We start from the raw sequence: 57671 nt of genomic DNA, 5'->3' as shown, positions 1-57671 counted from the left end.
GAATGATCGCCATGCCGATCCGGATGCAAGACGACAGCGACGGGGATGGGGGCAGTGCCAATCGCGGCACCTCCGTCATTACCCGTACGAAACCGAAGACGAAGAAGCCGAGCCTGTACCGCGTATTGCTTCTGAATGACGATTATACGCCGATGGAATTCGTGATCCATGTGCTGGAGCGGTTTTTCCAGAAGGATCGCGAGGCGGCAACCTTGATCATGCTGCACGTTCACAATCACGGCGTGGGTGAATGCGGCGTTTTCACCTACGAAGTTGCCGAAACCAAAGTGACGCAGGTGATGGATTTTGCGCGCCAGCACCAGCATCCGCTGCAATGCGTCATGGAAAAGAAATGAGGAACTGACGTGCCAACATTTTCGACGAGCCTTGAAAAGGCACTGCACCAGGCTCTGACGCTGGCCAATGAACGGCATCACGAATATGCGACGCTCGAGCATCTGTTGCTGGCGTTGATCGACGATGCCGATGCGGCTGCGGTCATGGGTGCCTGCAACGTCAATCTCGATAGCCTGCGCAAGACGGTATCGGATTATGTCGACAACGAACTCGGCAATCTGGTGACCGGCTATGACGAGGATTCCAAGCCGACGGCGGGCTTCCAGCGCGTCATCCAGCGCGCGGTGATCCATGTCCAGTCGTCCGGCCGCGAAGAGGTGACGGGGGCGAATGTGCTTGTGGCGATCTTCGCCGAGCGCGAGAGCCATGCCGCCTATTTCCTGCAGGAGCAGGAGATGACCCGCTACGATGCGGTTAATTTCATTTCGCACGGCATCGGCAAGCGCCCCGGCGTTTCCGAAGCGCGGCCGCCACGTGGCGCCGACGAGCCGGATTCCGACCAGAAGGCCTCGCGCGAACAGGACGAGAGCAGCCCGAAGAAGCCGCAGGATGCGCTTACCGCCTATTGCGTGAACCTGAACGAGAAGGCCAAGGTCGGCAAGATCGATCCGCTGATCGGCCGCCACGCCGAGGTCAATCGCACCATCCAGATTCTTTGCCGCCGCTCTAAGAACAATCCGCTCTATGTGGGTGATCCCGGCGTCGGCAAGACGGCGATCGCCGAGGGGCTCGCCAAGCGCATCGTCGAGAAGAAGGTGCCCGAGGCACTGCAGGACGCGACGATCTTCTCGCTCGACATGGGCACGCTGCTGGCCGGCACCCGCTATCGCGGCGATTTCGAGGAGCGCCTGAAGCAGGTCGTCAAGGAACTCGAGGAATATCCGGGCGCCGTGCTGTTTATCGACGAGATCCATACGGTGATCGGCGCCGGTGCGACCTCCGGCGGCGCCATGGACGCGTCCAATCTCCTGAAGCCGGCCTTGTCTTCCGGTGCGATCCGCTGCATCGGCTCGACCACCTACAAGGAATACCGCCAGTTCTTCGAAAAGGACCGGGCGCTCGTCCGTCGCTTCCAGAAGATCGACGTCAACGAGCCGACGATCAATGATGCCATCGCCATCATGAAGGGGCTGAAGCCCTATTTCGAAGACTATCACAAGCTGAAATACTCGAACGACGCCATCAAGTCGGCGGTCGAGCTTTCGGCACGTTACATCAATGACCGCAAGCTGCCTGACAAGGCGATCGACGTGATCGACGAGACCGGTGCCGCTCAGATGCTGCTGCCGGCCAACAAGCGCCGCAAGCTGATCACCGAGAAGGAAATCGAAGCAACGATCGCGACGATGGCCCGCATCCCGCCGAAAACCGTGTCCAAGGACGACGAGGCCGTTCTCGCCAACCTGGAAAAGGAGTTGCGCTCGGTCGTCTATGGCCAGGATCTGGCGATCGAGGCGCTTGCTTCGGCGATCAAGCTGGCGCGGGCTGGCCTGCGCGAGCCGAACAAGCCGATCGGTTCCTATGTCTTCTCCGGCCCGACCGGCGTCGGCAAGACCGAGGTTGCCAAGCAACTCGCCGCCTCGCTCGGCGTGGAACTCCTGCGCTTCGATATGTCGGAATATATGGAGCGCCATACGGTCTCGCGCCTGCTCGGAGCACCTCCCGGCTATGTCGGCTTCGACCAGGGCGGGCTGTTGACGGATGGGATCGACCAGCACCCACATTCCGTGCTGTTGCTGGACGAGATCGAGAAGGCGCATCCCGATCTGTTCAACATCCTGCTGCAGGTCATGGATCACGGCTCGCTGACCGATCACAACGGCAAGAAGGTCGATTTCCGCAATGTCATTCTGATCATGACCACCAATGCCGGTGCCTCCGACATGGCCAAGGCCGCCATAGGCTTCGGCTCGGCCAAGCGCGAAGGCGAGGATATCGAGGCGCTGAACCGGCTGTTCACGCCGGAATTCCGCAACCGCCTCGATGCGGTGATCCCGTTCGGCTCGCTGCCGACGCCGGTCATCCATCAGGTCGTGCAGAAATTCGTCATGCAGCTTGAAACGCAGCTTGCCGAACGCAATGTCACCTTCGACCTGCATCAGGACGCGATCGCCTGGCTTGCCGAAAAGGGCTATGACGAAAAGATGGGCGCGCGGCCACTGGCGCGCGTCATCCAGGAGAACATCAAGAAGCCGCTGGCCGATGAAATCCTCTTCGGCAAGCTGAAGAAGGGCGGCGTGGTCAAGGTGACGGTGGGCGACAAGCCGGACGGCGCGAAGGGCCTGCAGCTCGATTATGTGGCCGAGACGGTGCCGATCAAGCCGAAGGCGGAGGTCGTCACACCGGTGAGGAAGCCGCCGAAGGCCAAGGCCAAGGCGAAAGAGATGGAAACCGTTGGCGCCGAGCGCGAAAGCCAGGCCAAGGCGAAAAAGCCGTCCAAATCGGCTGCAAGCGACGAGCCGGCCGGTGCCGCGGCACCGGAGCCCCGCAAGGGGCGGACGGTTCCCAAGGTGCCGCGCAAGAAATAGGCGCTGTCAAAGAAATACGCAGTGCCGGGCGGAATGGCCCGGCACTGTTTTTTTGTGACATGAACCAGCGGATGATGTGATGAACGACGGCCAGACGATCGGTTCGACGCGAGCCTGGTTCCTGGCCGGCATGAGGGGCATTTTCAGCCTGCCCGCCGCCATCCTGATGCTGTCCTTCGTCGGCTTCTGTGCCTATACTGTCCAGGCCGGAATACCCGTGGCCGAGGTCGTGTTCATGACTGGCATCGTCTGGGCGCTGCCGGCCAAGGTCATTCTCGTCAGTTCCATCGTCAGCAATGCCAACCTGGCAACCGCCTTCATTGCCGTCACGCTGTCGTCGATCCGCCTGATGCCGATGGTGGCGGCACTGGTGCCGGAAATCCGCACAGCTAAAACCCCGACCTGGCTGCTGCTAGCGCTCTCGCATTTCGTGGCGATCACCGCCTGGGTCTTTGCCATGGACCGGCTGCAGACGGTGCCGCGCGAGCGGCGGATCGCGTTTTTTGCAGGCTTCGGCATCACGCTCGTCGCGACCAATATGGTGCTTGTGGGCGTGATGTACCATTTCGTCGCCGAGTTTCCGCCGCTTGTCGCCGGCTGCCTGTTCTTCCTGACTCCGGTTTATTTTCTCACCTCGATCTGGAACTCGGCCCGCCATCCGGTGGTCTATGCCGCGCTGGCCGCCGGCCTCGTCACGGGGCCGGTGGTCTACTGGTTCGCGCCGGAATTCGACATACTGGCGGCCGGTCTTGGCGGCGGCACGCTTGCCTGGCTTGCCGAGCGCAACTGGCGGCAGCGCAAGGGACGGCACGCATGACCGCGTTCGAGGCCTGGTGGCCCTATCTCTTCATCGTCATTGCCGGATGGCTGGCGACCGATCTCTGGCGCTGGCTCGGCGTATTGGCCGGAAATAGGTTGAAGGAAGGCTCCGAGCTATTGAACTGGGTGAGGGCGGTGGCGACGGCGCTGGTGGCCGGCGTCATCGCGCGGCTGGTCCTCTTTCCAACAGGCGTTCTTGAACAATCGCCGCTCTGGCTGCGCATCGGCGCTGTCGTCGTCGGAGGATTGGCCTTCTTTCTCGGCCGCCAGAAACCCGTCATCGGCATCGCGACGGCGGTCGCCGTTCTGGCGGCGGGGCTTTACGCGCTCGGTTTCTGATCGACGAGCCTGTCAGCCGGCGAGCGCACGCCTCAGCTTTTCAGCATTTGCCGCAAGGATTTCACCGTCTTCCATCTTGCCCGAATGGGGTTTGAGCGCGATGCCCTCGTGCCGGGGGAGAACATGGAAGTGAAGATGGAACACCGACTGGCCGGCGGGCGCTTCGTTGAACTGCATCACCGTCACCCCATCCGCCTCGAAAGCCGCCTTCGCCGCAACCGCGATTTTCTGGACGACGCCGATCAGGTGGCCAAGAACAGCCGGGTCGGCATCGAGAAGATTGCGGGAAGCGGCTTTCGGAATGACCAGGACATGGCCTTGCGCCTGCGGCATCACATCCATGAAGGCGAGCGTGTCGTCGTCCTCATGGACCTTGTGGGCGGGAATTTCGCCGCGCAGGATCTTGCCGAAAATATTGTTGCTGTCATAGATCGCGGTGTTCATCTCGCTCTGTCCTCCGGAAAATAGCTCTTGGGGCTCATTCGTCGCTCTCCTGGCGCTCGCCTTTGCGGAAAGGACTGTGCTCGGCGAGAATATCGCCGATCTGCTCAACTTCCAGCCGCTCACGCTCGAGATAATCGGCCACGGCCCGTTTCAGGCCGGGATGGGCGATGTAATGGGCCGAGTGTGTCGTGACCGGCAGATATCCACGCGCCAGCTTGTGTTCGCCCTGGGCGCCGGCTTCCACGCGGTCCAACCCCTTGGCGATCGCGAAATCCACGGCCTGATGGTAGCAGACCTCGAAATGCAGGAAGGGGTGATCCTCGATCGCGCCCCAGTGGCGGCCGTAGAGCGCGTCGCTACCGATGAAATTGATCGCGCCGGCGATATAGCGCCCATTTCGCCTGGCCATGACCAGCAGGATATCGTCGGCCATGCGCTCGCCGATCAGCGAATAGAAGGCGCGGGTGAGGTAGGGCCGGCCCCATTTGCGGCTGCCGGTATCCATGTAGAAGGCGAAGAACTGGTCCCAGATGTCTTCCGTCAGGTCCTTGCCCGTCAGCCAGTCTATGGTGATGCCGTTTTCGAGGGCCGCCCGGCGCTCCTTCTTCAGCGCCTTGCGCTTGCGCGAGGCCAAAGTCTCGAGGAAATCGTCATGCGAGCCATAGCTGCGGTTGAGAAAATGAAACTGCTGGTCGGTCCGGTGCAGGAAGCCGGCCTGTTCGAAGGTCGCAATTTCGTCTTCCGGCAGGAAGGTCACATGCGCCGATGATACGCCATGACGCCGCGCCAGTTCCTGGAGACCGGCGGCGAGCGAATGGCGGACCATGGTTTGATCGGCCCCGATGGCACTCAGCAATCTTGGCCCGGTCGCCGGGGTGAACGGCACCGAAGACTGCAGTTTCGGGTAATAGTTCCCACCGGCCCGCTCGAGCGCGTCGGCCCAGCCGTGGTCGAAGACATATTCACCCTGGCTGTGGTTCTTCAGGTAGGAGATAAGCCCGCCGGCAAGACCGCCGTCACCGTCCTCCATCAGGAGATGCTGGCCGAGCCAGCCCGTCTCGGCGGTTGCCGAACCGGACTCCTCCAGCGCGGACAGATAGGCATGCGAGATGAAGGGATTGTAGAGCCCGCCGGGCTGGCCCTTGGCAGTCCCGCCCAAGCGGCCCCAGTGTTCCTTCGAAATATCCCGGAAGGACGTTTCGATACGGATTTTGACCTCGCCTGTCATTCTCTAAGCGATAAGCCTTTCCTTCGGATCAAAACCCTCGAAGGTCATCTGATCTGCATGGCTGAACGTGTGATCGACCGCGGCCTGGTCGCGGACGGTCCAGGTGATCACCGGCCGGCCGAGCGCCCTCTGCCGGTCGATGAACGGATTTGGCAGATGGCCGTAGAAATAGGAGATGAAATCGAGGCCAAGCTGCATCGCCTGCTCGTGCACCTCGAAATTCTCGGGCCGGTTGCCCTCCGCCGTCAGGCCGATCGGGCAGGGCGGGTCGAGGTCCTTCAAATCCTTGAGGAGCCAGTGGTCGAAGCTCATCAGGGCAACGGGGCCATCGTAGTTTTCCAGCGTCTCCACCACAGCATCGGCAAAGCCATCGTCATCGCCCTTGCGGCCCTTCAATTCCAGGACCAGCGGCACGCGGCCCTTGACCAGCCTGAGAAGCTGGCCGAGCGTCGGCACCTTGTCGGCGGTGCCGCCGACGGCGACAAGGCCGAGTTCGCCGGCCGTATTGGCGCGGATATCGCCCTTGATGCCGCAGAGCCGCTGCATGTCGTCATCATGAAAGACCACCGGCACGCTGTCGGCGGTATATTGCAGGTCGCATTCAATGGCGAAACCGTGCTCGACCGCCCGGGAAAAGGCCGAGAGGGTGTTTTCCCAGATGCCACGGTTGACGTCATGGTAGCCGCGATGGGCGATCGGCTGCGCCGTCAGCCAGGACAGGTCTTTCATGATCAATTCCGTTATGCGATTTCGATCACCGCGTCGACTTCGACGGCGGCATTGAAGGGCAGGGAGGCCATTCCGACGGCGGCCCGGGCATGGATGCCAGCGTCGCCCAGAACCTTGGCGATCAGGTTGGAAGCGCCGTTCATGACGAGATGCTGTTCGATGAAGCTCGGCGCCGAGGCGATGAAGCCGTTGAGCTTGACGATGCGGCGGATGCGCGAGAGATCGCCGCCGAGCGCCGCCTTTGCCTGGGCGAGAATGTTGATGGCGCAGAGTTCCGCGGCGCGCTGGCCCGTGGCCACATCGACGCCATCGCCGAGATGGCCGGTGATGGCGATCTTGCCGTTCTCCATCGGCAATTGCCCGGACACATAAAGATGCACCCCGCTGATGACGAAGGGGACATAATTGGCTGCGGGAGCGGCTGCCTGCGGCAGGGTGATTCCCATTTCCTTGATGCGTGCTTCGATCTCTGCGGACATGATATCTCCGGTCATTATTGTGTTTTCTCACCAAATGCTGCATGCAAAGCATGAATCATGAAGTGGTCATATGCCGCTCCGCGCTCATCTATGCCTCGCTTTCGCCGGATGTGTTCTTATAGCATTGGTGGCGAGTCCAACAGGAGGAAACGGATGTTTCGTTCAGGCTTTGCCCATGCCATTCTGGCGGGGCTGTGTTTTTCGAGCCTGCCTGCCGGCGGCGTTTCCGCTGCATCGGCCAGCATCCTGGTGCCGCACCGCGCGGTCTACGACCTCGAATTGAGGGATGCCTCAGAGCGGTCGGGAATTTCCGGAATGTACGGGCGCATGGTCTATGAATTCAACGGCTCGGCCTGCGAGGGTTATACCGTCAGTTTCCGCTTCGTCACCAAGGTCGATACCGGCGACGAGATCAAGCTGACCGATCAGCAGACGACCACATACGAAGACCTGAAGACCGGCAATTTCCGTTTCCTGACGCGGTCATTCACCGACGAGAAGCTGGACAAGGAAGTGCGCGGCTCGGCCCATGAAGCGAAGGCCGGCGTCACCGTCGACCTGACCTCGCCGGACAAGAAACAGATCGATCTCGCCCAGAGCCTGTTTCCGACCGAGCATATGCTCGAAGTGATCGAGCGGGCGAAGAAGGGCGAAAGGCTGTTCGAATCGCGTATCTTCGACGGCTCCGATTCGGGCGACAAGACGCTGATCACCACGACCCTGGTCGCCAAGTTGCAGAAGCCGGCTGCCGACGATGCCGATGCCGGCAAGGCCGGCACCATGGCGGCAAAACCCTACTGGCCAGTGACGATCTCCTATTTCAACGACGAGGCGACAGGCGACGCCGTGCCGATCTACCGCATGGAGTTCAAGCTCTATGAAAACGGTATCACCCGCGACCTGACGATGGATTACGGCGATTTCGTCCTGAGCGGCAAGCTGGCCGACCTCGAAATGTTCCAGCAGGGCGACTGCAAGTAACGCTCTTTCTGCCACCTCCCGGTATTTCGCCTTCCTGCCCTTGATTTATCGGGCGGCAGGGGGTATGGGCAGCACATTCCACACGTAAGGTTTGGGGCCATCCGGGAGAAATCCGGACAGTTCCACCCGGTGGCACTTTCGAAGAAAGTGCTGTTTGCCTTGCGGAGGTTCAACCGGAAAAGGAGAAAAGGCATGGCATTGCCTGATTTTAGCATGCGCCAGCTTCTGGAAGCTGGTGTTCACTTCGGTCACCAGACCCATCGCTGGAACCCGAAAATGAAGCCGTATATCTTCGGCGATCGTTCCAACGTTCACATCATCGATCTCGCACAGACCGTTCCGCTTCTGTCGCGCGCCCTTCAGGTCGTCAGCGACACGGTTGCCAAGGGCGGCCGCGTTCTGTTCGTCGGCACCAAGCGCCAGGCGTCCGAAATCATCGCCGATGCTGCCAAGCGTTCGGCTCAGTATTACGTCAATGCCCGCTGGCTCGGCGGCATGATGACCAACTGGAAGACGATTTCGAACTCGATCCAGCGCCTGCGCAAGCTCGACGAAATCCTCGCTTCGGAAGGCTCCGGCTATTCCAAGAAGGAACGCCTGAACCTCGAGCGCGAACGCGAAAAGCTCAACCGCGCTCTTGGCGGTATCCGTGACATGGGCGGCGTGCCGGACCTGATGTTCATCATCGATACCAACAAGGAATCGATTGCGATCGAAGAAGCCAAGCGTCTCGGCATCCCGGTCGTGGCGATCATCGATTCGAACTGCGATCCGGACCAGATCGACTTCCCGATCCCCGGCAACGACGATGCGTCCCGCGCCATCTCGCTCTATTGCGACCTGGTTTCGCGCGCAGCGCTCGACGGCATCGCCCGTCAGCAGAGCTCGTCGGGCCGCGATCTCGGCGCCGCTTCCGACCTGCCGCTTGAGCCGGCTCTCGAAGAAGTCGCTGCCGAAGCCTGATAAGGCCGGACGGCGGGCCTGCCCGCCGCTCCACTCGATATAATCAGGACGAGGCCGTTTACGACTGAAAATGTGAACGGCCTTGTTCTTTTGCATCCGGCCGACCCCAAGCGGCGGTCGTTACGATGCGCATCGCCGGGATGGAACATTTCATCGCGGCGTCACATTCAGGGGTCATGCCCTGCCACATCCTCCTGGTATCGCGCCGGCTTTCTGGCAGCGCACCAGCCGAACAAACGAAGAGGCAAAAAAGATGAGCGTTACTGCAGCAATGGTGAAGGAACTGCGCGAAAAGACCGGCGCAGGCATGATGGATTGCAAGAAGGCACTCGGCGAAACCAATGGCGACATGGAAGCGGCGATCGACTGGCTGCGCGCCAAGGGCATTGCCAAGGCCGACAAGAAGTCCGGCCGTGCCGCCGCCGAAGGTCTGATCGGGATCGCAGCCAAGGGCACCAAAGCTGTCGTCATCGAGCTTAACTCGGAAACCGACTTCGTCGCCCGCAACGACGCCTTCCAGGATCTCGTGCGCGGCGTCGCTGCCGTCGCCGTCGATACCGATGGCACCGTGGAAGCAATCGGCGCAGCTAACTATCCGGCCACCGGCAAGTCGGTCTCCGACACGGTCACCGATGCGATCGCCACCATCGGCGAGAACATGTCGCTTCGTCGCGCAGCCCTTCTCTCCGTCGAGGACGGCGTGGTCGCCACCTACATCCACAACTCCGTTGCCGACGGCCTCGGCAAGCTCGGCGTTCTCGTCGCGCTGAAGTCGACCGGCGACAAGGAAGCCCTGAACGCCATCGGCCGCCAGGTCGCCATGCACATTGCCGCGACCAACCCGCTGGCAATCCGTTCGACCGAAGTCGATGCCACCGTCGCCGAGCGCGAACGCAACATCTTCATCGAACAGTCCCGCGCCTCCGGCAAGCCGGACAACATCATCGAGAAGATGGTCGAAGGCCGCATGCGCAAGTTCTTCGAGGAAGTCGCGCTTCTGTCGCAGGCTTTCGTGATGAACCCGGACCTCACTGTCGAAGCGGCCGTCAAGGAAGCTGAAAAGACCGTCGGCGCGCCGATCGAGGTGACCGGCATGGCCCGCCTCCTGCTCGGCGAAGGCGTCGAGAAGGAAGAGAGCGACTTCGCAGCCGAAGTGGCCGCTGTCGCCAAGGGTTGATTTTTTCATCCTGATTTGGAAAACCATGGGGCATCGCGTGACAACGCGGTGCCCTTCGTGTATCCGGCATCGTCACCGCATTTGACGCAGGCTCCTTTCCGGATCACCGGAACGATGTCGGCCGCGCAGAGGTGACGGATAGTTTTCGCACCCTGCCGGGTGCCCTTGGACAGGAGCGACGATGCCGGCCACCCCCCTTTATAAACGCGTGCTTTTGAAGGCCTCCGGCGAAGCTCTCATGGGAAACCAGGGTTTTGGCATCGACGTTGCCGTCGCCGACCGGATTGCTTCCGACATTGCCGAAGCGCGCGCCATGGGCGTGGAGGTCGGGGTCGTCGTCGGCGGTGGTAACATCTTCCGCGGCGTGGCGGTGGCCTCCAAGGGGGGCGACCGGGTGACCGGCGATCACATGGGCATGCTGGCGACCATCATCAACGCGTTGGCGCTGGCGACCTCGCTGCGCAAGCTGGACGTCGATACGGTCGTTCTTTCGGCCATCGCCATGCCGGAGATCTGCGAGAGCTTTTCGCAGCGCGCGACGCTCTACCACCTCTCGCTCGGCCGCGTGGTGATCTTTGCCGGCGGCACCGGCAATCCGTTCTTCACCACGGACTCGGCGGCGGCACTTCGGGCCGCGGAAATGGGCGCCGAGGCGATCTTCAAGGGAACGCAAGTCGATGGCATCTATACCGCCGATCCGAAGAAGGATCCGAATGCCGTGCGTTTCGACCGGCTGACCCACAGCGAGGTTCTCAAGCAGGGCCTGGCGGTAATGGATGTCGCCGCCGTGGCGCTGGCACGCGAAAACAGTATCCCGATTATCGTCTTCTCGATCCACGAGAAGGGCGGTTTCGCGGAAATTCTGACCGGCGGTGGCCGGGCGACGATCGTAACCGACAATTGAGCAGTCCAGGGCGGCCGCAGGGCCGCCGCGAGAACGGGAGTTTGATCCATGAGTGAAGGTATTGACCTGAATGACCTGAAGCGCCGCATGGACGGCGCGATTACTGCGTTCAAAAGCGATATCGCATCGCTGCGCACGGGGCGCGCCTCGGCCAATGTTCTCGATCCGGTGATGGTCGAGGCCTATGGTTCGCGCGTGCCGTTGAACCAGGTGGCCAATATCACCGTGCCGGAAGCGCGCATGCTCGGGGTGTCGATCTGGGACAAGTCGATGGTGAATGCGGTCGACCGGGCGATCCGCGAGTCCAATCTCGGCCTCAATCCGATCGTCGATGGTCAGAACCTGCGCATTCCGCTGCCGGAATTGAACGAAGAGCGCCGCCGGTCTCTGGTGAAGGTGGCGCATGACTATGCCGAAAAGGCAAAGATCGCCGTGCGCAATGTTCGTCGCGACGGCATGGACAGCCTGAAAAAAGCCGAAAAGGATGGCGACATCGGCCAGGATGTAAGCCGTGGCCAGTCGGAAAAGGTCCAGAAGATCACCGACGATATGATTTCCGACATCGACCGCTTGCTCGGCGAGAAGGAAAAGGAAATCATGCAGGTCTAGTCTGCTTGCGAATCTCTGTTTGTCGGGCCGTTGATGTCGAATCCCTTGCCTAGAAATGTTCCCACGCACGTGGCCATCATCATGGATGGTAACGGCCGCTGGGCGAATCTGCGCGGACTTCCGCGCACGATGGGCCATCGCAAGGGGGTCGAGGCCGTTCGCGAGGCGGTTCGCACTGCCGGCGAGGTGGGGATTCGCTACCTGACACTCTTTGCCTTTTCCTCGGAAAACTGGCGCCGGCCGGAGGCTGAGGTCTCCGACCTGATGGGTCTGCTCAAGGCCTTCATCCGGCGCGATCTCGCCGACCTTCACCACCAGAACGTCCGCATCCGGGTGATCGGCGACAGGGCCAATCTTCGCGGCGACATCCTGCCTCTGCTCCTCGAGGCCGAGGACACGACGCGCGGCAATACCGGCATCACGCTCGTCATTGCCTTCAACTACGGATCGCGCGACGAGATGACCCGTGCCATGCAGTCGCTGGCGCTCGACGTCGCGCAGGGGCGGCTTTCGGCCGAACAGATTACGCCGGAGCGCATCGCCGGCAGGCTCGATACCGCCGGGATCCCCGATCCCGATCTCGTGCTGCGCACCAGCGGCGAGGAGCGGCTGTCGAATTTTCTCCTCTGGCAGGCGGCCTATTCCGAATTGCTGTTCGTTCCCGAACTCTGGCCCGATTTCAACCGCGACGTCTTCCTGACGGCGCTGAAAACCTATGCCGGGCGGGAGCGTCGTTTCGGCGGTCTCGTGCCGCAGACACTGGCGGTCGGTTCGTGATGCAGAAGGAATTGCAACTCCGTATCGTCTCCGGAATCGTCCTGGCAGCCGTCACGCTCGGCGCCACCTGGATGGGCGGCACATTGTTCCAGTTGCTCTCGGTGGCGATTGCCCTGCTTGTCTACCACGAATGGTCGACCATCACTCGGCTTGCCGAGCGCGATTTTCAGGGCAATGCCTTCGGCTGGCTTGCGCAAGTGGTGATCGCCGCGCTGATCCTGTTCGATGGCGCTGATATGACCTTGCTGGCGCTTGCCGGCTTTGCCGTCGCGGCGGGTATATGGGTCTTGCTGCGCGGTGGCACATGGTGGCTGCCGGGCGGCATCGTCTATGCAGGCCTGACCGGCATTTCGCTTTCGGCGATCCGCGGCGACAGCGATATCGGCCTGGTAGCGATGATCTTCATCTTCGCCGTCGTCTGGGCAACGGATATCCTTGCCTATTTTACCGGCCGGGCGATCGGCGGGCCGAAACTGGCGCCGGCCATTTCGCCGGGAAAAACCTGGTCGGGCGCCATCGGCGGCGCCATTTCCGGCGTCGTTGCCGGCGTTGCGGTCTATCTCAGCTATTTTTCGCTCGACGAGGCACGCATTGCCGTGCTTGCGCTTGCGCTTTCCATTGCAAGCCAGCTCGGCGATCTCTTCGAATCCTATATCAAGCGCCGCTTCGGCGTGAAGGATTCGAGCAAGCTCATTCCCGGGCATGGCGGCGTCATGGACCGGGTTGACGGACTTGTTTTTGCCTGCTTTGCCGCGCTTCTGATATCCTTGGTGCAGGTTCTGTCCGTTGGCGGGCCGGAACTGCCCATGGGGGCAATCCTGCTGAGGCCTTGAGGTCCCGGCATACCGATCGAGGACGACATGGCTCAACTGGCCGATATGCTTCAACTGATTCTCGGCTATATCGTGCCGTTCCTACTGGTGCTTACCCTGCTCGTCTTCGTGCACGAGATGGGCCACTACCTGATCGGCCGCTGGTCGGGCATCCGCATCCTCACTTTTGCCGTCGGCTTCGGGCCGGAACTTGTCGGCTATACCGACAGGCAGGGGACGCGCTGGAAGATCTGCGCCATCCCGCTCGGCGGCTATGTCAAATTCTTTGGCGACGAAGATGCCGCGAGCACGCCGGACTATGAGCGGCTGGCGAGCTATTCGGAGGCCGAGCGCGACCGGACTTTCCTTGGCGCCAAATTGTGGAAGCGCGCCGCGACCGTGGCTGCCGGCCCGATCGCCAATTTCCTCCTGGCGATCGCGATCTTCGCGGTGCTGTTTTCGATCTATGGCAAGCCGGTGGCCGATCCGGTCGTGTCCGAGGTCAAGGAGAATAGCGCGGCCGCCAGCGCCGGCGTCAAGCCGGGAGACCTGCTGGTCTCCATCGACGGCAATGCGGTCACCACCTTCGACGATGTGCGCCGTTATGTCAGCGTTCGCCCGGAAATGCCGATCACCATCCAGGTCAAGCGCGACGAACAATTGCTCGACCTGACGATGGTGCCCCAGCGCACCGAGATCACCGACCAGTTCGGCAACAAGATGGAACTCGGCATCATCGGCATCCTGACCAACCAGGAGTCCGGGAACTTCCGCGTCAAAACCTTCGGTCCTTTGGAGGCGGTGGGGCAGGGTGCGATCGAGAGCTGGCATATCGTCACCGGTACATTCGATTATCTCGCCAATCTCGTCACAGGCCGAATGAAGGCGGACCAGCTCGGCGGGCCTATCCGCGTCGCTCAGGCCTCCGGCCAGATGGCGACCATCGGCGTTGCCGCCGTTCTGCAACTGGCCGCGGTTCTTTCGGTTTCCATCGGGCTTCTCAACCTGATGCCGGTTCCTGTGCTTGATGGTGGCCATCTGATGTTTTATGCGGTGGAAGCGGTCCGCGGAAAACCGGTTGGACCAGGCACGCAGGACATTGCCTTCCGCATCGGTTTTGCGATGATCCTGATGCTGATGGTCTTTGCCACCTGGAACGATATAAGTCTGCTCCTGGGCTAGTTTCAGGTGTGCCCCGGTGGGCGCTGCCTAAGTTGAGGCGATCCTCCCTGTTGATATTTCAAAGGGTTGATCGAAAGGAATTGTTTACGATAAAGCAATTCCGTAGTGACTGTTAGGACACGGTTTCAATTGAAGTAAACAGAAATTAACGTGCTGGCTTGCTTGTATGTGAAAAGCGGTTAAAACGGCAGCCGTGACCGGAGTCGGTACGAGTTCGCTGCGGGGCATTGGGAAGAAGGTAAGATTTATGAAAGCTGGTTCAAAGTTTTTGAACGCGGTGTCGGCGGTTGCGCTGTCTGCCAGCATGGTTGCAACGGGGAGCGGCATTGTAACGCTTGCAAGTGCCTCTGTCGCAGAGGCTGCCACCATCAGCCGTGTCGAAGTTCGTGGTGCCACGCGCGTCAGCCCTGAAACCGTCCGCGCCAACATCACCATCGTTCCCGGCAAGAGCTTCAGCAATGCAGAGATCGACGCTTCCGTAAAGCGCCTCTATTCCACCGGCTATTTCTCCGATGTCAGCATTAGCGTGTCCGGCGGAACGCTCGTCGTCTCCGTTGCCGAGAACCAGCTGATCAATCAGGTCGTTTTCAACGGCAACCGCAAGATCAAGGACGACAAGCTGCAGTCCGTGGTGCGTACGCGCTCGCTTGGTCCGTATAGCGAAGCCACCGTCGAATACGATATCCAGGCCATCAAGGACGCCTATTCGGCCGCCGGTCGCGAAGATGTCACGGTCACGACGCAGGTGGTTCCGATCGCCGAAGGGCGTGTCAACCTGGCCTTCGTCATCAATGAGGGCGATCGCACCAAGATCACCCAGATCAATTTCGTGGGTAACAATGCCTATGGCGACGGCCGGCTCCAGTCCGTGATCGCCACCAAGGAATCGGGTATCTTCTCGTTCCTGAGCCGCAAGGACGTCTACAATCCAGACAAGCTGCGTGCCGACGAGGAACTGCTGCGCCAGTTCTACTACAATCGCGGTTATGCCGATTTCCGTGTCGTCTCCTCCGATGCGATCCTCGACGAGACCTCCAACGAATATACGGTGACGATCACCGTCGAGGAGGGCGAGCGCTACGACTTCGGACCGGTTGGCGTCGAATCGACCGTCGAAGGTGTTGATGCCGAGGAACTGAAGGCTCTGGTGCAGACCTCCGAAGGCTCGATCTACAAGGCCAAGGATGTCCAGGAAAGCATTTCGGCGATTTCCAAGCGTGTCGCGGCTCAGGGCTATCCCTTTGCCCGCGTGACGCCGCGCGGCAACCGTGATTTCGGCAACCGCACGATCGCCGTCGATTATCTCGTCGATCAGGGCGAGCGTGCCTATATCGAGCGCATCGAAATCCGCGGAAATACCCGCACGCGCGACTACGTCATTCGCCGCGAATTCGACATGAGCGAAGGCGATGCCTTCAACCAGGAAATGATCGCGACGGCCAAGCGCCGCCTCGAGGCTCTGGGTTATTTCTCGACCGTCAATATTTCCACCCAGGCGGGCAGTGCGTCCGACCGCGTCGTGATCGTCGTCGACGTACAGGACCAGTCCACCGGCTCGTTCGGTATCGGTGCGGGTTATTCGGCCGGCAGTGGCGGCGGCTTCCTGGTGGAAGCCTCGATCGAGGAGAAGAATTTCCTTGGTCGCGGCCAGTATATCCGGCTCGCCGCAGGGCGTGGCGAGGACAGCCGCACCTATAATGTTGCCTTCACCGAACCCTATTTCCTGGGATATCGCCTGGCCGCCGGCTTCGATGTCTTCCAGAACGAGAACGATTTCGACCAAGACAATTACAGCTATGAAGACCGTGGCTTCAGCCTGCGTCTCACCGCGCCGATCACCGAGCGGCTATCGACCACGCTCCGCTACAACCTGACGCAGATGGATTATCACGGTGATACCGACGATCTGTCGAGCCCCTACGATCGCGTGATCGACGATTCACCGTGGACCCGTTCGTCGATTTCTCAGACGCTGACCTACAATTCGCTCGATGATGCTCAGTTGCCGCATGAAGGTATCCTGGCCTCGGCGACGCAGGAATATGCCGGTCTCGGCGGAACGTCTGATTTCTACAAGCTGACGGCAAAGGCCAAGTGGTATTATACGCTCAGCGACGATGCCGATATCATCGCCTCGATCGGCGGTAGTGCCGGTCATGTATTCAAGACGGGCGGCGAGATGGAAGTCTTCGACCAGTTCCAGTTGGGCAACAACGATATTCGCGGTTTCGAGCGCAACGGTATCGGTCCACGCGCAGAAAACGGCGACTCGATCGGCGGCACGACCTATTTCACAGCCTCGGCCGAAGCGACATTCCCCTTGCCCTTCGTGGCACGTGACGCCGGCTTCCGTGGAGCGGTGTTTGCAGATGCGGGAACGCTTTACGGCAACGAGGTGAGTGTCACGGCGGCTGATGGCGTTCGCGGCACCGGAAGCTCGCTGCGTGCCTCGGTTGGTCTCGGCCTCCTTTGGGCTTCGCCCTTCGGTCCGCTGCGGATCGATTACGCCTTCCCGATCGCCAAGGAAGATTTCGACCGGGTTCAGAACCTGAAATTCGGTATTTCGTCGGCCTTCTGATCCCTGCAGTCCAGAACTGCCTGCCAAAACTGTTCTGGAGTTGGCTATGGAACATAACTGGTTCTACCCACCGCATGCGGGTATCCGCCTCGGTGATCTGGCGGCCCGCATCGGCGCGGTGCTTGCAGATGACAATCTGGCCGACCGGCTCGTCCGGTCGGTCTCTCCGGTCTATCGGGCCGGTGAGGGCGATCTCTGCTATATGCTGTCGCGCAAGAGCCGCAGCGAGCTGGAGACTTGCCAGGCGACGGCAATCCTCTGCGACAAGGCGCTTGCCTCCATTATTCCGTCCCATATTCCCGTTCTCCTGACATCGCACGCGCACACGGCGTTTGCGCTTGCGGGCATGTATCTGCATGAGGAGGCGATGCGTCCGTCGCGCAATCTCTCGCAGACCGGCATTTCATCGGCCGCGGTGATCGACCCGCAGGCGCGGCTTGAGCTCGATGTCGAGGTGGAGCCCATGGCCGTGATCGGTGCGGGCGCCGAGATCGGTTCGGGCACGCGGATTGGTGCGGGCGCTGTGATCGGCGCTGGCGTGCGCATCGGCCGGGACTGCACCATCGCTGCCGGCGCCAGCATCCTTTGTTCGCTCATCGGCAACAATGTCATCATCCACCCGGGTGCGCGCATCGGCCAGGATGGCTTTGGCTATGCGCCGGGCCCGAAGGGGGGGATGATCAAGATCGTCCAGATCGGCCGCGTCATCATCCAGGACAATGTCGAGATCGGCGCCAATACGACGATCGATCGCGGCACGATGGACGACACCGTCATCGGCGAAGGCACCAAGATCGATAACCAGGTCCAGATCGGCCACAATGTGCGCATCGGGCGCCATTGCGGCATCGTCAGCCAGGTCGGCATCGCCGGCAGTACGGTCATTGGCGATGGTGTCATGATCGGCGGCGCCACCGCCGTCAACGGCCATATCAGGATCGGCGACAGGGTACAGATCGCCGCTATGAGCGGCGTCGCCGCCGATGTTCCGGCAGGCGAGCGCTATGGCGGCATACCGGCCCGTCCCATGCGTGACTTCCTTCGCGATATCGCTGAAATGACGGCGCGCGCGCACAATAGGCAGAAAAAGTCTGGAGGCAATGATGAGTGAAGCAGCAACCACCGTTCTCGGGACAGCCGATATCCGGGAAATCCTCAAGCTGCTTCCCCATCGCTATCCGTTCCTGCTGGTCGATCGGATCGTGGAGATCGACGGCGACAATTCGGCGATCGGCATCAAGAACGTGACCGCCAACGAGCCGCATTTCGCCGGGCATTTTCCTGAACAGCCGATCATGCCGGGCGTTCTCCTGATCGAGGGCATGGCGCAGACCGCTGGCGCCATCTGCGCCCGCAAGACCGGCAATGGCAGCAACCTCGTCTATTTCATGACCATCGACAATGCGCGTTTCCGCAAGCCGGTGGTCCCCGGCGACCGGGTCGAATATCATGTCGTCAAGCAGAAGCAGCGCGGCAATATCTGGAAATTTCACTGTGATGCAAAAGTTGACGGGCAACTCGTCGCGGAAGCTGATATCGGCGCGATGATTATCAGCAAGGAAGATGCCTGACATGATTGCCGCCACTGCGAAGATTCACCCGCTTTCCGTCATTGAAGAAGGGGCGGTGATTGGCGAGAACGTCGTTATCGGACCGTTCTGCCATATCGGCCCGAAGGTGAACCTTGCGGATGATGTCGTGCTGATCAGCCATGTGGCGGTCCTTGGCCGTACCACCGTCGGCAAGGGCACGAAGATTTTCCCCTCCGCCGTCATCGGCGGAGATTCGCAGAGCGTGCATCACAGCGCCGTCGATACGGTGCTCACGATCGGCGAGAATTGCACCATCCGCGAAGGCGTGACGATGAACACCGGCACCGTCGAGCACGGCGGCGCGACGGTGGTGGGCAACAACAATCTCTTCCTCGCCTATGCTCATGTCGCGCATGATTGCCGTCTCGGCAACAATATCATCCTGTCCAACAATGTAATGCTGGCGGGGCATGTGACGGTCGAGGACCGTGCCATTCTCGGCGGCGGTTCGGCCGTGCACCAGTTTGCCCGGATCGGCCGCCAGGCTTTTATCGGCGGGCTTTCGGCCGTTGCCTATGATGTCATTCCCTATGGCATGCTGAATGGCAATCCGGGCGTTCTGAGCGGCCTCAATGTGGTCGGCATGGCAAGGGCAGGCATCGAAAAGCCGGTGATCCACGAGGTCCGCCGCGCCTACAAGCAGATTTTCGAAGGAACGGGCTCGGTGCGGGTCAATGCCGCCGCCATTCGTGGCGATTATCTTGGCTGCGCGCCGGCCCTCGAGATCATCGATTTCATCGCCGCCGAGAGCGATCGCGCCCTGTCGTCGCCGAGCCGGGGTAAAAAAGGCTGAGCGTCATGTCCCTCGACAGCCGGCCGGAAAAAAGCGGAAGGCTGGCCATCATCGCCGGCGGCGGCATGCTGCCCCACCATGTCGCGGAAGCAGCCCGGGAAGGTGGAGAAAACCCCTATATCATCGCGCTCAGCAACGAAAACGGGCTCGACTGGAGCGATTTCGACCACCAGACGCTCGGCATCGGCGATTTCCGTGCGATCAGTGCTTTGTTCCGTTCCGAGGGGATCGACCGCGTCGTGCTGTCGGGCGCGGTGCGCCGCCGCCCGGAATGGCGCGACATCAAGCCCACGCTGAAGACGCTGGCAAAGGTGCCGGGCGTCCTGAAGACGTTGATCTCTGGCGGCGACGATGCGGTCCTGAAGATGGCCATTGACCTGATCGAAGCAAATGGCGCGCGCGTCATTGGCGTGCAGGAGGTTCTTCCGGGGCTTCTGGCGGAAACCGGCCCGCTTGGCGAGGCAATCCCCGCCGCCGACGACTGGAGGAACATCGAGGTCGCGGCAACTGCTGCGGTCGCGCTTGGCAAGCTGGATGTCGGGCAGGGCGCCGTTGCTGTCGGGGGCCGGGTCGTTGCCCTGGAGGGACCGGAAGGAACGGATGCGATGCTTGCGCGCGTAGCCGGCCTGCGCGCGGAGGGCCGGATATCCGCCCGCCGTGGCGGGGTGCTCGTCAAGCTCTGCAAGCCGCAACAGGAATTGCGCGCCGATCTGCCGTCGATAGGCGCCTCCACGATCACCGGGGCGCAGGCAGCCGGACTTACGGGCATTGCCGTGGAAGCGGGCCGTGCGCTGGTGCTGGAGCGGGCGGACCTCGTTTCGCTGGCGAATCGGACCGGTCTCTTCGTGACGGGGATCGACCGCAAGTTCCTGAAAGGTCTGACATGACGGCGAACAATGTCAAGCTGGGGATTATTGCCGGCGAGGTCTCCGGCGACCTCCTGGGAGCGGACCTCGTCCGGGCATTGCGGTCGCTCACCGGCGGCGATCTTTCGCTGGTCGGGGTCGGGGGAGAGGCGCTCGAGGCCGAGGGGCTCGCATCGCTCTTTGATTATTCCGAACTCTCCATCATGGGGATTTCACAGGTTTTGGCGAGGTTGCCGAAACTGATCCTGCGCATCCGCCAGACGGCCAATGCCATCATTGCAGCGCGCCCCGGTATCCTCGTCATCATCGACAGTCCGGATTTTACCCATCGTGTCGCCCGGATCGTCGCCAAGGCCTTGCCGGATCTGCCGATCGTCGACTACGTCTGCCCCAGCGTCTGGGCCTGGAAACCGGAACGCGCCGTCAGGATGCGCCCCTATATCGATCATGTGCTTGCTGTTCTTCCCTTTGAGCCGGAGGTGATGGAGCGGCTCGGCGGACCGCCCACCACCTATGTCGGACATCGGCTGGCAAGCGACGCCGATGTCCTGTCCGTGCGGCAACGCCAGGTCGAAAAGCGCACCGCCCGAACAAATCTCACCGCGGCGACATGCCTGCTCCTGCCGGGGTCGCGCGCCAGCGAGATCAGCCGCCTGTTGCCCAGTTTCGGCGAGACCGCAGAGGAACTGCAAGGCCGCCACCCGCAGATGCGGTTCCTGCTGCCGACTGTTGCGCGACAGGAAGAGTTGGTCCGCCAAATCACCGCCTCATGGGCCGTTAAGCCGGAGATCACGGTAGGGACTGAGGCCAAGTGGCGCGCCTTTGCGCGGGCGGATGCAGCCATCGCTGCGTCGGGCACGGTCATCCTCGAACTGGCGCTCGCGGGCATTCCCGTCGTATCGACCTACAAGGCCGACTGGATCATCCGCCTGATGCACAAGCGCATCAAGATATGGACAGCAGCCATTCCCAATCTGATCGCCGATTACGCCGTCGTTCCCGAATATCTGAACGAGGCGGTCCGGCCGGGCGCACTTGCGCGCTGGGTCGAGCGGCTGAGTAAGGATACGCCGGAGCGCGAGGCGATGTTGGCCGGCTTCCGAACGGTCTGGCAGCGCATGGAGACGGACCATCCTCCCGGCGAGACCGCCGCCCATATCGTCCTTTCGGTTCTACAAGACAAAAGGCCCGGTCATCGCTGACCGGGCCTTTTCAATGCGCGTTCTTCAAGCTCAGCGCTTGGAAACCGGCAGGTAATCGCGTTCCGGCTCGCCGATATAGAGCTGACGTGGCCGTCCGATGCGCTGTTCCGGATCCTCGATCATCTCGTTCCACTGGGCGATCCAGCCGACGGTGCGGGCAAGCGCGAACAGCACGGTGAACATGGTCGTGGGGAAGCCCAGCGCCTTCAGCGTGATGCCGGAATAGAAGTCGATGTTCGGATAGAGCTTCTTCTCGATGAAATAGCTGTCCGTCAGCGCGATGCGTTCCAGCTCCATCGCCACTTCGAGCAACGGATCGTCCTTGTGGCCAAGCTCGGCCAGCACTTCATGCGTGGTCTTCTGCATGATCTTGGCGCGCGGATCGTAGTTCTTGTAGACCCGGTGGCCGAAGCCCATCAGGCGGAACGGATCGTTCTTGTCCTTGGCTCTCGCGACAAATTCCGGAATGCGGTCGACCGTGCCGATTTCGGCGAGCATGTTCAAGGCAGCCTCGTTCGCGCCGCCATGGGCCGGTCCCCAGAGGCAGGCGATGCCGGCCGCGATGCAGGCAAAGGGATTGGCGCCCGACGAGCCGGCAAGACGCACGGTGGATGTCGAAGCGTTCTGCTCGTGATCCGCGTGCAGGATGAAGATGCGGTCCATGGCGCGCGACAGCACCGGATTGACGACATATTCCTCGCAAGGAACGGCAAAGCACATGCGCAGGAAGTTCGACGCATAGTCGAGGTCGTTCTTCGGGTAAACGAAGGGCTGGCCGATATGGTATTTGAAGGCCATGGCCGCAAGCGTCGGCATCTTGGCGATCATGCGCAGGCTGGCGACCATGCGCTGATGCGGATCGGTGATGTCGGTGGAATCGTGATAGAAGGCCGAGAGCGCGCCGACGCAGCCGCACATGACGGCCATCGGATGGGCATCGCGGCGGAAGCCGGTGAAGAAGCGCGACACCTGTTCATGCACCATCGTATGGTGGGTGACGCGGTAATCGAAATCCTTCTTCTGTGCCGCTGTCGGCAGTTCGCCATAGAGCAGCAGGTAGCAGACTTCCAGGAAATCGCCGTGTTCTGCCAATTGTTCGATCGGATAGCCGCGGTGCAGCAGAATGCCTTCGTCGCCATCGATATAGGTGATCTTGGATTCGCACGAAGCTGTCGAGGTGAAGCCGGGATCGTACGTAAATTGGCCGGTCTGTTTGTAGAGCGTGCCGATATCGACAACGTCCGGACCAATGGACCCCGATCGTACCGGCAATTCCACCGTTTTGTCATTGACCGTTACAACTGCGCTTTTTCCTGTCATGGGGATCCTCCGTTTGCAGCAAATTGGCACACAATTATGCCGCAGTTATTAACGTTGACCATGTGCTATCCGATTTGATCCCGACTGCCAAGTTGAACCAAAGGCAAATTGTGCGACGCAAAAACAGGCATATGGCGCCGCAATAATCGCACGTTCCGGCCGCAAGGCCAATGCCGCAGCCGGGCAAAAAACAGTCAGCGCGGCGTGTATTCAAATTCGTGCTCAATTTTTAGGCTGTTTCTGGTCGGTTGCATTTTATCGATCCACTCGGCACACTGGCCCATTGTGGTGGTGGAACGGCGTCCATGAGAGAGGGGCGAGAGCAGGAAACAGCGTGGCCCTCGCAATTTCCGGGCCTCACGCCCGATGGGCCGGAGAGGGCCGCCGAGCGTGCCGATGCGCGAAACATGCCTGTCGAACGCCGCTCCGGCACAGCTCCCGGCCCAGGTTCAGGCCAACTCGGACGCTCGATCATCGCCGGCCTTCGCGCTCGAAACTGGCGTACGGTGATCGTCAGGGCGGTTGATGAGGAACAGGCTTTTGGTCATGGCTTCCTGTTTCTGCCGGTATTTCTCGGCGCCGGTGCGCTTTTCTGGTTTTCGCTGCCGCAGACGCCCGGCTTTTCCGAACTTGCACTGCTGATATGCGTATTTGGCATGGCGGCGGTGCTGTTGCGGCATTCGCCGGGATTGAGACGAAGCGCTGCCATTTTCACATTTCTGTTCGTCGCCGGCATGATGCTTGCCGCCTGGGAAACCCGGCGCGCCGATACCGTGATGCTCGACTCGCCGGTGACCACCCGAATTCAGGGCAGGGTCGTTGCGCGGGAAACGACAGATCGTGGTCATTGGCGTTATACCGTCGTCCTGGCCGAAACGTCCGATCCGGTCCTGAAGCGGCCTCCGGAGCGGGTCACGCTTCTATCGCGCAGCCGCGAAGCACCGATCGCGATCGGCGGAGGCGTCGAGGGCAGGGTGCGCCTGTCGCCCCCATCCGGCGCAGCACTTCCCGGCCTCAACGATTTTGCCTTCGACAGCTATTTCAAGGGGATCGGCGCTGTTGGCTATTTCTATGGGAAGCCAAAGTCGGTCGCCAGCCCTGATAGCGTCGCCCATGGCCCGATGGCGGCATGGCGAGGAAAGGCACTGGAGCGGATCGCCGGCTGGCGCGAGGCGATCGGCGCGCGCATCCGCGCAACGATCGGTGGCGATGCCGGCGCGATCGCCGCGGCGCTGGTCACCGCCGAGGAGCGCGCCATCAGCCGCCCGACAGTCGAGGCGCTGCGCGAAGCGGGACTGGCGCATGTCCTGGCGATCTCGGGTCTCAACATGGTGCTGGTCGCCGGCACCTTCCTCATCGGCGCACGGACGCTTCTGAGCCTCGTGCCCGGCCTGGCGCACCGGTTCGCCATCAAGAAGCTGGCCGCGGTCGGCGCCCTGGTCATGGTATTCTTCTATATCCTCATCTCGGGCGGTGCGGTGTCGGCGATCCGGTCCTGGATCATGATCTCGATCATGCTGGTGGCCGTGTTGTTCGACAGGCCGTCGATCAGCCTGCGCAATGTCGCCCTGTCGGCTCTCGTCATCCTCGTCGTCACGCCGTCGGCCGTCACCGGCCCCGGTTTCCAGATGTCGTTTGCGGCGACGCTCGCATTGGTGGCCGGCTACGGACATTGGCGCGATCGGCCAAGCCGCGACATGCTGCCGATCACTATGCGGACCCGGTCGCTCACACTCGTCGGCGGCTTTTTCGGCGGGTTGCTCCTGAGTTCCCTGATCGGCGGCCTCTCGACGATGATCTATTCCGCCGGTCATTTCCACCGGCTTGCCGCCTATGGATTGGTCGGCAATATCCTTGCCATGCCGGTCATCAGCGTGCTCGTCATGCCGTTCGGACTTCTCGCCATGCTGCTCATGCCCTTCGGTCTCGATTACTATCCGTTGCTGGTGATGGGACAGGGGCTGGAATGGATGATCGCCATCGCCGATCTCGTTTCTTCATGGGGCGGCGAGGTGGCGACCGGAAGGGTGCCGCATGGCGCCTTCCTGCTGATTGCCGCCGGTGGCGTGCTCGCCTGCCTGTTTCGCACCTGGCTTGCGCTCTCCGGCATCCTCGTGATCGTCGTCGGGCTTTTCGCCGGCTGGTCGGGAGAGACTGTCCGCCCGGTCCTGGCCGTTGCCGAGGATGGGCGCCTCGTCGCTCTCATCGATCACAAGGCCGTTGCGAGCAACCGCGCGCGGCCGGGCGATTTCGTGTTTTCGCAATGGCAAAGAGCGTTGCGGCTGGAGGCGCACGAAAAACCCGTTACCCGGGATGATCTGAGCCTCGACGAGCCGGCCGAAGTGGCTGCCGCTCTCGACGCAACCGGCGCGACGCGAAGGCACAGGCCGCCATTTGACCCAAGGGAAGCGCGGTCCGCCCTCAAGAAATTGGTCGCGGAGGCATCAGGAGGGCGATTTGCTTGCGTTGCGAAACAATGGTGTGCGGCCACGACGCGGCAGGGATGGCGCATCGTCACCGTGGAGGATGCGCGCCTTGTCGGTGCCGCCTGCGACCAGGCCGATATTGTCGTGACCCCGGTGATGCTGCGTTTTTTTGCCTGTCGCTCGGGCGCATTGCTTCTGAGCGGGCAAAGCTTGCGGCGGACGGGTGCCGTCGAGATTTACGCCGCCCCCGGCGATGGTGGCGCCAGGCCGACCGATAAGGCGGATATGCGGGTGGTTCAGGCACAGGAACAGTTGCAGCGCCCTTGGGCGCGCCACAGGACCTATGACTGGCGCAGCGGAACCTTCGACAGCACCGCCGCGACCGAGTAGCCGACGCGCCGACCGAGGGGCGGCGGCGGTTGCCTGTTATTTCTTGATTATAATACTCAACAAATACTTGTCTCTGCACCTCGGTCTGTCGTAAGAAGCCGCGACGGCGGTCGGCCAATGCGTTCGGCTGCGAGACGGATTGCACCTGCCTTGCCGGTCGGCGGGTGCTTATATGAGGACAGGTCATGGCAAAGCGGACAATGGCGAAATGGGTGGTGCTGGGGACGATGCTGCTGGCGCTGTCGGGCGCGGGCGCGCTTCACGCACAGGATATGCCGGCGACGGCTCCCGAGGCAGCCACGCAGCAACCGGTCGAGATAGCGCCGATGGGCGCGGATGCGGATCAGGTGCCGACGATCGAGACGAATGCGGCGCAAGGTGAGGCGCCTGATCGGACCCTGCCGCACAATCTCTCGCCGCTCGGCATGTTCATGGCCGCCGATATCGTCGTCAAGGGCGTCATGGGCGCCTTGGCCCTGGCGTCGGTGGCAAGCTGGGCGATCCTCCTCGTCAAGCTTCTTGAAATCGGCTCTGCCAAGGCCGGCGCACGGAAGGCGGCACGGACCTTGTCGGATGCGGTTTTCCTGCGAGATGTCAGGCAAAAGGCGACGGACGCAAAAGATCCGACGACGCAGATGATCGCCGCCGCCGCAAAGGAACTGGAAAAATCAGACGCGGTGCTCGATCTCGTCTCGACACAGGGCGTCAAGGAGCGCGTGACATCGCATTTGTCGCGCATCGAGGCCGGGGCCGGCAAGCGCATCGCCAGCGGTACCGGCGTGCTGGCGACGATCGGTTCGATCTCGCCTTTCGTCGGGCTGTTCGGCACCGTCTGGGGCATCATGAATTCCTTCATCGGGATCAGCCAGGCCCAGACGACCAATCTGGCGATCGTGGCGCCGGGCATTGCCGAAGCCTTGCTGGCAACCGCCATCGGCCTCGTTGCAGCCATTCCCGCGGTCGTCATCTACAATTATTTTGCCCGCTCGATCAGCGGTTACCGGCTGATCCTCGCCGATGCCGCAGCGGCGGTGGAGCGGCTGGTCAGCCGCGAACTTGATTTCCGCCAGGCCGACCGGCTCGGATCCCGCAAAGGTGAAGGCCAGGCGCGTGCCGATGCCGGCATGGCACGGATCGGATAAGTCATGGCTGGCAGGATCAAGGAAGCCGAAGGCGATCTCGAGGAAAACAGCGAAATCAACGTCACGCCGTTCATCGACGTGATGCTGGTGCTGCTGATCATCTTCATGGTGGCGGCGCCGCTTGCGACGGTCGATATGAAGGTCGATCTGCCGCAATCGGCGGCGCGGCCGGAAAAGCGCGAGGACAAGCCCGTCTTCGTCACTTTGAAGGCCGATCTTACCCTCGCTCTGGGCAATGACATGGTGGGCCGCGATGGCTTCATCGACGCGCTCAGGCAGATGACCGAGGGCGATACCCAGGCGCGAATCCTGCTGCGTGCCGACAAGGCCGTCGGCTATGGCGAACTGATGACGGTGATGAACCTCATCCAGAAGGCGGGCTATTCCAAAATCGGTCTGGTGGGCCTGGAAGCGGCGCCGGCCGGCTAGAACTTGTAGCCGAGCGACAGGCCGGCGCGGCTCAGGCCGTCATTCGGTCCGTCGCAGAGATTGGCATGCGATGCGTGATCGGCGGTCGCCAGCAACTGCCAATTGTCGCTCACCCGATATCCGAGTGCGACCTGTTCGCGAAACAGAAAGCGGCAGCCGAGCTTCGGTTCGTCTGCCGGACCGCTATCCAGATTGCCGTTGTGCACGGTGCCGCCAAGACCGAGTTCGACGAAGAGGCGGTCGGTAAGATCGGCGCTCCAGCTGAAGCCGCCATAGACCTGATCGACCCCGTTGCCGGTGCCGACGGAGGCGCCGAGATAGATGCGCGGCTCGAGCAGAGACTGCTGCCAACTGGCCGGCTCGCCGCTCGACAGGGGATCGAAGAAAATCGTCGCCGATGGAAACACGCCCGTTTCGCCCGAATTATCGCTGACCGATCCACTCACGCCGAAACGGAGTTCGTCGAAAACACTGTCGGCTGCGTGCGCCTGTCCTGCAGGCTGCCAAAGAAACAGAGCCGCCGAAAGCAAGGCAAGCCCGGTTGCGGGAAGGCGTGATGGCTGAACGTTCATGCTATCTCCCGGATCGCTCCGCGATTCGTCAAAGTCTCTCGGATAATCTGCCCGAGATTTTTTCCACTGCAAGTCGGAATAGCGCCCGGCGCTTTCGTGAAGCTTGCTTTTTTGACAGAACTGCATTCCATAGCTTGAAACGGGTGCCTCGCGGATTTATGAGCATGGCGTTGACCGGCCGCCGATGGTTGCCGGTTGTTGTTGCGCCGGCGAAGCGCAATGCCGGACGGTGATCCGGATCATGAGGGCATTGATATGGATTTCGAAGCAGCACGCATCAAAATGGTCGACAACCAGATCCGCACGACGGATGTCACGTCGCATGCCGTTCTTTCGGCCTTCCTGTCGGTGCCGCGCGAAGAATTCGTGCCCGACCGGATGAAGGCGCTTGCCTATATCGACACGGATGTCGAATTGTCGGATGAACCGGCCATTGAGCGGCGCTACCTGATGGAACCCTCGCCGATGGCGAAACTCCTGCAACTGGCGACGATCGCAAAGAGCGACAGGGTTCTCGAAATCGGCTCCGGCACCGGTTATGGCGCGGCGATCCTTGCGCAGCTGGCCGATACGGTGGTGGCGCTCGAGAGTGACGGCGCTCTTGCTGCACAGGCGTCAGAAACCCTTGCCCGCCTTGGTTACTCTTCCGTCGTCGTCGTCAATGGCGATCTCGAGCAGGGCCATACCGCAGCCGCGCCCTATGACGTGATCTTCGTCCATGGTGCCGTTGAAATGGTACCGTCCGCACTTTGCGAACAGCTTGCCGAGGGTGGCCGGCTCGTGGCGGTCGTCGGGGCGGGCAATGCGTCGCGCGCCCGGCTTTTCCTCAGGGAGAGCGGCAAGACATCCGAACGGCTTGCCTTCAATACCGCCGTCAAGCCGCTGCCAGGCTTTCGCCTTAGCCGCGAATTCGTATTTTAAAGGATTGGCGCCAAAGCCGCGCGCCACATCGGTTGCGATGTGGCGATTTGGCAACGGGCTTTTCGTTTCTCTCCGGCTCTGCCTAGCCCGGCGAATGCGATCGGTTGCCGGTCTTTCAAATTAAAGCTTCAAAGAGACATCTTGCGGACGACCGGATGAGGCTTTGCCTTCCTCTGTCGGTCAGCCGGAGACCGCAGACGTGGCGTCGCCGGGGGGCGTGCCTTTGTTCCGCGAACTGAGCATGCAGGCTTCCATACGGAGTAGAGATCGTGACGAGTTTGCGCAAATCGGCCGCGGCGGCTGTACTGTCTGCTGCCCTTTGGCTGATGCCTTGCGGCGTTTCGGCCGAGACGATCTTCGATGCGATGGCCAAGGCCTATCAGAACAATCCGGACCTGAACGCGGTGCGCGCCGGTCTGAGGGCGACCGACGAAGGCGTTCCGATCGCCAAATCCGGCTATCGGCCGAGAATAGGGGCAACGGCGCAGGGGACGTTCACGCGGCTGGGGACCGAGAGACTCAGTCCGTTTTTTCCTGCCACGCCCCTGATACAGAATGATTTCCATACCGGCTCCGCCAGCATCACCATCACGCAGCAGGTGTTCGATGGTTTCCAGACCCTCAACAATGTGAAGGCGGCGGAAGCCAATGTCTTTTCCAGCCGCGAGACCTTGAAGGCCAACGAGATTTCCATCCTGCTGGCGGCCGCGCAATCCTATGCCAATATCGCGCGCGACCAGCGCGTCGTTTCCATTCGCAAGCGTAACCTTGCCTTCCTCAAGGAGCAGTTGAACGCCGCCCGGTCGCGTCTCGATGTGGGCGAGGGCACGCGTACCGATGTCAGCCAGGCCGAGGCGGAACTGGCGGGCGCGCAGGCGATCCTGGTCAACGCCGTCTCCCAGCTGAAGCAGAGCGAAGCCCTTTACGTGCAGATCGTCGGCGATGCGCCGAGGGGCGTCAAGCAACCGGCGCCGGCCTCGAAGGCGTTGCCGAAAAGCCTGGACCAGGCGGTCGCCGCCGGCTTGCGCGATCATCCGACGATCGCCGCCGCCCTTTATAATGTCGATGCGGCCGGCTATCGGGTGAAATCGGCGGAAGGCACCATGTTGCCGGGTGTCGTCGTGCAGGGAGCATTGTCCCGCAACACGACCGATCGCGATGGCAGTCCCGATACGTCCAATGCCTCCATTACCGCCAGGCTTGAAGTGCCGCTCTATCAGGGTGGCGCCGAATACGGCCAGATCAGGCAGGCCAAGGAGCGGATGGGACAGCAGCAGATCCTTGTCGATTCGGCGCGGGCCGAAGTCCAGCAGACCATTGTTTCGGCGCATGCGCAGTTCGAGGCCGCGCTGGCCACGACCAGCGCCAACAAGGCACAGGTCAGTGCCGCGAACATGGCCCTGGCCGGTGTCATCGAGGAGCGCAAGGTTGGCCAGCGCACGACGCTGGACGTGCTGGACGCACAACAGAGCGTGCTCGTTGCCGAGGAGAGCCTCGTCGCCTCCGAGCGCAACGCCGTTGTCGCCAGCTATTCGCTCCTGGCTGCTGCGGCCCGCCTGACGGTGAGGAGCCAGGGGCTCAAGGTCGCCGAATATCGGCCCGAGGATCATTACGAAGCCGTCAAGGACAAATGGTTCGGACTGCGGACCGTCGATGGACGCTGACCGGCTGATTTCCCACCATTTGAGCACCGATGCCGGTGCATGGCAGCCTCGTGGCTCGGCTCGGCAGGTGACGCGGCAAACAAAACTGTGCAAGATTCGAGCTGGATGATTCGCGGCGTTTTGTTCGCTGGCGGTATCGCCTACAGTCGAGACCAATGACTGCGCGGCCCGTCCTGCGACGCGGCCGCAGAAACGGGGATAAACATGGCACAGCCCAATGTAGCGCGCGAGCCTTCGATGGACGAAATTCTCGCCTCCATTCGAAAGATCATCGAGAGCAACGAGCCCGGCATACCCGGCTTCCCCGCAAATGACTTCGGCCCCGGACGACAGGAGGACGAAGACTCCGGACGCGCCGAGGAGGAAGGTGACGCCGAGGATATTCACCTGACCATCGACGACGATGTGCTGGTGGCGGAATTCGAGGCGCAGCAAGAGCAGCACAGGCCCACCGAACAGCCCCAGGCGCATGACCTGCCGCAGGAAAGCGCAAGGCCTGCCGCAGCGGCGACGCCGCCTCTGTCCCTCGCCGATGTCGCCGCGCGCGTGCGCGCCGCCTCGGAACGGCATTCCGCGCCGCAAAGGGAGGCCGAGGAGGCCCCGCGCGCCAGGATGGAGAACCCTCTTGTGACCTCGCGCATGGCGCCGGAGCCGGAGCCGATATCGAGCATCGGGCAGAGGCAGGAAGCGGTCTCAGCGCCACTGTCGCAGCCGGCTGTTCATGCTGAACCAAGTGATTCCGATCCGCAGCCGGCCGCGAGCACGCCCATGGCGTCCGAAAGCAGCCGTTCCGCCGTGCCGATGGAGACGGCGACGACCGCTCTCCTGTCCCCGGCGGTCGGCGAACAGGTGGCCCGTTCCTTCGGCGATCTTGCCCTCGCCGTCGATAGCGGCGCCCGCCGCTCCTTTGACGAGATTGCCGAAGACATGCTGCGGCCGATGCTGCAGGAGTGGCTGGACGACAATCTGCCGACGCTTGTGGAGCGCCTGGTGCGCGAGGAGATCGAGCGGGTGGCGCGCGGCCCGCGCCGCTGATCGCCAAAGCGTCCGACATCGAGCCGCCAGTCGCCACACTGGCGGCTTTTTTGTTGTTATTGTTGACACCAATGCGCCGTTCCGCTTTACCAATCATCGATATCAATCCAGCAAGTTTGGTTCCAGAATGCTTGAAAAAACCTATGATTCCGCTGCTGTCGAACCGCGCATTGCCAAGCTCTGGGATGACGAGGATGCCTTCCGTGCCGGCGCCGGGGCAAAGCCGGGCGCCGAGAGCTTCTGCGTCGTCATTCCGCCGCCGAACGTTACCGGTTCGCTGCATATGGGCCACGCGCTAAACAATACGCTTCAGGATATCATGGTGCGGTTCGAGCGCATGCGCGGCAAGGACGTGCTCTGGCAACCGGGCATGGATCATGCCGGCATCGCTACGCAGATGGTCGTCGAGCGCAAGCTGATGGAGCGCCAGCAGCACCGCCGCGAAATGGGCCGCGATGCGTTCATCGACAAGATCTGGGAATGGAAGGCGGAATCCGGCGGCCTGATCTTCAACCAGCTGAAACGGCTTGGCGCCTCCTGCGACTGGTCGCGCGAGCGTTTCACCATGGACGAGGGCCTCTCGAAGGCGGTACTTGAAGTCTTCGTCTCCCTCTACAAGGAAGGCCTGATCTACAAGGACAAGCGCCTGGTCAACTGGGATCCGAAGCTCCTGACGGCGATCTCCGACCTGGAGGTCGAGCAGATCGAGACCGCCGGCCATCTCTGGCATCTGCGCTACCCGCTGGAGGAGGGCGTCACCTATCAGCATCCCGTCGCCTTCGACGAGGACGGCAAGGCGACCGAGTGGGAAACCCGCGACTATCTGGTGGTTGCCACGACGCGGCCGGAAACCATGCTCGGCGATACCGGCGTCGCCGTCCATCCGGACGACGAACGCTACAAGGCCATCGTCGGCAAGCATGTCTTGCTGCCGCTGATCGGCCGTGCGATCCCGATCGTCGCCGACGAATATCCCGATCCGACGGCCGGCACCGGCGCCGTGAAGATGACGCCCGCCCATGATTTCAACGATTTCGAGGTCGGCAGGCGCCGCCGTCTGCGGCAGGTCAATATCCTGACGATCGACGGCCGGCTGACGCTCGCCGGCAACGAGGATTTCCTTCACGATCTCCCCGCCGGTGCTGAACTGGAAGGACTGATCTCCACGCTCGAGGGTATGGAGCGCTTTGCCGCCCGCAAGGCGATCGTGTCCCTGTTCGAGGAACGCGGCCTGCTGGACAAGGTCGAGCCGCACAAGCACACCGTTCCGCACGGCGACCGGGGCGGCGTTCCGATCGAGCCGCGGCTGACCGAACAATGGTATGTCGATGCCAAGACCCTGGCGAAGCCGGCGATCGCCGCCGTTCGCGAAGGGCGCACCAATTTCGTTCCGAAAAATTGGGAAAAGACCTATTTCGAATGGATGGAGAATATCCAGCCCTGGTGCGTTTCCCGGCAATTGTGGTGGGGCCACCAGATCCCGGCCTGGTATGGGCCGGATGGACAGGTTTTCGTCGAAAAGACCGAGGAAGAGGCGCTGCACGCCGCCATCCAGCATTACATCGCCCATGAAGGCCCGATGAAGGCCTATGTCGAGGATCTTCTGGAGAATTTCCGTCCGGGCGAGATCCTCGTGCGCGACGAGGATGTGCTCGACACTTGGTTCTCCTCGGCCCTCTGGCCGTTCTCGACGCTCGGTTGGCCCGACAAGACCCCGGAACTCGACAAATACTATCAGACCGATGTGCTGGTCACCGGCTTCGACATCATCTTCTTCTGGGTTGCCCGGATGATGATGATGGGCATGCACTTCATGAAGGACGCCGACGGCACGCCGGTCGAGCCCTTCCATACCGTCTATGTCCATGCGCTGGTCCGCGACAAGAACGGCGCGAAGATGTCGAAGTCGAAAGGCAATGTCATCGATCCGCTGGAGCTGATCGACGAATATGGCGCCGATTCGTTGCGGTTCACGCTGGCCATCATGGCGGCGCAGGGTCGCGACGTGAAGCTCGATCCGGCCCGCATCGCCGGATACCGGAATTTCGGCACGAAGCTCTGGAACGCGACGCGTTTTGCCGGCATGAACGGCGTCGCCAACGATCCGAAATTCGTGCCCGAAGCCTGTTCGCTGACCATCAATCGCTGGATCCTGACGGAGCTTTCCCGCACGATCCGCGACGTGACCGAAGCCATCGAGGACTATCGTTTCAACGAAGCCGCAGGCGACCTCTATCGCTTCGTCTGGAACCAGTTCTGCGACTGGTACCTAGAGCTGCTGAAACCCGTCTTTGCCGGCGACGATCCGGCGGCGAGAAGCGAATCGCAGGCTTGCGTCGCCTATGTGCTGGATGAGACCTACAAGCTGCTGCATCCCTTCATGCCGTTCATGACGGAGGAACTCTGGGCGCAGACGGCAGGCGAGGGCGCTACGCGAGACGGGCTTCTCTGCCATGCGGACTGGCCGGCGGCCTCCTATGCCGATGATGCCGCGGCCGGCGAGATCAACTGGCTGATCGACCTGGTTTCGGGCATCCGCTCGGTGCGCTCCGAAATGAACGTGCCGCCGGCCGCGATCGCGCCGCTGGTCGTCGTCGGGGCAAGCACGCTCACCAGGGAAAGGCTCGACAGCCACGCCGCCGCCATTCGCCGGCTCGCCCGCATCGACGCGATCGAACTGTCGGATGCCGCGCCGAAGGGAAGCGCCCAGATCATCGTCGGCGAGGCGACGGTCTGCCTGCCGCTCGGCAAGCTGATCGATCTCAACGCCGAAAAGCAGCGTCTCGAAAAGGCCATCGGCAAGGTCGACCAGGAGCGCGAGCGCATCCTCGGCAAGCTTTCCAATGAGAAATTCGTCGCCAACGCACGACCCGACGTGGTCGAGGCGGAGCGCGAACGACTGGCGGAACTGGAAGGCCAGAAGGCATCACTGGCCGTCGCGCTGGCACGCGTCTCCGACGCTGGCTGAGATGTGACGTTTCGGCGAAAACAACAACAAGGGCGCCACTGGCGCCCTTGTTGTTAAGCGTTGATTCCATTGACGCAAATCAAGGCAGGCTGTCACCAGACCGCTCGGTTTTCCTTCTCTGTGTCGAATGTACCGTTTTAAAGGCCTGCAGACCTCAAAAAATGGCGATGTTGTGTCGAAGTGACACTTCGTGAAATTTGAGGGAGATTATTCTAAAATACGATCCACTATAATTGCCGGATGGAATTTTGTTCCGATCGTGACAAATTATCGGTGGCTGTGGATTTTCTTACGTAAATTTTTCGTGATGCGCGGCCTCCGATCCCTAGAACTAGGTATTTGCCATTCTCGAATCCCGGCGGATAGTCGCTGTCAAGGCCGGCTTCGCGTCGGCCCGTGATTTGGGTTCAGGGGAGGAACGGATGGCTCATCATAAATTCAGGACGGCGATGACGGCGGCGGTTGCGGTCCTGCTCACCACGACGGCGGCGAGCGCCGGCGGTCTGGAGCGGGGCGGCTACAATATCGATCTGCTGTTCGATCCATCCGACTACGCGGCCGAGGCGGCAGCGACTTATGTCAATCCGCAGCGTGAATTGAACAATGTCGTTGATGAGAATCTATCGGATGGCGTTGGTTCGAATGGTATCGGCGGTGGTCAAACGAATGGCGTCAGCGATACCGAAGGTTACTGGGTGCCGCGCATCGGTGTAAAGGCTGGTATCGGCGACAATGTCGACTGCATGGCCGATTATTCGCAGCCTTGGGGTGCTCATACCAACCCCGGTTCCGGATGGATGGGTGCCAATGACAATATCGAAACGAAGATAGAAAGTGACAACTACGCTGCCACCTGCTCCTATAAGTGGGACGCTGGAAAAGGTCAGTTTCGGATTATTGGTGGCGGCTTTTATCAAGAAATCAGCGGCTTTAAGGAGCGCTTTGTAAGCCCTATTCTTGCTCCGGGATTTGACGGGGTTGGCCGCCTAGACCTGGAGGGCAGTGGTTGGGGTTGGCGGGCCGGTGCGGCTTACGAAATTCCCGAGTATGCGTTTCGTGCAAGTTTGGTTTATAACAGTGCGGTTGACCTGGACAATCTAGGGGGAACGATTGACCTTACTGGGGTTATCCTGCCCATTCGAGATGCGAGCGGCGCCGTTATTGGAACTACTCCCGGCACCAAGTACGACGTATCAAGTTTTGCTTCTATGCCGGACTCGCTAGAACTCAAGGTTCAGTCTGGCGTAGCCCCCGGTTGGCTTGTCTTCGGGTCCGTCAAGTGGACTGATTGGAGCCAGTTGCAGGTCATTCAGGTTACTCCGGACAACACGCTCGATCCACGCAACCGTCCGACGAGCCTTACGCTGCTCTATCGAGATGGTTGGACGGTTTCGGGTGGTGTTGGTCATAAATTCAACGACCAGTGGAGCGGTGCGGCAAGCGTAACCTGGGATCGCGGTACGAGCCATGGCTACGGCAACCAGACCGACACTTGGACGCTCGGAACCGGCGTATCCTACACACCGACGGAAAATGTCGAGCTGAGACTGGCCGGCGCCATCGGCGTCCTGACGAGCGGCAGTTCAGTTGGCGAGGACGTGTCCTACGATTTCGACACCGACATCGTTACCGCCATTTCGACATCCCTGAAAGTCAAGTTCTGACAATTCCGCATCACTGAAAGCCCGGCCAGTTCGCCGAGCTTTTTGCTGTCAGAGGGCTTGCCTCGCCGCGTCGGCCGAGGCTTCTTAATATTGCATATTAGCCGTTCATTTTGTGACGATTCCGCAACACATTCTCTCCATAGTCGCCGGGCGCTGGCCGATGGCCGATTATGTCTATTTCCCGCCACAAACTGGGAGCACCGATGAGCTTGACAAACCTGCAAAGAAGTCTTGAGCATGCGGTGTTTGAGGTAAGATGAATCGTCGCTTTGTCGAATATATCCATGTTTCCCATGATGTTGCCGGGCGTCAACGCAGTTCTTCGGGACTGTTCGCTGTTGCCTGCGAGATTGGACGGAGCGATGGGAAAACGACAGGCCGCAGTCTTGCCGGAAATCTTGCATACGGTGGCAAAACCGTCCGCAGGATACCGGGCGGAACGCGGCGCGACGGGCGATCTGCCCGGCACTCCGGCTTTGGTGCTGGCGACAGGAGATTTACCGGGACCGGCGATAAGCGGTTTTCGGTCTTGAACGGAAGAAATAGACTATCATGCTGATACGCGGTTACCGGTCGTTGACGTTTCTTGTTCTGGGTGTTGCGCTGGCGCTGACGACGCAGGAGCGAGCGGCCCAGGCCTTCGATCCGGGTGCCGGAGTGACGAAGGAATCGGGACCCTTCGCCCTCTTCAAGTTCGGTTTCTCCGCTTATAAGAACGGCCGCAAGGACGAAGCGGTCGAGGCCTATCGCTACGCCGCCGAAAAGGGCCATACCGGCTCGCGCTGGGCCCTTGCCAATATGTATGCCTATGGCGACGGCGTTACCGAAAACGACCTCGAAGCCTTCAAGATCTATAGCGAGATCGCCCAGAAGGGCGTCGAACCGGGCTCGGAAGATACGGGCTATTTCGTCAATGCGCTGATTTCGCTTGCCGGCTATTACCGGCGCGGCATTCCCGACAGCCCGGTGAAGAGCGACCTCAATCAGGCTCGCCAGCTCTATTTCCAGGCTGCTTCGACCTTCGGCGTTGCGGAAGCGCAGTTTCAGCTGGCAAAAATGCTGCTCTCGGGCGATGGCGGCAGCGTCAATGTCCAGCAGGCTAAGAAATGGCTCAACCGCGCCCGCAAGAGGGGCCATGCCGGCGCCATGGGCGTTTTCGGCAATGTGATCTTCCAGGAAGGCCAGACGGCACGCGGTCTCGCCTATATGACCGCCGCTCTCGACCAGTGTACCCCCAAGGAGCGGCCCTGGCTGCAATCGCTGCAGGAACAGGCCTTCTCGCTTGCCAGCGAAGACGACCGCCGGGCGGCCGTCTCCATGTCGCACAGCATCCATCTCGACAACGACTGAGCCGCTTTCGCGGCAGCATCACGCCGCGAAATTAAATTGTGCGGCCACCGGCACATGATCGGACGGCTTTTCCCAGGCGCGCACGTGTTTTTCGATCGCGGTGGACTGCAACCGGTCGGCCGCTTCCGGCGACAGCATCAGGTGATCGATGCGAATGCCGAAATTCTTCGGCCAGCATCCCGCCTGATAGTCCCAGAACGTATAGAGCGCCGCCTCGTCGGAGGTCGCGCGGACGGCATCGGTGAAGCCGAGATTTTCCAGGCGGCGGAAAGCCTGGCGCGTGCGCGGCTGAAACAGCGCGTCGTTCCGCCAGACCTTGACGTCCCAGCAATCGTGCGGCTCGGCAATGACATTGTAGTCGCCCGCCAGGATCAATGGTTCCTCCAGCGCGAGGCGGCTGGCGGCGAAGGCATTGAGACGCTCCATCCAGGAGAGCTTGTAAGGAAACTTTTCGGTTTCGATCGGATTGCCGTTGGGCAGATAGAGGGAGCAGACGCGCACGGCGCCGCCCTTGATCGAAAACACCCCTTCGATGAACCGCGACTGCGCGTCGCCATCGTCTCCCGGCAGGCCGCGGTTGACTTCATCGGGGCGCTGCTTGGACAGCAGCGCTACGCCGTTGAAGCCTTTCTGGCCGTGGGTTTCGACATGATATCCCAGCGCCTCGATCTCCGAGCGCGGAAAGCCCTCGTCGACCGTCTTGATTTCCTGCAGGCAGGCGATGTCCGGCTCTGATTCTTTCAGCCAGGCCACGAGAACGTCCAGCCTGGCCCTGACGCCATTGATGTTCCAGGTCACGATTTTCATGGGTGGAGGCGTCCTTTTCGACTGACGGCGCGGGGGCGTTGCCTCCTTTTAGCGCCGGCCGGTTTCTTTGACAAATGCAATGGCATGCGGCAGCGAGCGGCGGTGAATTGCTTCCGTGAAGCGGGTCGCTATAGTCCGTTCATGATCGAACTGCTCACAACCTACTGGCCGCATTTCCTGGCGGTGCTTTCCGTGGTGCTCGGCGTACCCGCCGCCATTCACGCCGCCATGACCAAGGACGAGGTGCGCTCGGCAATTGGCTGGGTCGGGGTGATTCTTCTCTCGCCGGTGCTGGGAGCGCTGCTCTACGCGGTTGCCGGCATCAACCGGATCCGGCGTTCGGCCATCGAGCAGCAGCGGTCGCAGGCGAGGGGGCACGGCCCGGATGCGGCCGGCCATGCCGATATCTCAGGTGCAGCCATCGCCGAGCGTTTCGGCCAGCGCTTTGCCGCCATGAAGATGCTTGGGGACCGCGTCAGCCGGCATCGCCTCTGTTCCGGCAACATGATCACCATGCTGGAAGGCGGCGATGCGGCCTACCGGGCGATGCTGCAGGAGATCCAGGCAGCCCGTCGTTTCATCCTGCTCGAAACCTATATCTTCGACCGTGATGCCGTCGGCCTCCGTTTCGCGGATGCGCTGATTGCCGCGGCAAAGCGCGGGGTTGAGGTGCGCGTCCTGATCGATGCGGTCGGCGCGCGCTATTCGACGCCCAGCATCGTCGGATATATCGAGGCCGGCGGCGTGAAGGTAAAGGTGTTCAACGGCAACATCATCATGGGCCTGCGTCTGCCCTATGCCAATCTGCGCACCCACCGGAAAATCCTTGTGGTCGATGGCACGGTCGCCTTTAGCGGCGGCATGAATATCCGCTCGGGCTTCACGGCGGAATTCGCTGGCGAAAGCGTGGCGCGCGATACCCATTTCCGCCTCACCGGACCGGTCGTCGCCGACCTGTTCCAAGTTGCGCGTGAGGATTGGCAGTTCGCCAGCCGCGAGGACCTCGACGGCGCGGCGTGGCGCATGCCGCCTCTCGCGGAGAACCGGAAGGCATCCATGCTGATGCGCGTCGTTCCGTCGGGGCCCGACAGGACGAACGAATCAAACCACAAGATGATGATGGGCGCCTTTTCCGTGGCGCGGCGCAGCATCCGCATCATGTCGCCCTATTTCCTGCCCGACAGGGAATTGATCAGCGCGCTGGTGACGGCTTCGATGCGCGGCGTCGAAGTGGATATCGTCGTTCCCGCCGCCAACAATCTCGTTCTTGTCGACCGGGCGATGACGGCGCAATTCGATCAGATACTGAAAGGCGGGTGTCGCATCTGGCGCTCCAGGGGCGCCTTCAATCATTCGAAGATGATGGCCGTGGATGGGCGCTGGGCCTATGTCGGCTCGTCCAATCTCGACCCGCGCTCGCTGCGCCTCAATTTCGAAATCGATATGGAAGTGCTGGACAGCAATTTCGCCAGTGGCGTCGGCCAGAAAATCCTTTCGGCCCTGAAACAGGCGGACGCGGTCACCCTGGCCGACCTGAAGGCAAAGCCATTCGCCACGCGGCTTCTCAACCGGATTTTATGGCTGGGCTCGCCCTATCTTTGATCCGCGATTGGCGCTCAAAGTGAAAAACTGGTGCCGCATCCGCAGCTTGCGACGGCATTTGGATTCTTGATCTGAAAGGACTGGCCGAGAAGATTGTCGACGAAATCGATTTCCGACCCGCTCATATAGACCAGCGACAGGCTGTCGATCAGCACCTTCGCATCGCCCTTTTCAAGGATGAGATCATCATCGTCGGCATTGCCGACCAGATCGAACTTGTAGGAAAATCCCGAGCAGCCGCCGCCTTCGACGGAGACCCGCATGGCCGTCTTTTCGGCATCGGATTTGAGGATGGCGGCGATGCGTTTTGCCGCCGAGTCCGAGAGTGTTACCGTTTCTGCAGTCATATCCACCTCCTGCCGGGGTCAAGAACCGGAGAGATTCGCCATTGGCGCCATCCGTTGCGCGCCATGCTTGCCCGCCGGGAGAAATACCGGCGTCCAACCTCTTGTTTTCACTCAGAGTCAGCGCCATTTCCACTCGGCGCTTTCCTGCCGCGCCCACTATAGGTATGAAGGCGCAAGGACCGCGTCAATGGGATGCCGGGTGGGAAATGACATTGGACAGACAAGCGCTTGGTTTCGGTTCGGGTGAACGTGCGGTTTTTTCTTCCGATCCGTGGGCGAGCCGGGGGCGGCTCCATCCGGAAACCTCCAGCCCGACACGGTCCGATTTTCAGCGAGATCGCGACCGCATCGTCCATACGACCGCCTTCCGCCGGCTGAAGCACAAGACCCAGGTCTTCATCGCCGCCGATGGCGACCATTATCGCACGCGCCTGACCCATACGATCGAAGTGGCGCAGATCGCCCGAGCTTTGGCGCGTGCTCTGAAGCTCGACGAGGATCTGGCCGAGGGCGTGGCGCTCGTCCATGATTTCGGCCACACGCCCTTCGGCCATACCGGCGAGGACGCGCTGGCCGAGATGCTCGAGCCCTATGGCGGCTTCGACCACAATGCCCAGTCTCTGCGGATCGTCACCAAGCTCGAGCGCCGCTATGCCGAGTTCGACGGCCTCAACCTGACCTGGGAGAGCCTGGAAGGGCTGGTCAAGCACAACGGCCCGCTGGCGAACATCGACGGTGGAGGCCTGCGCGGACCGATCCCGCGGCCGATCCTCGACTATTGTGCCCTGCATGATCTGGAATTGTCGAGCTTTGCCAGCCTTGAGGCGCAGGTGGCCGCGATTGCCGATGATATCGCCTATAATACCCATGATATCGACGACGGCTTGCGGTCCGGCTATCTGACATTCGACATGCTGGAGGAGGTTCCCTTCCTCGCCGGGCTGATGCGCGAGGTGGGCGACCGCTATCCGGGACTGGAGACAAGCCGCTTCACCCACGAGATCATGCGCCGCCAGATCACCGCCATGGTGGAGGACGTGATTTCCGTGGCGCAGGATAATCTGAGGCAGGTGCGGCCGCAAAGTGTTGCGGATGTTCGCGGCGCCGGGCGGGTGATCGCGACCTTCTCCGAAGCGATGTCGCAGACGGACGTGCAGATCAAGAAGATGCTGATGACCCGCATCTACCGCCATCCCGACGTCGTTCTGGTACGCCAAAACGCGGCGTCCATCGTCGCCGATCTCTACAGGGCGTTCATGGCCGAGCCGCGCGAGATGCAGAAACATTACTGGATCGACCAGATCGCCGGCATGGCGGAAGCCGCCAAGGCTCGTCATGTCGGCGACTATATCGCCGGAATGACCGATACCTATGCGATCGCGGCGCACCGTCGCTTGTTTGACCATACACCGGAATTGCGGTAGTCACCGCGCCGGTTGGCGGCAGCGAGGACATATCGGCTGTCGCGATCGCGAACGATATCAACGCGGTCTCGCGCGCCTCTGGGCGGAGCCGAGCGGATGGGTGCCATGAATCTTTTCACAGACTTCGAATCAAGAATTAAAAACGTGCTGGAAACGCTTGATATCGTCCGTGAAAAGCGATCGGAGATCGATTTCGGCCGGATCAGCGTGGAATCACCGCGGGATGCCAGCCACGGCGATGTCGCGACCAACGCCGCCATGGTCCTGGCCAAGCCGCTCGGCACGAATCCGCGCGCGCTTGCCGACCAGATCGTCGAGAAATTGAAAGAGGATCCGGAAGTCACGGATGTCTCCGTGGCAGGCCCTGGCTTCATTAATGTGAAACTGTCCGTCGCCTACTGGCAGAAACTGCTGGCCGTGATGGTCGGCGAGGGAACGGACTATGGCAGGAGCGCCGTCGGCGCCGGCCACAAGGTGAATGTCGAATATGTCTCGGCCAATCCGACCGGGCCGATGCATGTCGGCCATTGCCGGGGTGCCGTCGTCGGCGATACGCTTGCCAATCTCCTGGAGTTCGCCGGCTACGAGGTCGTCAAGGAATATTACATCAATGATGCCGGCTCGCAGATCGATGTGCTGGCCCGCTCGGCCTTTCTCCGGTACCGCGAAGCGCTCGGCGAAAAGATCGGCGAGATTCCGGCCGGGCTTTATCCGGGCGATTATCTCGTTCCGGTCGGCCAGGCGCTGGCCGACGAGTTCGGCACCAGCCTGAGGATCATGCCGGAAGACAAATGGATGCCCTTCGTCAAGGAGCGGACCATCGATGCAATGATGGTAATGATCCGCGAAGACCTCGCGGCCCTCAATGTCCATCACGACGTGTTCTTCTCCGAGCGCGCGCTGCACGCCGATGGCGCCGGGCGGATCCGCAACGCCATCAACGACCTGACCTTCAAGGGGCATGTCTACAAGGGCTCGCTGCCGCCGCCGAAGGGGCAATTGCCCGAGGATTGGGAAGACAGGGAACAGACCCTCTTCCGCTCGACCGAGGTCGGCGACGACATCGACCGGCCGCTGATCAAGTCGGATGGCTCCTATACCTATTTCGCTGCCGACGTCGCCTATTTCAAGGACAAGTTCGACCGCGGCTTCAGCGAGATGATCTATGTCCTGGGCGCCGATCACGGTGGCTATGTCAAGCGGCTGGAAGCCGTTGCGCGCGCCGTTTCGGGCGGCGCCTCCAAGCTGACCGTGCTTCTGTGCCAGTTGGTCAAGCTCTACCGTGACGGCGAGCCGGTGAAGATGTCGAAGCGGTCGGGCGATTTCGTCACCCTGCGTGACGTGGTCGAGGAAGTTGGCCGCGACTCGGTCCGCTTCATGATGATCTATCGCAAGAGTTCCGAACCGCTCGATTTCGACTTTGCCAAGGTCACGGAACAGTCCAAGGACAATCCGGTCTTCTACGTGCAATATGCCCATGCGCGCTGCATGTCTGTCTTCCGGCAGGCGGGTGAAGCCTTGCCGGATGTGGATTTTTCGACTGTGGATCTGGCCGGCGCCGTTGCCGGCAATATCGTCGATGCGAATGAACTGCAGCTGGTGGCCAAGCTTGCAGAATATCCGCGCATCATCGAGGCGGCGGCACAGTCGCAGGAGCCTCACCGGATCGCGTTTTACCTCTATGATCTTGCCAGCGCCTTCCACGCGCACTGGAATAAAGGTAAAGAGTCTCCGGAATTACGTTTTGTTAACGATAAAAATAGAGAATTGACCATCGCCAGATTAGGGCTGGTGCGTGCTGTCGCCTCGGTATTGAAGTCGGGCCTGTCCATAACAGGTACTGCTGCGCCGGATGAGATGCGATAAGTATTGTCACCATTTCCCCACAAAGCACTGGCAATGACTGGCTAGTAAGTTGTGAGTGGAGCGCATGGCAGACAAACAATTGGCACGAAGCGGGACTGCGGATTTCGACGTTCTGGCGGATGATGATCCGCTGGCCGAACTTGCCCGTATTGTCGGCTACGACAATCGCCCTGCGGTCCAGCAGTTGCAGGAGCTGGAAAAGCACCGGGATCTGGTGCGCCGGGAACCGGTGATGAATCTGGAAGACGAACTCCTGCGCGAGTTCGACGTCTACGATGCGCCGACACCGGCGCCTGCCGTATCTCTTGCGGATACAGTGCCGGAAGAGGTGCAGCCGCTGCCGTTCGACACTGTCCAGGCAGATGGCCCGGCGACGTTCGAACCCGACGAGCCCGTAGCGATCGATTATCAGGAAGAGCTCCTGCAGACGCCGTCCCCGGAATGGGATATGCCTGCCGTAGAGATTGAACCGGTCTCGCATGAGGCCGATGTCTTCGAACCCGCCGCGCTGGAACAGGCGCCCGTCCAGGCCTCGGTACATGAGCCGGAGTTCGCTGCGGCGCCGCAGGCCGATTGGGCGATGGAGGAGTGGGACCAGCAGGCTTTCGACGGCGCCGCACTCGAGCGCGAGCTTGAACTGTCGATCGGCTCCGACGAACCGGTCGAGATGGACCGTGCCGAGGCGCTACCGCAGCATGTTCAGCATTTCGAGCCAGAAGCGGAACCTGTCGCCGAAGTCGCGTCGGTTGAAGAGGCTTTTCCTTCAGCCGGCGACGGTTCCTTCTTAAAGACAGCGACATTCGAACCCGTCACCGAGCAAGCGCCTCCGGCAGATGAGCAGGCCATATTCGAACTGCCCTTCGAGCCGTCGCAGCAGGACGAAGCCGCCGAGCAGCGCGCTGTGTCGGATACAGGCGACGTCTTTATTTCTCCGGCCGACCCGCATGGCATCGATGCCTTGCTTGCCGATATCGAGCGGTTTCCGGTTCCGGTCACGAACAATGCGCGGGTAAGCGCGTCTCCGGATACGGGTCGGAAGGTCAATTTCCCCTTCACGCCGACATTCAGCCGGGCAACGCCGGTCGCTTCCAATGGAGGCGTGCTGTCGCAGAAGGCGTTTGCAACCCCGCTGCCGGCAGCCGTGCCGGTTGCAGTTCCTTTTGTCGCCACGCAAACCGCCTATCAACCGGCGGCAGCCGAGCCGGTCGTGGTCGAGGCCGCCGAGGCGCTGACCCCGTCGGTCGATGCCGAGCCTGATTTCGACATTGATTCGTTTGAAATGGACCTGTCGGGTATCGACCTCGACATCGATCCCGCTGAGTTCGAAACGGCTGCGCAGGAAACGGCTTTTGCACCGGTGCAGCCCGCCATGGCCAAACCGGCCGCGGTTAATCTACAGCAGGCGGCCGCCGCTTTCGTGCCGGCGATGGAGCAGATCGAGGAAGAGCCGGAGAGCGTCCTTCCTTTCGATCCCTCGATGATCTCGGAGCCGGAAGAAAGCCTGGTGGCGATGGCCGAGCTCAATGTGCCGCAATTGCCGGTCGTCGAGCAGGAGCGGCCGGTCGCCCAGCAGCCGGATTACGATCTGGATATCGACGCCGAGATGGCGCAGCTTTTCGGCACGCCGAGCCGCAGCGCCCGCGGCACTCCGGCCGAAGAGGATCACGCATTCGGATCTGTCGCTGCGCCGAAATCGCCAGCTGTCGGAAATGCCCGCCCGGAAGATGATTTCGAAGAATTCGAAAAGGCGATGGAGGAAGATTTCCGCCAGTCGCTGACCCAGGGCCAGCAGCCCGACCCGGCGGCCGATCGCCTGGCAGTCGGATCGGGTTATGCCGCCGAAAATCAATATGACGACGAGCAGGCCGGTATCGGCAAGCGCCGCCGCCTTTTGCTTGCCGCCACGGTGGCATGCATTGCAATTTTCGGCGGCGCAGGCGTCTACGCATTCCTGGGCGGCGATGGCATTGTGCAATCCGGCGGCGAGCCGAAAATCATCCTGGCCGACAAGACGCCGGTAAAGGTGGTTCCTGTGGAAAAGGGCGGCAAGACCGTGCCGAACCAGGACAAGGCCGTCTATGACCGCGTTGCCGGCACGCAGGACACCGCCCCGCAACAGGATGCGCTGGTTTCCTCCACCGAAGAGCCGATCGATGTCGTCCAGCGCACACTCACGCCTGAGGACCTGCCGCTGGAAGGTCGCGCAGATGATCTGCCGGGTCTCACGCCTTTGGACGATGACGGTGCCGATCGGCTGTTGCCTGAGGGACAGGCGGCGGAGAACGCCGCTGATGCAGACCCGGCGCTGGCCCTTTCGCCACGCAAGGTCCGCACGATGATCGTCAAGCCGGACGGAACGCTGGTTGCCCGCGAAGAGCCGGCGCCGACTGAAGTTGCATCGGCGGATGCCGGCCCTGCGACACAGACGGTCAAGACGACGACAATCGCTCCTGCCTCGCAGACCGGCGCCACGCCGCAAGCCCAGCAGGTAGAAAAAAGCGCGCTTGCGCAGGCCGCCGAGGCAAGGGTCGAAGAAACCGCGCCGGTTCGCTCCGTCAAGACGACGGCGGTTGGCGACGGTAGCCCGGTTCCGCAGGCCCGTCCGACCGGCGAGCAGGCAAAGCCCGTCGATACCTCCAAGACCGAGCAGGCCCAGCCTGCGGTCGAGGCCAAGCCAGTAGAGACGGCGTCGATCGCGCCGGGCACCTATGTCATCCAGATCGCCTCGCTGCCGTCCGAAGCCGAAGCCCAGAAGTCGTACAATACGCTCTCGGGCCGGTATGCTGGCGTTATCGGTGGCAAGGGCGTCGATATCAAGAAGGCCGAGATTGCCGGCAAGGGAACCTATTTCCGGGTTCGCATTCCAGCCGGCACGAGGGACGAGGCAAATGCGCTGTGCTCTCGCTACAAGAGCGCCGGCGGCAGCTGCCTCGTGACCCGCTGATCCGCTTCCGCGGATGATATATAAAAAGGCGCGGCCCACCGGTCGCGTCTTTTTCGCGTCTGGCGTCAGATGATGCGGCAATAGCTGTGAATGATTCGGCCCTGTTTCAAAACGCCGTTTCGCCTTGCGCGCCGCAGCGTCTATTGTTTCGGCATGAGCGAATCAAAAGCATTTATCTCCGGCTGCAAGGGCCTTGTCCTCACCCCCGACGAAAAGACCTTCTTTGCCGGCGAACGGCCCTGGGGCTTCATTCTTTTCGGGCGCAATATCGGCGAGCCGGAGCAGATCGCCGACCTTGTCGCGTCCCTGCGCGACAGTATCGGCAATCCCGCAGCGCCGGTGCTGATCGACCAGGAAGGCGGCCGGGTGCAGCGCATTCGCCCGCCGATCGTTGCCCAATATCCGAATGGCGCCGCCATTGGCGAGATTTACCGCCGGGATCGGGCTGAAGGACTTCGCGCCGCCTGGCTGATGTCGCGGCTCCATGCCTTCGATCTGATGCGGTTCGGCATCACCGTCGACTGCCTGCCGGTGCTAGATGTGCCGGTCGAAGGCAGCAATGAGGTGATCGGCAACCGCGCCTATGGCTACGATCCCCATGCAATTGCCGAAATCGGCGCAGCAGCGGCGGCCGGCCTGAAGGCGGGCGGCATGCTGCCGGTGATGAAACACATGCCGGGTCACGGTCGGGCCTTCGCCGATTCCCATCACAATCTGCCGGTCGTCGATGCTTCCTTCCAAGCCTTGGCCGCCAGCGATTTCCTGCCTTTCGCGGCGATGAAAGACGAGCTGATGGCGATGTCGGCGCATATCGTTTTCACGGCGATCGACCCGGACAATCCGGCGACCACGTCCGAAAAGGTCGTCCGGGAAATCATCCGCGGCCATATCGGCTTCGACGGGCTGCTGATGTCGGACGATGTGTCGATGAATGCGCTTGCCGGCAATATCGAGGAGCGGGCCCGCGGCATCGTCGCGGCCGGTCTCGACATGGTTCTGCATTGCCATGGCATCATGGAGGAAATGCTCCAGGTGGCGCGTGTCGTGCCGGTGGTTGCAGGGGAGACGCTGCGGCGGGCAAGGGCGGTGGAGGCGGGTTTCGCCAAGCCTGATAGCGCCGACGAGGCCGCGCTGCGCGACGAGTTCAACGGCATGCTGGCGATCGCATAGCATGTCGGGTTCAATGGCGGAGCAATCGTGAACAACGCCGGTGATACACAGAAGAGACCGGCGGCGAGGGCGCCCATGGACCCTCTGTGGCAGGACGACGGCGCGACGGATCGCGGCTTGCACGAGGAGGCGCTCGTCGTCGATATCGCCGGCTTCGAAGGCCCGCTTGACCTCCTGCTGCATCTCGCCCGCAACCAGCGCGTCGATCTTTCGCGCATCTCCGTTCTGGCGCTTGCGGAGCAGTATATCGCCTTCATCGAACGTGCCCGCAGCATCCGGCTTGAGCTTGCGGCCGATTATCTGGTGATGGCAGCCTGGCTGGCCTTCCTCAAATCGCGCCTTCTCATTCCGCAGCAGGCCAAGGACGAGGGACCGTCCGGCGAGGAAATGGCGTCGGCGCTCGCTTTCCGCCTCAAGCGGCTTGAGGCCATGCGCGATGCGGCAAGCCGGCTGGTCAATCGCAACCGTCTCGGCCGCGACGTCTTTGCCCGCGGGGCACCAGAGCATATTCCGGTCGAGAAGAAATCCGCATTCGAAGCGTCCCTCTACGACCTGCTCAGCGCCTATGCGTCGCTGCGCCAGCGTGAAGCGGTGATGCAGGTGACCATCGAGAAGCGCCAGGTCTGGTCGCTTTCCGATGCACGGCTGCTGCTTGCCCGCCTGGTCGGCGATATGGTGGAGTGGACGGCGCTCGATCATTTCCTGCTGCGCTATATGACCGGTCCCAAGGAACGAGCGACGGCGATCGCCAGTTCCTTTGCCGCATCACTCGAAATGGTACGCGAGGGGCGGCTGGAAATTCGCCAGGACGGCGCCTTCTCGCCGATCTACCTGCGCCAGGGGCCAAACCCGCTGACCGCAGAGATATTGGCGGAAATGGAGGCGGGACGTGACTGATCCGCAGAATGATCTGCCCGGCATGAGGCCGGCCGAGGAGAACGGTGGCGCGGAGGAAATGCGGCTCGATGCACGCGCGGAGCAGGAGGCCGAGCGGATTGCCGAAGCGCTCGTGTTTGCCTCGGCGCAACCGGTCTCGGAAACCTATATCGCCGCCCGCCTGCCAAGGGGCGCCGATGTGCCGCGCATCATGGCGCGGCTGAAGTCGCTCTATGCCGATCGTGGCGTCCATCTGCTGCAGGTTGCCGATCACTGGGCGTTCCGCACCGCCGCCGATCTGTCCTTCGTCGTCCAGACCGATGAGAACGAAGTGAGGAAACTGTCGCGCGCCGCGCTCGAGGTGCTGGCGATCATTGCCTATCACCAGCCTGTCACACGGGCGGAAATCGAGGATATTCGCGGCGTGCAGACATCGAAAGGCACGATAGATGTTCTGATGGAGGCCGGCTGGATCCGGTTTCGCGGTCGCCGCCGCACGCCCGGCCGGCCGGTGACCTTCGGCACGACGCGCGATTTTCTCGATCATTTCGGTCTGGAGGAACTGCGCGATCTGCCTGGTCTCGAAGAATTGAAGGGCGCCGGATTGCTCTCCGGCCGCATCCCTTCGAATTTTCACATCCCCATGCCATTGGGCGACGACGATCTCGGCGAGGACGAAGACCCGATAACGCAGCTCGATCTCGAGGAACTCGGCCTTCTGGCGCCGAGCGGCGGCGATGAATAGGGCCGTGGTGGCTCTTCCGTTCGCGGCTTGCGTCATCGTCACGCATCCCCATCCACGGCCGATCGCAGGCAGGAGCATTGCGTGACGAAGCGCTTTCCTTTAACGAGCGGTGGAATTGTTGTTTGAAAATGATGGCCGGACATCTTAAATCCGGAAGACTGGTTTCAAGGGAGTAAGGACATGGGTTCCTTTAGCATCTGGCATTGGCTGATCGTTCTGGTCGTAGTTCTGCTGCTGTTTGGTCGCGGCAAGATTCCGGAATTGATGGGCGACGTTGCCAAGGGCATCAAGAGCTTCAAGAAGGGCATGACCGACGACGAGACGACGACGGCCGACAAGACCGTCGACGGCAAGACCGTCGAGCACAAGACCGACGAAGTCCGCTAGTCGAACATTCGGCCCGTCCCCGAGACGGGCCTGTTACCTACGGTTTCGTGGAGACCCTGAAGAATGCTTGATGTCGGCTGGACCGAGCTTGTCGTTATTGCGATCGTTCTGATCATCGTGGTGGGTCCAAAGGACCTGCCGCCGATGTTGCGCACCTTCGGCAAGATGATGACCAAGATGCGCGGCATGGCCGGTGATTTTCGCCAGCAGTTCGACGAGGCTCTGAAAGAGGCCGATCTCGACGATGTGCGCAAGACATTGAGCGACGCCCAGAAGCTCAATCCGGCACATAGCCTGCGCGAGGCGATGAATCCGCTGCGCCAGATGGGCAACGACATCAAGGCCGACCTTCAAAAGGCGACCACGCCAGACCCGGCGCCGAAGCCGGCCGCAGCCGATATCGCGGCCGAGGCCGTCGTGCCGCAGGATCAGCCGGAAACTGCTCCCGTTGCCGCCGCCCAAGCAGCGGCGCAGGCATCCGCCGGGGCAACTGACACAGCGGTAGCAAAGCCGAAGGTAAAACGCGCGGCAAGCACCAAGGCCGTCAAGGCGGATGCTCCTGCCGCGGTGTCGGCGACAACCACCCGCGCGAAAAAGCCGAAAGCAGCGGTCGGTGACGCCGGAAAGCCGGCTACGCCCCGGGCTGCCGCGAAGAAGACCAGTAAAAAGGGTGACGCATGAGCGGCGATATCGAGGACAAGCCCCAGCCGCTGATGGCGCATCTGATCGAACTGCGCTCGCGACTGATCTGGGCGGTGGGCGCTTTTTTCGTCGCTTTCCTGGTGTGTTTCTATTTCGCCAAGCAGCTTTTCAACGTCCTGGTGCAGCCGTTCCGCTGGGCGGTCGAATGGGCAGGTCTCGATCACCGGACCGTGGAGTTGATCTACACCGCACCTCAGGAGTTTTTCTTCACGCAGATCAAGGTCGCCATGTTCAGCGCGCTGGTCATCGCCTTTCCGGTGATCGCCTCGCAGGTCTATAAATTCGTGGCGCCCGGTCTCTACAAGAATGAGCGGGCCGCCTTCCTGCCGTTTCTCATTGCTTCGCCGATCCTGTTCCTGATGGGGGCGGCGCTCGTCTACTTCTTCTTCACGCCGATGGTCATGTGGTTCTTCCTGGCGATGGAGCAGGGTGGTGGTGAAGGGGAGGTGTCGATCCAGCTGCTGCCGAAAGTGTCCGAATATCTCAGCCTGATCATGTCGCTGATCTTCGCCTTCGGCCTGGTCTTCCAGCTGCCGGTGGTGACCACGCTGCTCGCCCGGGTTGGTTTCGTCACCTCGGATGGTCTCCGGGAGAAACGCAAATATGCAATCGTTATCGCCTTCATTGCCGCCGCGATCCTGACCCCGCCGGATCCGGTTTCCCAGATCGGCCTTGCCCTGCCGGCTATCCTTCTCTACGAGATTTCCATCTATACGGCCCGACTCGTCGAGCGGCAAAGGGCACGCGACGCACTTGCGCGCGCGGCGGCCGATACGGAAGAAGACGCCGGCTGATCCGGATTTTCCTTCTTGGCGGCAGATGCGGGCTTTCGTTTCGACACGACGGTCAGGATTTGGACGAACATGCTTGATATCAAATGGATTAGGGACAATGCCTCGGTCCTCGACGAAGCGCTTGCCCGTCGCGGTGCCGAGCCGCTTGCGGCGGAGCTGATCCGTCTGGACGAGAACCGCCGCTCGCTCGTGCAGGCGCTGCAGGACATGCAGTCGCGCCGCAACTCCGTCTCCAAGGAAATCGGCGCTGCAATGGCGCAGAAGAACGCGGCATTGGCCGAGACGCTGAAGGCGGAGGTGGCGGAACTCAAGACCGCCATGCCGGCGCTCGAGGAGGAAAGCCGCAAGGCCGATGCCGATCTCGCCTATGCCTTGTCCACGCTCCCGAACATACCGCTCGACGACGTGCCGGTCGGCAAGGATGAAAGCGGCAATGTGGTCACGCGCAGCCATGGCCAGAAGCCGGGCTGGAATCATCCGGCCAAGGAGCATTTCGAAATCGGCGAGGCGCTCGGCTGGCTGGATTTCGAGGGTGCGGCCCGCATCGCCGGATCGCGCTTCACGATCGTCAAAGGCCAGCTTGCGCGGCTGGAACGGGCGCTCGGTCAGTTTATGCTGGATCTCCACACGACCGAACACGGCTATGTCGAGGTCCAGCCGCCGCTGATGACCCGCGACGAAGCCATGTACGGCACGGGCCAATTGCCGAAATTCAGTGAAGATCTGTTCAAGACCACCGATGGCCGCTGGCTGATTCCGACCGCCGAAGTGCCGCTGACCAATATGGTGCGCGAACAGATCCTCGAGGAAGAGGTGCTGCCCTTGCGGCTGACGGCGTTGACGCCCTGCTTCCGCTCTGAGGCAGGCTCCGCCGGGCGCGATACGCGCGGCATGCTGCGCCAGCATCAGTTCAACAAAGTGGAACTGGTGTCGATCACCGATGCCGAAAGCGCCATCGACGAGCATGAGCGGATGACCGCCTGTGCCGAGGAGGTGCTGAAGCGCCTTGGCCTGCATTATCGGGTGATGACGCTGTGTACCGGCGACATGGGGTTCGGCGCCCGCAAGACCTATGATCTCGAAGTCTGGCTGCCGGGGCAGGACGCTTACCGCGAGATTTCCTCCTGCTCCGTCTGCGGCGATTTCCAGGCTCGGCGGATGAATGCGCGTTACCGGGCAAAGGAAGACCGTAGCCTGAATTTCGTCCATACGCTGAACGGTTCCGGCACTGCCGTCGGGCGCGCGCTGATCGCGGTGATCGAAAACTATCTCAACGAAGACGGATCGGTAACCATCCCGGACGTATTGTTGCCCTATATGGGCGGCCGTACCAAGATCGAAAAGGCCGGTTGAGCCGCGTCCGGCGACAGGGGTGACCATGCGGATTCTGCTGACCAACGACGATGGCATTCATGCCGAGGGCCTTGCGGTGCTCGAGCGGATTGCCCGCACCATCTCGGACGATGTCTGGATCGTGGCGCCTGAAACAGACCAGAGCGGGCTCGCCCATTCGCTGACGCTGTCGGAGCCGCTGCGGCTGCGACAGGTGTCGGAAAAGCATTTTGCCCTGCGCGGCACGCCGACCGATTGCGTGATCATGGCTGTGCGCAAAGTCATGGACGTCAAACCCGACCTGATCCTTTCGGGCGTCAATCTCGGCGCCAACATGGCAGACGACGTTACCTATTCCGGTACGATCGCCGGTGCCATCGAAGGCACGCTGCAGGGCATTCGCTCCTTTGCGCTCAGCCAGGCCTATCGTCATGCGGATGCAAGCATCGTCGCCTGGGATGTCGTCGAGACCCACGCGCCCGCTCTGCTGCGCAAGCTCATGCGGATCGACCTGCCGGACGGCACCTTCCTCAATCTCAATTTCCCGAACTGCCCGGCCGATGCGGTTGCCGGCACCGAGGTGACGTCGCAGGGCAAGCTCAATTTCGGCCTGTCGATCGACGAGCGCGCCGACGGCCGTGGCCACCCCTATTTCTGGCTGCGGTTCGGCGAGCGGCTCGGCGATTTCCGGGCCGGCACCGATATCCACGCGATCCGCGAGCACAATATCTCGGTGACGCCGTTGAAGCTCGATCTCACGGATTATGCGGTCCAGGATCGCGTCGCCCGGGCCCTCCTCGGCGGGGATGGCGATTGAGCCCGCGCATCGTCGAGCAGGAAGGTTTTGCCGCCCTGGTGCTGCGGCTGCGGGCCGAGGGCATTTCCAACAAGGAATTGCTCGATGCGGTCGAGCAGACGCCGCGCACGCTTTTCGCGCCGCCGCAATATGAGGAAAATGCCTATTCATCGCGACTCTTGCCGCTCGATTGCGGAGCCTTTATGGAAGGCTTCGATTTCGCGGTCCGGCTGTTGCATCACCTCAATGTCAGGCCCGGACAGCGCGTGCTGGAGGTCGGGACCGGCAGCGGCTTCACCGCCGGCGTGATGGGCCGGATCGCCGAGCGCGTCCTGACGATCGAGCGCTACCGGACGTTGGTTGCCGGTGCCCAGCGGAATCTCGAAAAGGCGGGCATTCGCAACGTCGTCGTCCGCCAGGCGGATGGCAGCATCGGCCCGGCCGGAGAAGGAACCTTCGATCGCATCCTGGTAACGGCGGCCTTCACCAGCCTGCCGCGCGTCTTTTCCGATCACCTCGTCTCCGGCGGCATTCTCATCGTGCCGATCATGACCAACGACACCGATTGTCGGATCGTCCGGCTGACGCGGACCGGTAGCCGCTTCGACCGGGAGGACCTGTTCGACGCGCCCTATCTGCCGATCGTTCCGCAGATCGCTTCCTTTCTCTAGCCGATGTCAGCGCCCGATACGATCTATACCGACCAGAGGCTTGCGGCGCTCTACGACAGCCTCAATCCGGCCGGACCCGATACGGATTTCTATTCATCGCTCCCCGGGCGCCCGAGCCGCATCCTCGATCTCGGCTGCGGAACCGGCCTGCTGACGGCAAGGCTTGCCGAAGAAGGGCACAGCGTTACCGGTATCGACCCCGCCGCCGCCATGCTCGATATCGCCCGCCGCTGCCTTGGAGGCGACAAGGTGCGCTGGATCGAGGGCGATATCTTTGCCCTGGAGCCCGGTAACCGTTTCGACTTCATCTTCATGACCGGCCATGTGTTCCAGGTGTTTTTGACCGAGGCTGCGGTTTCGCGGGTATTGGCATGCTCACGGCGCCATCTTGCGGTCGGCGGGCGCCTCGTGTTCGAAAGCCGCAATCCGGCGCTGCGTCCCTGGAAGAACTGGACGCCGGAGATTTCGGTGAAGACGATAGATCATCCTGACCTCGGAAGGGTCCGGATCTGGCACGAATTGGTCGAGATGCGTGGCGGGCAGGCGCGGTTTCGTACCCACAGCCTCATCGAGGGGCAGGGTGAACCATTTGTCTCCGAAAGCCGCCTTGCCTTTCGCGAGCGCGGCGAAATCGAGCATCTGCTGCGGGCGGCCGGTTTTTCCGACATGACCTGGCTTGGTGACTGGCACGGCGGGCCGCTCGAAGCCGGAAGTGCCGAAATCATCGTCAAGGCCGGCTGATTCCGCCAGGTTTAGCGCCGCCGTGGAATTGACCGCCGTCAATTCTCTCTCGATTCCCGCCACGAAAACAGCGCGTTAATAATTCGTTAATAAAATCCAGCCTCGCGCAAGTTTCAGGGCTTAACCGAAAATTGCGCGGTCAAGTCATGCCAAGCGGCTGAATTTCGGCTTGATGCGTGTTTGTCAGTTCCATTCCGGGCGTCAAAGCGCAGGAGACGACAGATGCAAATCGGCAATAGAGTGAACGCGGCGGCGACGGGCGACGGCCCGGGCAACCTTGCCGGCCGCAATCCGGTACAGGCTGCCACAGCAGGCCGCGAGGACGGCGGCGAAGCTGCGATGCGCACCGGCGGCTATGATCCGTCGTCTCGCGTTTCGCTTTCGGCGGAAGCACTCCTGTTTCTTGGCCGGGCGAAGCGTGCGCCTGAAAAATATCCGGCACTCACCAGGGACGAATGGGCCAACAAACTCTCGCCGCAGCTCGCCGCGCGTGAATACCAGGCTTTTGGAAAATACAGCGAGACCGGCGACCACAAGGCCTATTACCGCGCCTTCATCAGCTATTATGACAATCTCCGTCCCGAAGATCAGAACAGTCTCCGCTATTTCGGCACACGGGATGCAGCCATCGCCGGCGCGCGTTCTGTCGAATACAGCGATCATGCCGGCATCGACAGCGGCTCGGCCTTCCAGACGCTGGTCAGCGTTCTGCTCGACGAGAACAAGGCGGGGACCGGTAGTCCGGTAGAGCAGGAGACCGCCGGCATGATCACCGGCGACATGTTCGGCTGGGACACCGGCACGATCAGCTATGAAGATGTTTCGCAGAAGCGCGCCGGTCTTTCCGAGATCGAAAAGTTCTATCGCGAAACTTTCTGATGTCGGACAGCCGCCTGTAGAATCTTTCGCGCGCGCGCCATCTCGCATCCCTGAAAACCCGAAACCGCCTGCACAATCTACGTCGCGGCGCGATCATGGTTATCAATTCATCAAAAATACCGACCCCGTACGGCGCTTTTAACTGCGCGGTAACTCTAATGCGTTTTAATCCTCCTACACCGAGTTGTGTTCCAAGTGGGTAAAGCGTCATGCGTATGAGAGTTTCGTCGAGTGTGGAAAAGTCCGTCCTTCGCCTCTGTGTGGCGGTTCTGCTGGCAGGCGCGGCGACCGGATGTAGTTCGGATGCCAGCCGTTTCGACGGGCTTTTCTCGAGATCGGACAATCTGACGACAAGTTCGATCCGCCCCGGCGGCAACGGGCCGGTACCGCAAGGCGAGGTGCAGGGTGCTGGCTTGGCTGCCGCGCCGACAATGGCGGTCGAAAGTCGCGATCAGGCGATGGGACAGTCTTTCCCCGATCCGGTCAATACGGCGACGACACCGGCCTCCGCACGGGCCGCTTCCACGCCGATCAATGTCCAGCGCGTTGAACTCACAGATCCCGCTGCAAACTCCCGAAATGTCGCGATGGAGCAGTCTTTCCCTGCCGCCCGCGAGACGGTTCGTGCCGAAAAGAAGAACGTCGTCGATCCGGTCACCACCGCGACGACCAAGGGCGGATGGTCCACGAACAACGCGCCGGCCGTGCTGCTGCGCCAGGGCGATACGGTTGCCACGCTCTCCAAGCGTTTCGGCGTTCCCGAAAAGGAAATCCTGAAGGCGAATGGCCTGAAATCCGCATCCCAGGCCGAGCCGGGACAGCGCATTCTTATTCCGACCTACGGAGTTGCCGGAAGCGCTGCCAAGGCAGCCGCGTCCGACGCTGCGGCGAGTCTTGACGTCGACAAGCAGAAGAATATTCCCTCGCTGCCCGAAAGCCGTGACGTCGCCATCCTGCCGGGCCAGACCCAATCCCGTGAAAAGGGCGTCGGCCGCACCGATATCGCCGCCGGCAAGCAGCCGGTGGCCGGCGAGGGCGACAAGGGAACCTATACGGTGAAGGCCGGCGATTCGCTGAACCGCATCGCCAAGGCCAATGGCGTCTCCGTGGACGCGCTGAGAAAGGCCAATGGCCTGACCTCGGCTGCGATCCGCATCGGCCAGACCCTGAAGGTCCCCACGGGCGGAACTGCCGCCCCGGACCAGATCGCCACCGCATCGGTTCCCGACAAGAAAATCGAGACCAAGACTGGGAAGCTTGAAGAGACGAAAACCGTTCAGGACGCACCGGCCGTCGCCAAGCAGTCGGTAACCGAGGTCGCCTCCAAGGATAGCGGCGACGAAGCCTCGCCGAAGTCTACCGGCATCAGCAAATATCGCTGGCCCGTCCGCGGCGCGGTCATCGCCGGTTACGGCGCCAATGTCGAAGGCAACCGCAATGACGGTATCAATATCTCTGTGCCCGAGGGTACGCCGATCAAGGCAGCCGAAAACGGCGTGGTCATCTATTCCGGCAGCAGCCTGAAGGAATTGGGCAATGCCGTGCTGGTGCGCCATGACGACGGCACGGTCACGGTCTACGGCAATGCCTCCGAACTGAAGGTTCAGCGCGGCCAGAAGATCCAGCGCGGCCAGACGCTTGCCGCGTCCGGCATGAGCGGCACCGCCTCGCAGCCGCAGGTGCATTTCGAAGTCCGCAAGAACGCCAGCGCGGTCAACCCGGTTACCTATCTGGAATAGGCCGGCCGACCGGCCCACCGGCTCATCGACGATCAACGAAGAACGCCGCCATCCCGAAGATGGCGGCGTTTTGGCTCTTGCTGGCCGCTATTCGGCCGCTTCGGCATAATCCTCGAGTGGCGGGCAGGAGCAGACGAGGTTGCGGTCGCCATAGACATTGTCGACCCGGTTGACCGGCGACCAGTATTTGTCGACACGGAAGGCGCCCGGCGGGTAGCAGGCCTGTTCGCGCGTATAGGGGCGATCCCATTCGCCGACCAGGTCTTCAACCGTGTGCGGTGCGTTCTTCAGCGGATTGTTGGTCCGGTCCATGCGGCCTTCCTCGATCGCGCGGGCTTCCTCGCGGATCGCCAGCATGGCGTCGCAGAAGCGGTCGATCTCCGCCTTGGTTTCCGATTCCGTCGGCTCGATCATCAGCGTGCCGGCAACCGGCCAGCTCATGGTCGGCGCGTGGAAGCCGCAATCGATCAGGCGCTTGGCAACGTCGTCCACCGTTACGCCGGCGCTGTCCACCAGCGGGCGCGTGTCGATGATGCATTCGTGCGCCACACGACCCTTCGCCGACTTGTAGAGCACGTCATAGGCGCCCTTCAGCCGTGCGGCGATGTA

At 61.6% G+C, this 57671-nt stretch carries 52 protein-coding genes (1 of these 52 cut by a window edge); 43 read left to right on the top strand and 9 right to left on the bottom strand.

Annotated elements, in window-relative coordinates; translation table 11 throughout:
• Nucleotides 1-2 precede the first annotated feature (2 nt).
• The 4 genes from clpS (at nt 3) to ASD31_RS15440 (ending at nt 4043) form a co-directional block, all read left to right on the top strand.
• Complete coding sequence (clpS, locus tag ASD31_RS15455) at nt 3-356, top strand: ATP-dependent Clp protease adapter ClpS (RefSeq protein WP_056335444.1); 354 nt, start codon at nt 3-5, stop codon at nt 354-356.
• Between the two features lie 9 nt (nt 357-365).
• Nucleotides 366-2885, top strand: coding sequence for an ATP-dependent Clp protease ATP-binding subunit ClpA (gene clpA / locus ASD31_RS15450; protein WP_056335441.1), 2520 nt, complete (start codon nt 366-368; stop codon nt 2883-2885).
• Nucleotides 2886-2964: 79 nt separating this feature from the next.
• Nucleotides 2965-3702, top strand: coding sequence for an AzlC family ABC transporter permease (locus ASD31_RS15445; protein WP_056335438.1), 738 nt, complete (start codon nt 2965-2967; stop codon nt 3700-3702).
• Complete coding sequence (locus ASD31_RS15440; RefSeq protein ID WP_056335435.1) at nt 3699-4043, top strand: AzlD domain-containing protein; 345 nt, start codon at nt 3699-3701, stop codon at nt 4041-4043. The genes ASD31_RS15445 and ASD31_RS15440 overlap by 4 nt, the downstream gene beginning before the upstream one ends.
• 12 nt (nt 4044-4055) lie before the next feature.
• Here the strand turns inward: ASD31_RS15440 and ASD31_RS15435 are convergent, their stop codons facing one another.
• Genes ASD31_RS15435 through ASD31_RS15420 form a run of 4 tightly spaced genes read right to left on the bottom strand, consistent with a single transcriptional unit; the run spans nt 4056 to nt 6923 of the window.
• Nucleotides 4056-4487 carry an HIT family protein gene (locus ASD31_RS15435; RefSeq protein ID WP_056335432.1) on the bottom strand — a complete coding sequence of 144 codons (432 nt, stop codon included), beginning with the start codon at nt 4485-4487 and terminating at the stop codon, nt 4056-4058.
• A 34-nt stretch (nt 4488-4521) separates the two neighbouring features.
• Nucleotides 4522-5715, bottom strand: coding sequence for a GNAT family N-acetyltransferase (locus tag ASD31_RS15430; RefSeq protein ID WP_056335430.1), 1194 nt, complete (start codon nt 5713-5715; stop codon nt 4522-4524).
• A gap of 3 nt (nt 5716-5718) precedes the next feature.
• Nucleotides 5719-6444, bottom strand: a complete 726-nt coding sequence (locus tag ASD31_RS15425) for a glycerophosphodiester phosphodiesterase (RefSeq protein WP_056335428.1) — start codon at nt 6442-6444, stop codon at nt 5719-5721.
• Between the two features lie 11 nt (nt 6445-6455).
• Nucleotides 6456-6923 (bottom strand): RidA family protein, encoded by a 468-nt coding sequence (locus ASD31_RS15420; protein ID WP_056335850.1) that lies wholly within the window; start codon nt 6921-6923, stop codon nt 6456-6458.
• Nucleotides 6924-7076: 153 nt separating this feature from the next.
• Here ASD31_RS15420 and ASD31_RS15415 point away from each other — a divergent pair, with 153 nt between their 5' ends.
• From ASD31_RS15415 to lpxB, 14 genes are all read left to right on the top strand, one after another.
• Entirely contained in the window at nt 7077-7904 is an 828-nt protein-coding gene (locus tag ASD31_RS15415; RefSeq protein WP_056335425.1) for a cell envelope integrity EipB family protein, read from the top strand.
• Nucleotides 7905-8096: 192 nt separating this feature from the next.
• Nucleotides 8097-8867, top strand: a complete 771-nt coding sequence (gene rpsB / locus ASD31_RS15410) for a 30S ribosomal protein S2 (protein ID WP_056335423.1) — start codon at nt 8097-8099, stop codon at nt 8865-8867.
• A 253-nt stretch (nt 8868-9120) separates the two neighbouring features.
• Nucleotides 9121-10044, top strand: coding sequence for a translation elongation factor Ts (gene tsf, locus ASD31_RS15405; RefSeq protein WP_056335418.1), 924 nt, complete (start codon nt 9121-9123; stop codon nt 10042-10044).
• A gap of 181 nt (nt 10045-10225) precedes the next feature.
• Nucleotides 10226-10948, top strand: coding sequence for a UMP kinase (gene pyrH / locus ASD31_RS15400; protein WP_056335417.1), 723 nt, complete (start codon nt 10226-10228; stop codon nt 10946-10948).
• Between the two features lie 48 nt (nt 10949-10996).
• Nucleotides 10997-11557: a ribosome recycling factor gene (frr, locus tag ASD31_RS15395; RefSeq protein ID WP_056335414.1), complete on the top strand. Its 561-nt coding sequence runs from the start codon at nt 10997-10999 to the stop codon at nt 11555-11557.
• A 33-nt stretch (nt 11558-11590) separates the two neighbouring features.
• Nucleotides 11591-12334 (top strand): isoprenyl transferase, encoded by a 744-nt coding sequence (locus ASD31_RS15390; protein WP_056335412.1) that lies wholly within the window; start codon nt 11591-11593, stop codon nt 12332-12334.
• Nucleotides 12334-13167: a phosphatidate cytidylyltransferase gene (locus ASD31_RS15385; protein WP_056335409.1), complete on the top strand. Its 834-nt coding sequence runs from the start codon at nt 12334-12336 to the stop codon at nt 13165-13167. The genes ASD31_RS15390 and ASD31_RS15385 overlap by 1 nt, the downstream gene beginning before the upstream one ends.
• 27 nt (nt 13168-13194) lie before the next feature.
• A complete protein-coding gene (gene rseP / locus ASD31_RS15380; protein ID WP_056335406.1) occupies nt 13195-14328 on the top strand; it encodes an RIP metalloprotease RseP in 1134 nt (377 codons plus the stop codon).
• 247 nt (nt 14329-14575) lie between these two features.
• Nucleotides 14576-16906: an outer membrane protein assembly factor BamA gene (bamA, locus tag ASD31_RS15375; protein ID WP_056335404.1), complete on the top strand. Its 2331-nt coding sequence runs from the start codon at nt 14576-14578 to the stop codon at nt 16904-16906.
• A 46-nt stretch (nt 16907-16952) separates the two neighbouring features.
• A complete protein-coding gene (gene lpxD, locus ASD31_RS15370; protein ID WP_056335402.1) occupies nt 16953-18017 on the top strand; it encodes a UDP-3-O-(3-hydroxymyristoyl)glucosamine N-acyltransferase in 1065 nt (354 codons plus the stop codon).
• On the top strand, nt 18010-18477 hold the full coding sequence (gene fabZ, locus ASD31_RS15365) for a 3-hydroxyacyl-ACP dehydratase FabZ (RefSeq protein WP_056335398.1): 468 nt from the start codon (nt 18010-18012) through the stop codon (nt 18475-18477). Before lpxD ends, fabZ begins: the two co-directional genes overlap by 8 nt.
• 1 nt (nt 18478) lies before the next feature.
• Nucleotides 18479-19291 carry an acyl-ACP--UDP-N-acetylglucosamine O-acyltransferase gene (gene lpxA / locus ASD31_RS15360; RefSeq protein WP_056335394.1) on the top strand — a complete coding sequence of 271 codons (813 nt, stop codon included), beginning with the start codon at nt 18479-18481 and terminating at the stop codon, nt 19289-19291.
• 5 nt (nt 19292-19296) lie between these two features.
• Complete coding sequence (locus tag ASD31_RS15355; protein WP_056335391.1) at nt 19297-20178, top strand: LpxI family protein; 882 nt, start codon at nt 19297-19299, stop codon at nt 20176-20178.
• Nucleotides 20175-21359 carry a lipid-A-disaccharide synthase gene (lpxB, locus tag ASD31_RS15350; protein ID WP_056335387.1) on the top strand — a complete coding sequence of 395 codons (1185 nt, stop codon included), beginning with the start codon at nt 20175-20177 and terminating at the stop codon, nt 21357-21359. Before ASD31_RS15355 ends, lpxB begins: the two co-directional genes overlap by 4 nt.
• 30 nt (nt 21360-21389) lie before the next feature.
• On the opposite strand, the gene gltA is transcribed toward lpxB, so the two are convergent.
• Entirely contained in the window at nt 21390-22679 is a 1290-nt protein-coding gene (gltA, locus tag ASD31_RS15345) for a citrate synthase (RefSeq protein ID WP_056335384.1), read from the bottom strand.
• Nucleotides 22680-22984: 305 nt separating this feature from the next.
• On the opposite strand from gltA, the gene ASD31_RS15340 reads away from it, so the two are divergent.
• The 3 genes from ASD31_RS15340 to exbD all read left to right on the top strand — a co-directional run bounded on the left by ASD31_RS15340 (nt 22985) and on the right by exbD (nt 27066).
• Nucleotides 22985-25495 carry a ComEC/Rec2 family competence protein gene (locus tag ASD31_RS15340; protein ID WP_244483864.1) on the top strand — a complete coding sequence of 837 codons (2511 nt, stop codon included), beginning with the start codon at nt 22985-22987 and terminating at the stop codon, nt 25493-25495.
• A gap of 185 nt (nt 25496-25680) precedes the next feature.
• Nucleotides 25681-26637 carry a tonB-system energizer ExbB gene (gene exbB, locus ASD31_RS15335; RefSeq protein WP_056335381.1) on the top strand — a complete coding sequence of 319 codons (957 nt, stop codon included), beginning with the start codon at nt 25681-25683 and terminating at the stop codon, nt 26635-26637.
• Nucleotides 26638-26640: 3 nt separating this feature from the next.
• Entirely contained in the window at nt 26641-27066 is a 426-nt protein-coding gene (exbD, locus tag ASD31_RS15330; RefSeq protein WP_056335377.1) for a TonB system transport protein ExbD, read from the top strand.
• Here exbD and ASD31_RS15325 read toward each other — a convergent pair.
• Entirely contained in the window at nt 27063-27638 is a 576-nt protein-coding gene (locus ASD31_RS15325; RefSeq protein WP_056335375.1) for an acyloxyacyl hydrolase, read from the bottom strand. The two genes, exbD and ASD31_RS15325, sit on opposite strands and share 4 nt — an antisense overlap.
• 255 nt (nt 27639-27893) lie before the next feature.
• Between ASD31_RS15325 and ASD31_RS15320 the strand changes: the two genes are divergently transcribed.
• From ASD31_RS15320 to exoR, 6 genes are all read left to right on the top strand, one after another.
• Nucleotides 27894-28559, top strand: coding sequence for a protein-L-isoaspartate O-methyltransferase family protein (locus tag ASD31_RS15320; protein ID WP_056335844.1), 666 nt, complete (start codon nt 27894-27896; stop codon nt 28557-28559).
• A gap of 266 nt (nt 28560-28825) precedes the next feature.
• Nucleotides 28826-30223, top strand: coding sequence for a TolC family outer membrane protein (locus tag ASD31_RS15315; protein ID WP_056335372.1), 1398 nt, complete (start codon nt 28826-28828; stop codon nt 30221-30223).
• A 204-nt stretch (nt 30224-30427) separates the two neighbouring features.
• Nucleotides 30428-31258 (top strand): PopZ family protein, encoded by an 831-nt coding sequence (locus tag ASD31_RS15310; protein ID WP_056335369.1) that lies wholly within the window; start codon nt 30428-30430, stop codon nt 31256-31258.
• Nucleotides 31259-31385: 127 nt separating this feature from the next.
• A complete protein-coding gene (locus ASD31_RS15305) occupies nt 31386-34226 on the top strand; it encodes a valine--tRNA ligase (RefSeq protein ID WP_056335366.1) in 2841 nt (946 codons plus the stop codon).
• A 422-nt stretch (nt 34227-34648) separates the two neighbouring features.
• Nucleotides 34649-35890 carry an OmpP1/FadL family transporter gene (locus ASD31_RS15300; RefSeq protein ID WP_056335363.1) on the top strand — a complete coding sequence of 414 codons (1242 nt, stop codon included), beginning with the start codon at nt 34649-34651 and terminating at the stop codon, nt 35888-35890.
• 552 nt (nt 35891-36442) lie between these two features.
• The gene (gene exoR, locus ASD31_RS15295) at nt 36443-37240 is read left to right on the top strand and encodes an exopolysaccharide production regulator ExoR (protein ID WP_056335360.1); all 798 of its coding nucleotides are present in this window, start codon (nt 36443-36445) and stop codon (nt 37238-37240) included.
• 18 nt (nt 37241-37258) lie between these two features.
• Here exoR and xth read toward each other — a convergent pair whose 3' ends face one another.
• Entirely contained in the window at nt 37259-38047 is a 789-nt protein-coding gene (gene xth / locus ASD31_RS15290) for an exodeoxyribonuclease III (protein WP_056335357.1), read from the bottom strand.
• A 141-nt stretch (nt 38048-38188) separates the two neighbouring features.
• On the opposite strand from xth, the gene ASD31_RS15285 reads away from it, so the two are divergent.
• A complete protein-coding gene (locus ASD31_RS15285; RefSeq protein WP_056335354.1) occupies nt 38189-39649 on the top strand; it encodes a phospholipase D-like domain-containing protein in 1461 nt (486 codons plus the stop codon).
• A 14-nt stretch (nt 39650-39663) separates the two neighbouring features.
• Here ASD31_RS15285 and erpA read toward each other — a convergent pair whose 3' ends face one another.
• A complete protein-coding gene (gene erpA / locus ASD31_RS15280) occupies nt 39664-39996 on the bottom strand; it encodes an iron-sulfur cluster insertion protein ErpA (RefSeq protein ID WP_056335352.1) in 333 nt (110 codons plus the stop codon).
• 206 nt (nt 39997-40202) lie between these two features.
• Here erpA and ASD31_RS15275 point away from each other — a divergent pair, with 206 nt between their 5' ends.
• The 15 genes from ASD31_RS15275 to ASD31_RS15205 all read left to right on the top strand — a co-directional run bounded on the left by ASD31_RS15275 (nt 40203) and on the right by ASD31_RS15205 (nt 57062).
• Complete coding sequence (locus ASD31_RS15275; protein WP_056335349.1) at nt 40203-41420, top strand: deoxyguanosinetriphosphate triphosphohydrolase; 1218 nt, start codon at nt 40203-40205, stop codon at nt 41418-41420.
• 105 nt (nt 41421-41525) lie between these two features.
• On the top strand, nt 41526-43286 hold the full coding sequence (argS, locus tag ASD31_RS15270; RefSeq protein WP_056335841.1) for an arginine--tRNA ligase: 1761 nt from the start codon (nt 41526-41528) through the stop codon (nt 43284-43286).
• 64 nt (nt 43287-43350) lie between these two features.
• A complete protein-coding gene (locus ASD31_RS15265) occupies nt 43351-46230 on the top strand; it encodes an SPOR domain-containing protein (RefSeq protein WP_056335346.1) in 2880 nt (959 codons plus the stop codon).
• Between the two features lie 153 nt (nt 46231-46383).
• Entirely contained in the window at nt 46384-47400 is a 1017-nt protein-coding gene (gene nagZ, locus ASD31_RS15260; RefSeq protein ID WP_056335838.1) for a beta-N-acetylhexosaminidase, read from the top strand.
• A 75-nt stretch (nt 47401-47475) separates the two neighbouring features.
• The gene (locus tag ASD31_RS15255; RefSeq protein WP_056335343.1) at nt 47476-48297 is read left to right on the top strand and encodes a segregation and condensation protein A; all 822 of its coding nucleotides are present in this window, start codon (nt 47476-47478) and stop codon (nt 48295-48297) included.
• A complete protein-coding gene (gene scpB / locus ASD31_RS15250; RefSeq protein ID WP_413813818.1) occupies nt 48290-49021 on the top strand; it encodes an SMC-Scp complex subunit ScpB in 732 nt (243 codons plus the stop codon). The genes ASD31_RS15255 and scpB overlap by 8 nt, the downstream gene beginning before the upstream one ends.
• Nucleotides 49022-49201: 180 nt before the next feature.
• Complete coding sequence (locus ASD31_RS15245) at nt 49202-49408, top strand: twin-arginine translocase TatA/TatE family subunit (RefSeq protein ID WP_056335340.1); 207 nt, start codon at nt 49202-49204, stop codon at nt 49406-49408.
• A gap of 63 nt (nt 49409-49471) precedes the next feature.
• Entirely contained in the window at nt 49472-50089 is a 618-nt protein-coding gene (gene tatB / locus ASD31_RS15240) for a Sec-independent protein translocase protein TatB (protein WP_056335337.1), read from the top strand.
• Nucleotides 50086-50904 (top strand): twin-arginine translocase subunit TatC, encoded by an 819-nt coding sequence (gene tatC / locus ASD31_RS15235; protein ID WP_056335334.1) that lies wholly within the window; start codon nt 50086-50088, stop codon nt 50902-50904. Before tatB ends, tatC begins: the two co-directional genes overlap by 4 nt.
• Nucleotides 50905-50973: 69 nt before the next feature.
• A complete protein-coding gene (gene serS, locus ASD31_RS15230) occupies nt 50974-52257 on the top strand; it encodes a serine--tRNA ligase (RefSeq protein ID WP_056335832.1) in 1284 nt (427 codons plus the stop codon).
• Between the two features lie 25 nt (nt 52258-52282).
• Nucleotides 52283-53053: a 5'/3'-nucleotidase SurE gene (gene surE, locus ASD31_RS15225; RefSeq protein ID WP_056335331.1), complete on the top strand. Its 771-nt coding sequence runs from the start codon at nt 52283-52285 to the stop codon at nt 53051-53053.
• Nucleotides 53050-53703: a protein-L-isoaspartate(D-aspartate) O-methyltransferase gene (locus tag ASD31_RS15220; RefSeq protein WP_056335330.1), complete on the top strand. Its 654-nt coding sequence runs from the start codon at nt 53050-53052 to the stop codon at nt 53701-53703. Before surE ends, ASD31_RS15220 begins: the two co-directional genes overlap by 4 nt.
• A 3-nt stretch (nt 53704-53706) precedes the next feature.
• Nucleotides 53707-54444 (top strand): class I SAM-dependent methyltransferase, encoded by a 738-nt coding sequence (locus tag ASD31_RS15215; RefSeq protein ID WP_082520582.1) that lies wholly within the window; start codon nt 53707-53709, stop codon nt 54442-54444.
• A gap of 222 nt (nt 54445-54666) precedes the next feature.
• The gene (locus tag ASD31_RS15210) at nt 54667-55323 is read left to right on the top strand and encodes a hypothetical protein (RefSeq protein WP_056335327.1); all 657 of its coding nucleotides are present in this window, start codon (nt 54667-54669) and stop codon (nt 55321-55323) included.
• Nucleotides 55324-55532: 209 nt separating this feature from the next.
• Nucleotides 55533-57062 (top strand): peptidoglycan DD-metalloendopeptidase family protein, encoded by a 1530-nt coding sequence (locus tag ASD31_RS15205; protein ID WP_056335324.1) that lies wholly within the window; start codon nt 55533-55535, stop codon nt 57060-57062.
• A gap of 87 nt (nt 57063-57149) precedes the next feature.
• On the opposite strand, the gene gcvP is transcribed toward ASD31_RS15205, so the two are convergent.
• Nucleotides 57150-57671, bottom strand: partial view of an aminomethyl-transferring glycine dehydrogenase gene (gene gcvP / locus ASD31_RS15200; protein ID WP_056335321.1) — the end only. The gene runs 2343 nt beyond the window's last position; 522 of the gene's 2865 nt are visible here — the last part of the coding sequence; its start codon lies off the right edge, out of view; its stop codon occupies nt 57150-57152.

This window comes from Rhizobium sp. Root482 (assembly GCF_001426565.1).
In the GTDB taxonomy this organism is placed as follows: domain Bacteria; phylum Pseudomonadota; class Alphaproteobacteria; order Rhizobiales; family Rhizobiaceae; genus Pararhizobium.
Note: the sequence above shows the minus strand (reverse complement) of the source record. Positions and strands in the feature narration are given on the sequence as shown.

Coding starts and splice junctions, on each gene's coding strand:
- xth (WP_056335357.1), bottom strand. CDS start 38,047: ATGAAAATCGTGACCTGGAACATCAATGGCGTCAGGGCCAGGCTGGAC.
- nagZ (WP_056335838.1), top strand. CDS start 46,384: ATGAGCGAATCAAAAGCATTTATCTCCGGCTGCAAGGGCCTTGTCCTC.
- ASD31_RS15325 (WP_056335375.1), bottom strand. CDS start 27,638: ATGAACGTTCAGCCATCACGCCTTCCCGCAACCGGGCTTGCCTTGCTT.
- argS (WP_056335841.1), top strand. CDS start 41,526: ATGAATCTTTTCACAGACTTCGAATCAAGAATTAAAAACGTGCTGGAA.
- ASD31_RS15205 (WP_056335324.1), top strand. CDS start 55,533: ATGCGTATGAGAGTTTCGTCGAGTGTGGAAAAGTCCGTCCTTCGCCTC.
- ASD31_RS15390 (WP_056335412.1), top strand. CDS start 11,591: ATGTCGAATCCCTTGCCTAGAAATGTTCCCACGCACGTGGCCATCATC.
- ASD31_RS15300 (WP_056335363.1), top strand. CDS start 34,649: ATGGCTCATCATAAATTCAGGACGGCGATGACGGCGGCGGTTGCGGTC.
- tsf (WP_056335418.1), top strand. CDS start 9,121: ATGAGCGTTACTGCAGCAATGGTGAAGGAACTGCGCGAAAAGACCGGC.
- frr (WP_056335414.1), top strand. CDS start 10,997: ATGAGTGAAGGTATTGACCTGAATGACCTGAAGCGCCGCATGGACGGC.
- ASD31_RS15305 (WP_056335366.1), top strand. CDS start 31,386: ATGCTTGAAAAAACCTATGATTCCGCTGCTGTCGAACCGCGCATTGCC.
- clpS (WP_056335444.1), top strand. CDS start 3: ATGATCGCCATGCCGATCCGGATGCAAGACGACAGCGACGGGGATGGG.
- serS (WP_056335832.1), top strand. CDS start 50,974: ATGCTTGATATCAAATGGATTAGGGACAATGCCTCGGTCCTCGACGAA.
- ASD31_RS15425 (WP_056335428.1), bottom strand. CDS start 6,444: ATGAAAGACCTGTCCTGGCTGACGGCGCAGCCGATCGCCCATCGCGGC.
- pyrH (WP_056335417.1), top strand. CDS start 10,226: ATGCCGGCCACCCCCCTTTATAAACGCGTGCTTTTGAAGGCCTCCGGC.
- ASD31_RS15385 (WP_056335409.1), top strand. CDS start 12,334: ATGCAGAAGGAATTGCAACTCCGTATCGTCTCCGGAATCGTCCTGGCA.
- rseP (WP_056335406.1), top strand. CDS start 13,195: ATGGCTCAACTGGCCGATATGCTTCAACTGATTCTCGGCTATATCGTG.
- fabZ (WP_056335398.1), top strand. CDS start 18,010: ATGAGTGAAGCAGCAACCACCGTTCTCGGGACAGCCGATATCCGGGAA.
- tatB (WP_056335337.1), top strand. CDS start 49,472: ATGCTTGATGTCGGCTGGACCGAGCTTGTCGTTATTGCGATCGTTCTG.
- lpxA (WP_056335394.1), top strand. CDS start 18,479: ATGATTGCCGCCACTGCGAAGATTCACCCGCTTTCCGTCATTGAAGAA.
- lpxD (WP_056335402.1), top strand. CDS start 16,953: ATGGAACATAACTGGTTCTACCCACCGCATGCGGGTATCCGCCTCGGT.
- gltA (WP_056335384.1), bottom strand. CDS start 22,679: ATGACAGGAAAAAGCGCAGTTGTAACGGTCAATGACAAAACGGTGGAA.
- ASD31_RS15285 (WP_056335354.1), top strand. CDS start 38,189: ATGATCGAACTGCTCACAACCTACTGGCCGCATTTCCTGGCGGTGCTT.
- exbB (WP_056335381.1), top strand. CDS start 25,681: ATGGCAAAGCGGACAATGGCGAAATGGGTGGTGCTGGGGACGATGCTG.
- surE (WP_056335331.1), top strand. CDS start 52,283: ATGCGGATTCTGCTGACCAACGACGATGGCATTCATGCCGAGGGCCTT.
- ASD31_RS15445 (WP_056335438.1), top strand. CDS start 2,965: ATGAACGACGGCCAGACGATCGGTTCGACGCGAGCCTGGTTCCTGGCC.
- ASD31_RS15415 (WP_056335425.1), top strand. CDS start 7,077: ATGTTTCGTTCAGGCTTTGCCCATGCCATTCTGGCGGGGCTGTGTTTT.
- ASD31_RS15355 (WP_056335391.1), top strand. CDS start 19,297: ATGTCCCTCGACAGCCGGCCGGAAAAAAGCGGAAGGCTGGCCATCATC.
- rpsB (WP_056335423.1), top strand. CDS start 8,097: ATGGCATTGCCTGATTTTAGCATGCGCCAGCTTCTGGAAGCTGGTGTT.
- ASD31_RS15245 (WP_056335340.1), top strand. CDS start 49,202: ATGGGTTCCTTTAGCATCTGGCATTGGCTGATCGTTCTGGTCGTAGTT.
- ASD31_RS15275 (WP_056335349.1), top strand. CDS start 40,203: ATGACATTGGACAGACAAGCGCTTGGTTTCGGTTCGGGTGAACGTGCG.
- ASD31_RS15430 (WP_056335430.1), bottom strand. CDS start 5,715: ATGACAGGCGAGGTCAAAATCCGTATCGAAACGTCCTTCCGGGATATT.
- tatC (WP_056335334.1), top strand. CDS start 50,086: ATGAGCGGCGATATCGAGGACAAGCCCCAGCCGCTGATGGCGCATCTG.
- ASD31_RS15265 (WP_056335346.1), top strand. CDS start 43,351: ATGGCAGACAAACAATTGGCACGAAGCGGGACTGCGGATTTCGACGTT.
- ASD31_RS15255 (WP_056335343.1), top strand. CDS start 47,476: ATGGACCCTCTGTGGCAGGACGACGGCGCGACGGATCGCGGCTTGCAC.
- lpxB (WP_056335387.1), top strand. CDS start 20,175: ATGACGGCGAACAATGTCAAGCTGGGGATTATTGCCGGCGAGGTCTCC.
- exbD (WP_056335377.1), top strand. CDS start 26,641: ATGGCTGGCAGGATCAAGGAAGCCGAAGGCGATCTCGAGGAAAACAGC.
- ASD31_RS15340 (WP_244483864.1), top strand. CDS start 22,985: ATGAGAGAGGGGCGAGAGCAGGAAACAGCGTGGCCCTCGCAATTTCCG.
- bamA (WP_056335404.1), top strand. CDS start 14,576: ATGAAAGCTGGTTCAAAGTTTTTGAACGCGGTGTCGGCGGTTGCGCTG.
- ASD31_RS15310 (WP_056335369.1), top strand. CDS start 30,428: ATGGCACAGCCCAATGTAGCGCGCGAGCCTTCGATGGACGAAATTCTC.
- ASD31_RS15320 (WP_056335844.1), top strand. CDS start 27,894: ATGGATTTCGAAGCAGCACGCATCAAAATGGTCGACAACCAGATCCGC.
- ASD31_RS15435 (WP_056335432.1), bottom strand. CDS start 4,487: ATGAACACCGCGATCTATGACAGCAACAATATTTTCGGCAAGATCCTG.
- exoR (WP_056335360.1), top strand. CDS start 36,443: ATGCTGATACGCGGTTACCGGTCGTTGACGTTTCTTGTTCTGGGTGTT.
- ASD31_RS15215 (WP_082520582.1), top strand. CDS start 53,707: ATGTCAGCGCCCGATACGATCTATACCGACCAGAGGCTTGCGGCGCTC.
- ASD31_RS15440 (WP_056335435.1), top strand. CDS start 3,699: ATGACCGCGTTCGAGGCCTGGTGGCCCTATCTCTTCATCGTCATTGCC.
- ASD31_RS15420 (WP_056335850.1), bottom strand. CDS start 6,923: ATGTCCGCAGAGATCGAAGCACGCATCAAGGAAATGGGAATCACCCTG.
- ASD31_RS15210 (WP_056335327.1), top strand. CDS start 54,667: ATGCAAATCGGCAATAGAGTGAACGCGGCGGCGACGGGCGACGGCCCG.
- erpA (WP_056335352.1), bottom strand. CDS start 39,996: ATGACTGCAGAAACGGTAACACTCTCGGACTCGGCGGCAAAACGCATC.